Origin of the sequence: Streptomyces sp. NPDC050988, from assembly GCF_044456225.1 — a bacterium.
Classification (GTDB): Bacteria; Actinomycetota; Actinomycetes; order Streptomycetales; family Streptomycetaceae; genus Streptomyces.
In genome coordinates this window covers 1-55,862 of sequence record NZ_JBITFQ010000027.1, presented here as the reverse complement: position 1 = coordinate 55,862, position 55,862 = coordinate 1, and the positions used below count along the sequence as shown (strand labels likewise).

60 protein-coding genes, 1 tRNA gene and 1 pseudogene (1 of these 62 running past the window's edge) are annotated in these 55,862 nt (G+C 66.5%); 3 read left to right on the top strand and 59 right to left on the bottom strand.

The genetic code is table 11. The annotated features are described in order from the left end of the window. The 41 genes and pseudogenes from ACIBEI_RS37795 to ACIBEI_RS37595 form a co-directional block, all read right to left on the bottom strand. Window positions 1-926: the beginning of a glycosyltransferase family 39 protein gene (locus tag ACIBEI_RS37795; protein ID WP_398895026.1), read on the bottom strand. The gene continues 952 nt to the left of window position 1, outside the view; 926 of the gene's 1,878 nt are visible here — the first part of the coding sequence; its start codon is at window positions 924-926; its stop codon lies off the left edge, out of view. Further along, on the bottom strand, window positions 923-2,986 hold the full coding sequence (locus ACIBEI_RS37790; RefSeq protein ID WP_398895025.1) for a hypothetical protein: 2,064 nt from the start codon (window positions 2,984-2,986) through the stop codon (window positions 923-925). The genes ACIBEI_RS37795 and ACIBEI_RS37790 overlap by 4 nt, the downstream gene beginning before the upstream one ends. Further along, a complete protein-coding gene (locus ACIBEI_RS37785; protein WP_398895023.1) occupies window positions 2,983-4,032 on the bottom strand; it encodes a glycoside hydrolase family 26 protein in 1,050 nt (349 codons plus the stop codon). The genes ACIBEI_RS37790 and ACIBEI_RS37785 overlap by 4 nt, the downstream gene beginning before the upstream one ends. Continuing rightward, complete coding sequence (locus tag ACIBEI_RS37780) at window positions 4,029-5,624, bottom strand: glycosyltransferase family 2 protein (protein ID WP_189845065.1); 1,596 nt, start codon at window positions 5,622-5,624, stop codon at window positions 4,029-4,031. Before ACIBEI_RS37780 ends, ACIBEI_RS37785 begins: the two co-directional genes overlap by 4 nt. A 200-nt stretch (window positions 5,625-5,824) precedes the next feature. Beyond that, on the bottom strand, window positions 5,825-6,682 hold the full coding sequence (gene truA, locus ACIBEI_RS37775) for a tRNA pseudouridine(38-40) synthase TruA (protein WP_398895022.1): 858 nt from the start codon (window positions 6,680-6,682) through the stop codon (window positions 5,825-5,827). A gap of 145 nt (window positions 6,683-6,827) precedes the next feature. Continuing rightward, window positions 6,828-7,355 (bottom strand): 50S ribosomal protein L17, encoded by a 528-nt coding sequence (gene rplQ / locus ACIBEI_RS37770; RefSeq protein ID WP_398895020.1) that lies wholly within the window; start codon window positions 7,353-7,355, stop codon window positions 6,828-6,830. Between the two features lie 181 nt (window positions 7,356-7,536). Beyond that, complete coding sequence (locus tag ACIBEI_RS37765; protein WP_019055532.1) at window positions 7,537-8,559, bottom strand: DNA-directed RNA polymerase subunit alpha; 1,023 nt, start codon at window positions 8,557-8,559, stop codon at window positions 7,537-7,539. Window positions 8,560-8,707: 148 nt separating this feature from the next. Next, entirely contained in the window at window positions 8,708-9,112 is a 405-nt protein-coding gene (gene rpsK, locus ACIBEI_RS37760) for a 30S ribosomal protein S11 (RefSeq protein WP_003956432.1), read from the bottom strand. A 69-nt stretch (window positions 9,113-9,181) separates the two neighbouring features. Next, complete coding sequence (gene rpsM / locus ACIBEI_RS37755) at window positions 9,182-9,562, bottom strand: 30S ribosomal protein S13 (protein WP_107022207.1); 381 nt, start codon at window positions 9,560-9,562, stop codon at window positions 9,182-9,184. 195 nt (window positions 9,563-9,757) lie between these two features. Further along, the gene (gene rpmJ, locus ACIBEI_RS37750; RefSeq protein WP_003998809.1) at window positions 9,758-9,871 is read right to left on the bottom strand and encodes a 50S ribosomal protein L36; all 114 of its coding nucleotides are present in this window, start codon (window positions 9,869-9,871) and stop codon (window positions 9,758-9,760) included. Between the two features lie 59 nt (window positions 9,872-9,930). Further along, window positions 9,931-10,152 carry a translation initiation factor IF-1 gene (gene infA / locus ACIBEI_RS37745; protein WP_003948620.1) on the bottom strand — a complete coding sequence of 74 codons (222 nt, stop codon included), beginning with the start codon at window positions 10,150-10,152 and terminating at the stop codon, window positions 9,931-9,933. A gap of 243 nt (window positions 10,153-10,395) precedes the next feature. Beyond that, on the bottom strand, window positions 10,396-11,232 hold the full coding sequence (map, locus tag ACIBEI_RS37740; protein WP_398895017.1) for a type I methionyl aminopeptidase: 837 nt from the start codon (window positions 11,230-11,232) through the stop codon (window positions 10,396-10,398). A 101-nt stretch (window positions 11,233-11,333) separates the two neighbouring features. Beyond that, window positions 11,334-12,044, bottom strand: a complete 711-nt coding sequence (locus ACIBEI_RS37735; protein ID WP_398895015.1) for an adenylate kinase — start codon at window positions 12,042-12,044, stop codon at window positions 11,334-11,336. Next, window positions 12,044-13,357, bottom strand: coding sequence for a preprotein translocase subunit SecY (secY, locus tag ACIBEI_RS37730; RefSeq protein WP_143642845.1), 1,314 nt, complete (start codon window positions 13,355-13,357; stop codon window positions 12,044-12,046). Before secY ends, ACIBEI_RS37735 begins: the two co-directional genes overlap by 1 nt. Before the next feature lie 248 nt (window positions 13,358-13,605). After that, window positions 13,606-14,061, bottom strand: coding sequence for a 50S ribosomal protein L15 (rplO, locus tag ACIBEI_RS37725; protein WP_043676833.1), 456 nt, complete (start codon window positions 14,059-14,061; stop codon window positions 13,606-13,608). Window positions 14,062-14,063: 2 nt separating this feature from the next. Next, a complete protein-coding gene (gene rpmD / locus ACIBEI_RS37720; RefSeq protein ID WP_006376032.1) occupies window positions 14,064-14,246 on the bottom strand; it encodes a 50S ribosomal protein L30 in 183 nt (60 codons plus the stop codon). After that, window positions 14,246-14,848, bottom strand: a complete 603-nt coding sequence (gene rpsE, locus ACIBEI_RS37715; RefSeq protein ID WP_055513610.1) for a 30S ribosomal protein S5 — start codon at window positions 14,846-14,848, stop codon at window positions 14,246-14,248. The genes rpmD and rpsE overlap by 1 nt, the downstream gene beginning before the upstream one ends. 43 nt (window positions 14,849-14,891) lie before the next feature. Next, complete coding sequence (gene rplR, locus ACIBEI_RS37710) at window positions 14,892-15,272, bottom strand: 50S ribosomal protein L18 (protein WP_143642846.1); 381 nt, start codon at window positions 15,270-15,272, stop codon at window positions 14,892-14,894. Between the two features lie 3 nt (window positions 15,273-15,275). Continuing rightward, entirely contained in the window at window positions 15,276-15,815 is a 540-nt protein-coding gene (gene rplF, locus ACIBEI_RS37705) for a 50S ribosomal protein L6 (protein ID WP_143642847.1), read from the bottom strand. 21 nt (window positions 15,816-15,836) lie between these two features. Then, window positions 15,837-16,235: a 30S ribosomal protein S8 gene (gene rpsH, locus ACIBEI_RS37700; protein ID WP_055614920.1), complete on the bottom strand. Its 399-nt coding sequence runs from the start codon at window positions 16,233-16,235 to the stop codon at window positions 15,837-15,839. Between the two features lie 209 nt (window positions 16,236-16,444). Beyond that, the gene (locus ACIBEI_RS37695) at window positions 16,445-16,630 is read right to left on the bottom strand and encodes a type Z 30S ribosomal protein S14 (protein ID WP_003948630.1); all 186 of its coding nucleotides are present in this window, start codon (window positions 16,628-16,630) and stop codon (window positions 16,445-16,447) included. A gap of 5 nt (window positions 16,631-16,635) precedes the next feature. Next, window positions 16,636-17,193: a 50S ribosomal protein L5 gene (gene rplE / locus ACIBEI_RS37690; RefSeq protein ID WP_010986351.1), complete on the bottom strand. Its 558-nt coding sequence runs from the start codon at window positions 17,191-17,193 to the stop codon at window positions 16,636-16,638. Next, complete coding sequence (gene rplX, locus ACIBEI_RS37685) at window positions 17,193-17,516, bottom strand: 50S ribosomal protein L24 (protein ID WP_055614922.1); 324 nt, start codon at window positions 17,514-17,516, stop codon at window positions 17,193-17,195. Before rplX ends, rplE begins: the two co-directional genes overlap by 1 nt. A gap of 2 nt (window positions 17,517-17,518) precedes the next feature. Further along, a complete protein-coding gene (rplN, locus tag ACIBEI_RS37680) occupies window positions 17,519-17,887 on the bottom strand; it encodes a 50S ribosomal protein L14 (protein ID WP_003992364.1) in 369 nt (122 codons plus the stop codon). A gap of 111 nt (window positions 17,888-17,998) precedes the next feature. Next, window positions 17,999-18,286, bottom strand: a complete 288-nt coding sequence (rpsQ, locus tag ACIBEI_RS37675) for a 30S ribosomal protein S17 (protein ID WP_307539704.1) — start codon at window positions 18,284-18,286, stop codon at window positions 17,999-18,001. Next, window positions 18,286-18,510 carry a 50S ribosomal protein L29 gene (gene rpmC, locus ACIBEI_RS37670; RefSeq protein ID WP_003998824.1) on the bottom strand — a complete coding sequence of 75 codons (225 nt, stop codon included), beginning with the start codon at window positions 18,508-18,510 and terminating at the stop codon, window positions 18,286-18,288. Before rpmC ends, rpsQ begins: the two co-directional genes overlap by 1 nt. Further along, a complete protein-coding gene (gene rplP, locus ACIBEI_RS37665; protein WP_055614924.1) occupies window positions 18,510-18,929 on the bottom strand; it encodes a 50S ribosomal protein L16 in 420 nt (139 codons plus the stop codon). The genes rpmC and rplP overlap by 1 nt, the downstream gene beginning before the upstream one ends. Before the next feature lie 5 nt (window positions 18,930-18,934). After that, complete coding sequence (gene rpsC / locus ACIBEI_RS37660) at window positions 18,935-19,786, bottom strand: 30S ribosomal protein S3 (RefSeq protein ID WP_266501026.1); 852 nt, start codon at window positions 19,784-19,786, stop codon at window positions 18,935-18,937. Continuing rightward, window positions 19,786-20,133 carry a 50S ribosomal protein L22 gene (gene rplV, locus ACIBEI_RS37655; RefSeq protein ID WP_006604878.1) on the bottom strand — a complete coding sequence of 116 codons (348 nt, stop codon included), beginning with the start codon at window positions 20,131-20,133 and terminating at the stop codon, window positions 19,786-19,788. Before rplV ends, rpsC begins: the two co-directional genes overlap by 1 nt. Before the next feature lie 42 nt (window positions 20,134-20,175). After that, on the bottom strand, window positions 20,176-20,457 hold the full coding sequence (gene rpsS / locus ACIBEI_RS37650) for a 30S ribosomal protein S19 (RefSeq protein ID WP_010986346.1): 282 nt from the start codon (window positions 20,455-20,457) through the stop codon (window positions 20,176-20,178). A gap of 12 nt (window positions 20,458-20,469) precedes the next feature. Then, on the bottom strand, window positions 20,470-21,306 hold the full coding sequence (gene rplB, locus ACIBEI_RS37645; RefSeq protein WP_055614926.1) for a 50S ribosomal protein L2: 837 nt from the start codon (window positions 21,304-21,306) through the stop codon (window positions 20,470-20,472). A 39-nt stretch (window positions 21,307-21,345) separates the two neighbouring features. Beyond that, window positions 21,346-21,762, bottom strand: a complete 417-nt coding sequence (rplW, locus tag ACIBEI_RS37640) for a 50S ribosomal protein L23 (protein WP_143642849.1) — start codon at window positions 21,760-21,762, stop codon at window positions 21,346-21,348. Beyond that, on the bottom strand, window positions 21,762-22,427 hold the full coding sequence (gene rplD, locus ACIBEI_RS37635; protein WP_266501021.1) for a 50S ribosomal protein L4: 666 nt from the start codon (window positions 22,425-22,427) through the stop codon (window positions 21,762-21,764). The genes rplW and rplD overlap by 1 nt, the downstream gene beginning before the upstream one ends. 7 nt (window positions 22,428-22,434) lie before the next feature. Continuing rightward, complete coding sequence (gene rplC / locus ACIBEI_RS37630; RefSeq protein ID WP_055614929.1) at window positions 22,435-23,079, bottom strand: 50S ribosomal protein L3; 645 nt, start codon at window positions 23,077-23,079, stop codon at window positions 22,435-22,437. A gap of 17 nt (window positions 23,080-23,096) precedes the next feature. Beyond that, window positions 23,097-23,405, bottom strand: coding sequence for a 30S ribosomal protein S10 (gene rpsJ / locus ACIBEI_RS37625; protein ID WP_003948644.1), 309 nt, complete (start codon window positions 23,403-23,405; stop codon window positions 23,097-23,099). A gap of 644 nt (window positions 23,406-24,049) precedes the next feature. Then, window positions 24,050-24,769 carry a hypothetical protein gene (locus ACIBEI_RS37620; protein ID WP_398895012.1) on the bottom strand — a complete coding sequence of 240 codons (720 nt, stop codon included), beginning with the start codon at window positions 24,767-24,769 and terminating at the stop codon, window positions 24,050-24,052. Between the two features lie 557 nt (window positions 24,770-25,326). Then, window positions 25,327-26,376 (bottom strand): annotated as a pseudogene (locus ACIBEI_RS37615) (putative T7SS-secreted protein); the annotation flags it as partial. Between the two features lie 131 nt (window positions 26,377-26,507). Further along, window positions 26,508-26,756: a hypothetical protein gene (locus ACIBEI_RS37610; RefSeq protein WP_398895010.1), complete on the bottom strand. Its 249-nt coding sequence runs from the start codon at window positions 26,754-26,756 to the stop codon at window positions 26,508-26,510. Window positions 26,757-27,123: 367 nt separating this feature from the next. Further along, window positions 27,124-27,513, bottom strand: a complete 390-nt coding sequence (locus ACIBEI_RS37605; protein WP_398895009.1) for a hypothetical protein — start codon at window positions 27,511-27,513, stop codon at window positions 27,124-27,126. 419 nt (window positions 27,514-27,932) lie between these two features. Continuing rightward, the gene (locus ACIBEI_RS37600) at window positions 27,933-28,376 is read right to left on the bottom strand and encodes an SUKH-3 domain-containing protein (protein WP_398895007.1); all 444 of its coding nucleotides are present in this window, start codon (window positions 28,374-28,376) and stop codon (window positions 27,933-27,935) included. Between the two features lie 2 nt (window positions 28,377-28,378). Beyond that, window positions 28,379-28,690 carry a YwqJ-related putative deaminase gene (locus ACIBEI_RS37595; protein ID WP_398895118.1) on the bottom strand — a complete coding sequence of 104 codons (312 nt, stop codon included), beginning with the start codon at window positions 28,688-28,690 and terminating at the stop codon, window positions 28,379-28,381. On the opposite strand from ACIBEI_RS37595, the gene ACIBEI_RS37590 reads away from it, so the two are divergent. Both ACIBEI_RS37590 and ACIBEI_RS37585 read left to right on the top strand, forming a co-directional pair. Beyond that, complete coding sequence (locus tag ACIBEI_RS37590) at window positions 28,586-29,185, top strand: hypothetical protein (protein ID WP_398895124.1); 600 nt, start codon at window positions 28,586-28,588, stop codon at window positions 29,183-29,185. The two genes, ACIBEI_RS37595 and ACIBEI_RS37590, sit on opposite strands and share 105 nt — an antisense overlap. 52 nt (window positions 29,186-29,237) lie before the next feature. Beyond that, window positions 29,238-29,873: a Uma2 family endonuclease gene (locus ACIBEI_RS37585; protein WP_398895006.1), complete on the top strand. Its 636-nt coding sequence runs from the start codon at window positions 29,238-29,240 to the stop codon at window positions 29,871-29,873. An 18-nt stretch (window positions 29,874-29,891) separates the two neighbouring features. Here the strand turns inward: ACIBEI_RS37585 and ACIBEI_RS37580 are convergent, their stop codons facing one another. The 18 genes from ACIBEI_RS37580 to ACIBEI_RS37495 all read right to left on the bottom strand — a co-directional run bounded on the left by ACIBEI_RS37580 (window position 29,892) and on the right by ACIBEI_RS37495 (window position 54,269). Continuing rightward, window positions 29,892-30,983: an endo-1,4-beta-xylanase gene (locus ACIBEI_RS37580; protein ID WP_398895005.1), complete on the bottom strand. Its 1,092-nt coding sequence runs from the start codon at window positions 30,981-30,983 to the stop codon at window positions 29,892-29,894. A 26-nt stretch (window positions 30,984-31,009) separates the two neighbouring features. Beyond that, window positions 31,010-34,183, bottom strand: coding sequence for a glycosyl hydrolase 115 family protein (locus ACIBEI_RS37575; protein WP_398895004.1), 3,174 nt, complete (start codon window positions 34,181-34,183; stop codon window positions 31,010-31,012). Between the two features lie 206 nt (window positions 34,184-34,389). After that, the gene (tuf, locus tag ACIBEI_RS37570; RefSeq protein WP_055610510.1) at window positions 34,390-35,583 is read right to left on the bottom strand and encodes an elongation factor Tu; all 1,194 of its coding nucleotides are present in this window, start codon (window positions 35,581-35,583) and stop codon (window positions 34,390-34,392) included. A 167-nt stretch (window positions 35,584-35,750) separates the two neighbouring features. Continuing rightward, complete coding sequence (gene fusA / locus ACIBEI_RS37565; protein ID WP_398895002.1) at window positions 35,751-37,877, bottom strand: elongation factor G; 2,127 nt, start codon at window positions 37,875-37,877, stop codon at window positions 35,751-35,753. A 39-nt stretch (window positions 37,878-37,916) separates the two neighbouring features. Continuing rightward, window positions 37,917-38,387 carry a 30S ribosomal protein S7 gene (gene rpsG / locus ACIBEI_RS37560; protein WP_030345396.1) on the bottom strand — a complete coding sequence of 157 codons (471 nt, stop codon included), beginning with the start codon at window positions 38,385-38,387 and terminating at the stop codon, window positions 37,917-37,919. A gap of 2 nt (window positions 38,388-38,389) precedes the next feature. Beyond that, window positions 38,390-38,761: a 30S ribosomal protein S12 gene (rpsL, locus tag ACIBEI_RS37555; RefSeq protein ID WP_003948652.1), complete on the bottom strand. Its 372-nt coding sequence runs from the start codon at window positions 38,759-38,761 to the stop codon at window positions 38,390-38,392. Between the two features lie 288 nt (window positions 38,762-39,049). Next, window positions 39,050-39,676, bottom strand: coding sequence for a DUF1707 and DUF4190 domain-containing protein (locus tag ACIBEI_RS37550; protein WP_398895001.1), 627 nt, complete (start codon window positions 39,674-39,676; stop codon window positions 39,050-39,052). Window positions 39,677-39,810: 134 nt separating this feature from the next. Further along, the gene (locus ACIBEI_RS37545; RefSeq protein ID WP_398894999.1) at window positions 39,811-43,710 is read right to left on the bottom strand and encodes a DNA-directed RNA polymerase subunit beta'; all 3,900 of its coding nucleotides are present in this window, start codon (window positions 43,708-43,710) and stop codon (window positions 39,811-39,813) included. A 97-nt stretch (window positions 43,711-43,807) separates the two neighbouring features. Continuing rightward, window positions 43,808-47,290 (bottom strand): DNA-directed RNA polymerase subunit beta, encoded by a 3,483-nt coding sequence (gene rpoB, locus ACIBEI_RS37540; RefSeq protein ID WP_388478821.1) that lies wholly within the window; start codon window positions 47,288-47,290, stop codon window positions 43,808-43,810. Window positions 47,291-47,954: 664 nt separating this feature from the next. Next, window positions 47,955-48,338, bottom strand: coding sequence for a 50S ribosomal protein L7/L12 (gene rplL / locus ACIBEI_RS37535; RefSeq protein WP_143642864.1), 384 nt, complete (start codon window positions 48,336-48,338; stop codon window positions 47,955-47,957). Window positions 48,339-48,447: 109 nt separating this feature from the next. Beyond that, entirely contained in the window at window positions 48,448-48,978 is a 531-nt protein-coding gene (gene rplJ, locus ACIBEI_RS37530; protein WP_055610505.1) for a 50S ribosomal protein L10, read from the bottom strand. A gap of 310 nt (window positions 48,979-49,288) precedes the next feature. Next, window positions 49,289-50,149, bottom strand: a complete 861-nt coding sequence (locus ACIBEI_RS37525) for a DUF1396 domain-containing protein (protein ID WP_398894998.1) — start codon at window positions 50,147-50,149, stop codon at window positions 49,289-49,291. Between the two features lie 158 nt (window positions 50,150-50,307). Continuing rightward, a complete protein-coding gene (locus tag ACIBEI_RS37520; RefSeq protein ID WP_398894996.1) occupies window positions 50,308-51,231 on the bottom strand; it encodes a hypothetical protein in 924 nt (307 codons plus the stop codon). A 163-nt stretch (window positions 51,232-51,394) separates the two neighbouring features. Next, window positions 51,395-52,120 (bottom strand): 50S ribosomal protein L1, encoded by a 726-nt coding sequence (gene rplA, locus ACIBEI_RS37515; RefSeq protein WP_143642867.1) that lies wholly within the window; start codon window positions 52,118-52,120, stop codon window positions 51,395-51,397. Window positions 52,121-52,197: 77 nt separating this feature from the next. Next, window positions 52,198-52,632 carry a 50S ribosomal protein L11 gene (gene rplK, locus ACIBEI_RS37510; RefSeq protein ID WP_030359033.1) on the bottom strand — a complete coding sequence of 145 codons (435 nt, stop codon included), beginning with the start codon at window positions 52,630-52,632 and terminating at the stop codon, window positions 52,198-52,200. Window positions 52,633-52,812: 180 nt separating this feature from the next. Beyond that, window positions 52,813-53,721, bottom strand: a complete 909-nt coding sequence (gene nusG / locus ACIBEI_RS37505) for a transcription termination/antitermination protein NusG (RefSeq protein WP_398894995.1) — start codon at window positions 53,719-53,721, stop codon at window positions 52,813-52,815. A 77-nt stretch (window positions 53,722-53,798) separates the two neighbouring features. Then, window positions 53,799-54,086 (bottom strand): preprotein translocase subunit SecE, encoded by a 288-nt coding sequence (gene secE, locus ACIBEI_RS37500; RefSeq protein WP_055610500.1) that lies wholly within the window; start codon window positions 54,084-54,086, stop codon window positions 53,799-53,801. Window positions 54,087-54,196: 110 nt separating this feature from the next. Then, window positions 54,197-54,269, bottom strand: a tRNA-Trp gene (locus tag ACIBEI_RS37495). A 203-nt stretch (window positions 54,270-54,472) separates the two neighbouring features. Between ACIBEI_RS37495 and ACIBEI_RS37490 the strand changes: the two genes are divergently transcribed. Next, on the top strand, window positions 54,473-55,699 hold the full coding sequence (locus ACIBEI_RS37490) for a pyridoxal phosphate-dependent aminotransferase (RefSeq protein ID WP_398894993.1): 1,227 nt from the start codon (window positions 54,473-54,475) through the stop codon (window positions 55,697-55,699). The last annotated feature ends 163 nt before the right edge of the window (window positions 55,700-55,862 follow it).

Here is a 55,862-nt window from a genome sequence, read left to right as displayed (position 1 = left end):
CGGCGTGCGATCACGATCATCACGAGATGTGCACCGAGCACCGCCATCGAGGCCAGGTGGCTCCAGCCGATCAGCGGCACCGAAAGCGTGTAGGCGACCCACACCTTGAACGACGGCTTGTCCAGCGCCCGCGCGAGCAGCAGCGTCGACAGCAGCACGGCCGCCACGGCGAAGGCGTACGGCCGGATCTCCTGCCCGAAGCGGGTCGTGACCGGCACGACGGCGAAGGCCAGGCCCGCGAGGATGCCCGCCTGCGTGGTGAACAGCCGCCGCCCGAGCAGGGCGAGCAGACCGGCCGAGGCCGCCATGGCCACCGCGCCGGGTATGCGCATCGCGATCGGGGAGTCCCCGGCCACCGCGAGCCACATGTGCATGAGCACGTAGTACGGCGTGAACACCACGTCGATCGAGCGGATCAGCAGGCTCAGGTCGTGGAACGACAGCGAGGCCGCCCACCAGGTGGCGTGCTCGTCCCGCCACAGCTGCCGGTCGCCGATCCCGCGCCAGATCATGGCGAATGCGAGCACCGTGGGCAGCAGAAACGTCACGGCAGTGACGAGCCGGCCGCCCTTCGCATCCTCGGGCTCGTCCTCCCCGGGCTCGTCCGCGGACGGCTCCGGCTCGACCGGCGCCGGTGCGACGGGCTCGGCGGCCTGCGCCTGCTGCTGCCCGGGCGCGGTGTGGGCGCCCTGGTCGGTGTACGCGCCCTGATCGGCGTACCGACCGGGGTCCGCGTACTGGCCGGGAGCCGCGTACGCGCCCTGCGCCGGGTCGGCATAGGTGCCCTGACCAGGACCGGCGTAGCCGCCCTGGCCGTCGGCGTACGTGCCCTGCCCGGCGTAGGCGCCCTGACCCGCGTACGGATCATGGCCACCCTGGGCATCGGGATATCCGCCGCCGTACGGCGGAGAGGCATTGACACTCATCGCTTCACCCAAATCCGGAACGCGCCGTCGCCCTTACTCGTGGTGAAGCGCGACACGGCTGCCAGGCGGTAGTGGGAATTGCCGCGCAGCGCGTCGGTCACGGCCGTATCGACCTCGGGCGTGACCGTCCCGCGCAACACGATGACGTCGAACTTCGCGTCCTTGACCGCGGCACGGTAGGCGTCGGGGCCGGAGTACTGCTTGCCCTTCTTGTCCTTGTAGTCCATGCCGAACGTGCTCTGCCACTGGTCGTAGTCGGTCTTGTCCCGCAGGTAGTACGCGGGAACCTCGTGCTCCTCGGCGAGGTAGCTGCCCTTGCGGTCGACCATGTTGCGCAGGATCGCCGTCATCTCCTTGGAGTCCGGGAAGCTGTACGCCTGCTGGGACTGCACCATGCCGAACACCAGCGTCAGGACGTAGAGCATGATCCCGAGCTGCGGGTGCCGGAAGTGCGGGCCGACGAGCCGGGACATGCCGAGGCCCGCCATCGGTCCGGCGAACAGCAGACCGAAGCCCACGTGCTTGAAGAGCGAGATCTCTGTCTGCAGGTGGATCTGGTAGGCCGGGGCGAGCAGCGCGGTGCCGGTCAGCACCAGACCGAGCGAGATCCGGCGGAACCTTCCGGGCCCCTTCTTGTCGACCCACGGCATCTCGCCCATGCTCGGGCGGATCACATAGGCGATGGAGCCCCCGAGCGCCGCGAGGAACATCAGCCCGCCCCACTCGGAGCTGTGCTGCAGGATCGTCACCGCCGTGTCGGCGCCCTTGGCGCGGTCGGTGGTGGTCTGGCTGATACCGCCGAGCGACCCGGTGTAGAGGTAGGCGGCGACCAGCATGGCGAGCATCGCCCCGCCGAACACCACACCGCGGGCGAACGCGAGCAGTCCGCGGTACCGGTAGGTGGTCAGTACCGCCAGGACCACCAGGGTCGGCAGGTACAGACCCGCCGCGTACTTGGTGCCGAAGGCCAGGAACGCCGGGGGCGCCGCGAGCACGACCATCAGGATGTGCGACCGGCCGGTCCGTACGACGATCCAGAACGACAGCGCGAGCAGGAAGATCGCCGCCGCGTCGAAGGTGGCGAAGTTGCCGAGGAACACCGTCGACTGGATGACCGAGAAGAGGGCCGCCGCTCCGAGCGCCGCCCGGACGTTGAACATCCGGCGGGTCGTCGCGTACAGCAGCGCGGTCGCGCCGAGCATGAAGAAGAGGCTGACGATACGCACTCCGGCGAGCCCGGCCACGCTGTCGGCCATGGCCGCGAGCACCGGGTACAGCTTCGGGTAGCCCGAGAAGTAGCCCTCGAAGTCACCCGGCACGGGCGTGCCGTGCAGGATGTTCCCGACCTCGTAGTGGCCGGCCGCGATGTAGAGCGCCTCGTCCTGGAACGCGGTGCCGCGCAGCCTCAGCGAGAGCCCGGTCTGGATCAGCAGGACGCAGAGCATGACCCAGCGGCCCAGCAGCTTGCTGCGCCCGCCGTCCACCGCCCACGCCGACTCCTGCACCGGCGGCAGCGTGTACCCCGGCTTCTCCGACTCCGCCTCGGGCTCGACGGACGCGGGAGCCGCCTCCGGCTCCACCGCCGTGTACGAGGCATACGGGTCGTACGGCGCGTACGTGTCGTACGCCTGCTGGTCCGTGTACGAGGACCGCAGGTCCTTGACGTCGAAGCGCCAGGTACCGGTCTCGCTGACATAGCCGCCCTGATAGGCCCCGGCCTGCTCCTGGTACGGAGGGTAGGTCGGCTGTACCCGGGGCCGGGTCTGGGCCTGCTGCGCGTACTGCCGCAGGCTCTCCTGCTGCGCGTACCGCCGCTGGTCCTCGTCGGTCGGGGCGTACTGCTGCTGGTTCCCGTGGCCGTACTGCTGGTGCTGCTGGTGCTGTCCGTTCTGCTGGTACTGCCCGTTCTGCTGCGGGTACCCGTTGTCGGCGTACTGCTGCCGGCCCTGCTGTTGCTGCCCCTGCTGATGCCCCTGCGTCTGGCCCTGCTGCTGCCCGTACCCGTGCTCGTCGTGCAACTCGGAGTCGTCCGCCCAGGTGGGCGTGCGTCGATCGCTCATGGCTTCGTCACATCGAATCCGAAGCTCGAGTTCGCCGCCTGCTCCTTGAAGGTCTTCTCCGACAGCGGACCGCTGTTGATGCGCCAGTCCGTCTCCTTGTCGAAGTTGAACCAGACGAACCCGATGACGTCGTCGCGCCGCACGGTCCCCTGGAAGAGGGACTTGATGTCGGAGGGCTTGCGCTCACCGGCCTGCGCGGCGGTCTCCGCGATGATGAACGGCTTGTTCGTGAAGCCGCGGATCTGCGTCATCGTCGGCCCGTACAGCGTCTGGTACGTGTTGGGGCCGGTGGCCGCGTAGTAGCCGATGACACCGACCCAGTCGACGTAGTCGTCGCCCGGCCAGTACGGCCTGAGCTTCACCTTCGGCATCGGGTGCGTGACGTTCGGGCTCCACACCCAGATGACCTGGGTGGCGCCCTCGTCGTCGAAGATGTCGTGGATGTGCTTGTACGCGGCGGTGAAGTCGGCGGCACTGGTCTTCTTGGTGCCCCACGGGTACCAGAAGCCGTTCATCTCGTGCGCGAAGCTGATCGCGACGGGGAGGTTCAGCTCCTTGACGGACTTCGCGTACTCACGGATGTACTCGTCCTCCTTGCCGGAGGCGACGTCCTTCATGCTGGTCTCGAAGGGCTCCCACGCGATGAACGCGACGGAGCCGTAGTCCCAGGAGTTCTTCACGAGCTCCTGCTCGTACTGGTCGCCCCAGGCGGAGTAGAACTCGATCAGGTTGGGCTTCTTGCCAGCGCGCTTCGCGAAGTCCTCGACGGCCTTCATCTTGGCGGGAGCGCCGTCGGCGGCCACGCCCAGGTACTTCTTCTTCGGCTCCAGCAGCGGCCGCACGTCGTACGGCGGCTCCGGCTTCGCGGACTCACTGGCCTCACCGGTGCCCTCGGAACCCGGCTGCTCGCCCTGTCCGCGCTCGTACTGGTCGCGGCCCTCCTCGGAGAACGTGCTGCACCCGGCCAGCAGCGCACCGGCGATGAGCGTGGCGGCGAGCGCCCGCACGGGACGTGATGCCCGCACTCGGCGTACGGAAAAACTCATGCGGTCGCTTCCTGCACTTCCTGGGCACGCGGCTGTACGAGGACACGGCCGACGACCATCGCGTAGAAGAGGCCGGCGGACAGCATCAGCGCGAAGTCCGGCGGATAGAGGGTGAGCATGCGCCAGGCGGCGACGATGATCCACAGGACGGCGGTACCGCCGGTCCAGAAGATCATGCAGTTCCAGTAGCGGCGCATGCCGTTCTTCTTGGCGCCCGCCGAGCCCGTGGGCTTCCAGCCCATCGGACGGCCCCGCAGCACGTCCCAGACCGCGAAGACGTGCGACCACCCGTACATGATCCGGACGGCCCAGGCCTCAAGACGGTAGGGCGCCCGGTGCCACAGCGGCAGGACCAGCGTCACGTACGCGACGCTCGGCAGCACCCACAGGGCGGCCTCGGCGCGCAGCAGGTCGGGCCGCAGGATCATCAGGGCGAGCGGGATGACCGGCGCGATGAACGTGGCGAGCGCGGTCTGAAGGTAGTAGAGGAAGCCCGACACATAGCAGAGCCGGGTCTTGAACTTGAGGTCCATCTCCCAGAACCGCTTGCTGGTGAGGAGCTCCAGGGAGCCCATGCACCAGCGGTACTGCTGGTTGTGGAAGGCACCGGCCGTGTCCGGGCACACACCGGCGGACAGCGCGACGGGCACGTAGCGCAGCTTCCAGCCGAGGGCCCTGAGGTCGAAGCCGGTGTACATGTCCTCGGAGTGCTCGATCAGCGTGATGCCGTTGGTCTGCTCCAGGGCCGCGCGCCGGTAGACGGCGCACGAGCCGACACAGATGGAGCCGTCCAGGTCCTCACGGGAGGTCTGTACGGACCGGTAGAACTGCTCCTGCACGGCACCCGCGCCACGCTCGATCCAGTTCTGCGCGTCGACGATGCGGAAGAACTGCGGCGACTGCACGATGGCGCACTTCTCGTCGTCGTCCATGTGCGGCAGCAGCTCGTCGAGCAGGTCGGCGCGCGGCGCGAAGTCGGCGTCCAGGATCAGGATGTGGTCGCCGTCGGTCCTCTCGAAGGAGTAGTTGAGGTTGCCGGCCTTCTTGAACCAGCCGCGGTTGGGCCGCACCACGTAGTTGAACCCGAAGTCGCGGGCCATCGCCCCGACCTCTTCCTCGGCCGCGTCGTCCAGGACGTACGTCTTCACGACACCCTGGTAGCTGTCCGCGAGCCGGTTCACATGGACCCAGGTGTTGTGGAGCACCTCCAGGGGCTCACCGCACACCGGCAGGAAGATGTCCACGCTCGGATACACCGCGGGCTGCCACTTGCGCACGAGGCGCTTGTGGCCCTTGATGTCGAAGTCCTTGCTGAGCCCGTCGAGGTACAACGAGATCAGGTAGTCCGCGATGATGAACGCCAGCAGCGGCAGCGTCAGCCAGAACCACGGACTCGACGCCGTGAACAGGAACTGGCTCATCGCCAGACACGCGAAGCTGATCAGCGAACCGACCGTCAGCACCCACAGGTACCGACGGGAGTACGAGTACTTCTCGACGTCGTCAGGCGGCGTCGGCAGGAGCCCATGACTCTGCGGCGTCCTTTTTCGTTTCCTGTTCTGCGGAACACGAGCAGTCCCCACTGCACTCATGCAAAACCCCCGGGGCCGTTGCGGCCCGTTACCCCCACCCGAACTCGGCCAACCCCTAATCGAACCTTCAGCCGAGCAGCGGAATCATAACCGAGTTTCACAGGTTACGTCCGAACGTACGTGTTACGCAGGGGTTTCATCACACGCCACAGCGGGCATACGAAGCCACTTGCCCCTTTGTTCCAGGGACGCGGCTCCCGTCAGCAGCACCCCGCTCCCGGCAAGGTCCGCCGGTTACGAGCCTCCTTGTTCCGCGCCGCCAACAGCTCGTCGGCCGGATACCCGACCTCTTCGAGCGTCAGCCCGTGCGGCCGTACCACATGCACGGCGGAGTCCCGCACCCCCGCGGCGAGCACCTTGCCGGGCCAGTCGGCCCCCCGGTGCCCGTCCCCCACGAACAGCAGCGCCCCGATCAGCGACCGCACCATGTTGTGGCAGAAGGCATCGGCCCGCACGGTGGCGGTGATGACCCCGTCACTCCCCCGCTCCAGACTCAGCTCCTGAAGCGTACGAATGGTCGTGGCGCCCTCGCGCTTCTTGCAGTAGGCGGCGAAGTCGTGCTCCCCGAGGAGATGCCGCGCGGCCTCGTTCATGGCGTCGACGTCGAGCGGCCAGTCGTGCCAGAGGACATGGCTGCGCAGCAGCGGATCCACGCCACCGGGGTTGTCGGTGACGCGATAGGCGTACCGCCGCCAGACCGCCGAGAACCGCGCGTTGAAGCCGTCAGGGGCCTCCGCCAAGGACCACACCCGCACATCCTTGGGCAACCGCCCGGCCAGCCGCTTGAGCAGCTTCTCCCGGTGCTCGTCCCACAGCTCCACCGGCAGATCGACATGAGCCACCTGCCCGCGCGCATGCACGCCGGCGTCGGTCCGCCCGGCAACGGTCAGCTCGTACGTCGTGTCCTGCGACCGTGTGACGGTCCGCAGCGCGTCCTCGATCTCCCCTTGGACGGTCCGGCGCCCCCCGGCCTGCTTGGCCCAGCCGGAGAACTCGCTCCCGTCGTAGGAAAGGTCGAGACGGACGCGGACGTACCCGGGCTCTGCTTCGTCACTCACCTGGAGATCCTCTCAAGAACACAGAAGCGGACCCGCCCCTCGAAAGGAACGGGCCCGCTCAAGCACGCCCCAAAGGGGCGCGGGGAACTGCGCGACAAGCCACGACGGAGCCGCAGCCGCCGACGCACAGCCCCCGGCAGAACGCTTACGCGTCCTTGGACTCCTCAGCGGCGGCCTCGTCGGCCTTGGTCACATCGACCTTGGCGTCCTCGACCTGGGTCTCCTCGGCCTTGGCCTCAACAGCGGCGGCCTCGGCATCCTTCGCGGAACGCTTCGTCGCCGCCTCGGCCTCACCGGTGGCCTGCTGGGCCACGGTCAGGGCCTCCACCAGCTCGATGACAGCCATGGGCGCGTTGTCGCCACGGCGGTTACCGATCTTGGTGATACGGGTGTAGCCACCCGGACGGTTCTCGTAGCGCGGGCCGATCTCGGTGAAGAGCGTGTGCACGACGCTCTTGTCCGTGATCACCGAGAGCACCTGACGGCGGTTGTGAAGGTCGCCCTTCTTCGCCTTGGTGACCAGACGCTCGGCGTACGGCCGGAGCCGACGGGCCTTCGCCTCAGTGGTCGTGATCTTGCCGTGCTCGAAGAGCGACTTCGCGAGGTTCGCGAGAAGCAGCTTCTCGTGCGCGGCACTGCCGCCCATACGGGCACCCTTGGTGGGCTTCGGCATGGTGTTTCTCCTAGGTGTCTGCCCCGGCCGTATCAGGTACCGAGGTCAGTGTCCGAGCAGGCGATCGCCTGTCGGAGATCCGGGAGCTGCCCCGAAGGGGCGCTCCCGGAAGGGGCGCGGGGAACTGCGCGACAAGCCACAGCGCACCCGCACCCGAGTATGGACCATCGAGCCCGAGCTGTTAGTACTGCTCGGTCTCCACGAACCCGGCATCCACGTCGTCGTCCGCGCCAAAGGCGTCGGCCGCGGCGGTCGGGTCGAATCCGGGCGGGCTGTCCTTCAGGGCCAGGCCCATCCCGGCAAGCTTCGCCTTGACCTCGTCGATCGACTTCGCACCGAAGTTACGGATGTCGAGCAGATCCGCCTCGGACCGAGCCACGAGCTCACCCACGGAGTGGATGCCCTCGCGCTTGAGGCAGTTGTACGACCGAACGGTGAGCTCAAGCTCCTCGATCGGCAGAGCCAGGTCGGCGGCGAGCGCGGCATCCGTCGGGGACGGACCCATGTCGATGCCCTCGGCATCGATGTTGAGCTCGCGGGCCAGACCGAACAGCTCGACCAGGGTCTTGCCGGCCGACGCCATGGCGTCACGCGGACGCATGGCCTGCTTGGTCTCGACGTCGACGATCAGCTTGTCGAAGTCGGTGCGCTGCTCGACACGCGTCGCCTCGACCTTGTACGTGACCTTCAGAACGGGCGAGTAGATCGAGTCGACCGGAATACGACCGATCTCCTGACCGACCTGCTTGTTCTGCACGGCGGAGACGTAGCCACGGCCACGCTCGACCGTCAGCTCCATCTCCAGCTTGCCCTTGCCGTTGAGCGTGGCGAGGACCAGGTCGGGGTTGTGGACCTCGACACCGGCCGGGGGCGCGATGTCGGCGGCGGTGACCAGACCCGGACCCTGCTTGCGCAGGTACATCACGACCGGCTCGTCGTGCTCACTGCTCACGACGAGCTGCTTGATGTTGAGGATCAGGTCGGTGACGTCTTCCTTGACGCCCGGCACGGTGGTGAACTCGTGCAGGACACCGTCGATGCGGATGCTGGTGACAGCCGCACCGGGGATCGAGGAGAGAAGAGTCCGGCGGAGCGAGTTGCCGAGGGTGTAGCCGAAGCCCGGCTCCAGCGGCTCGATCACGAACCGGGAGCGGAACTCGTCGACGACCTCTTCGGTCAACGAGGGACGCTGAGCGATCAGCATGAAGTGAATCCTTCAGTCAGGGGCACCCACTATTTGATGCCCTTGCCACCGGGCGGTAGCCCGTTGTGTTACAGCTACAAGGGTACGGGCGGCACGGCCCCGAAAGGCCATACCGCCCGGACCCCAGAAAAATCAAGACAACCGTGCGTCAGACGCGACGGCGCTTGGGCGGACGGCAGCCGTTGTGCGGCGTGGGCGTCACGTCCTGGATGGAGCCGACCTCAAGACCGGTCGCCTGCAGCGAACGGATGGCCGTCTCGCGACCCGAACCCGGGCCCTTGACGAAGACGTCGACCTTGCGCATGCCGTGCTCCTGCGCGCGGCGGGCGGCCGACTCGGCGGCCATCTGCGCGGCGAAGGGGGTGGACTTGCGCGAGCCCTTGAAGCCGACGTGGCCGGCGGAGGCCCAGGAGATCACGTTGCCCGAGGGGTCCGTGATCGAGACGATCGTGTTGTTGAACGTGCTCTTGATGTGCGCGTGACCGTGAGCGACGTTCTTCTTTTCCTTGCGGCGCACCTTCTTGGCAGCGCCCTGACGACCCTTGGGGGGCATCTATAACTCCTACGGGGAGGTGGTCGGTCCTACAGCGAAGACCGCTGATGAAGCGTTGTCCGCTGCGGACTACTTCTTGCCCGGCTTCTTCTTGCCGGCGATGGCGCGACGCGGGCCCTTGCGGGTACGAGCGTTCGTGCTGGTGCGCTGACCGTGGACGGGCAGGCCACGACGGTGGCGCAGACCCTGGTAGCAGCCGATCTCGACCTTGCGGCGAATGTCGGCCTGAACCTCACGGCGGAGGTCACCCTCGGTCTTGAAGTTGTTGTCCACGTACTCGCGGATCCTGACCAGCTCCTCCTCGGAGAGGTCACGAACGCGGGTGTTGGGGTTGACGCCGGTGTCGGCCAGCGTCTTCTGCGAGAGGGTCCGGCCGATGCCGAACACGTAGGTGAGGGCAACCTCCACGCGCTTTTCGCGCGGGATGTCAACACCGGAAACGCGTGCCATTCAATGGCTCCAGTTGTCGTTCGGAGGTCTTCCGCAAAACCGGCTCCCAGCCGCCGTATGAGGTACGAACTGGGTCCCCGGCCTCCGACCGGGGGTATCGGAATCCCTGCGAACAGCGGATCCGGGCTCTGCGTATGAACATGTAACTACTTGCGTCGCGCGAAGCTCTGCGGGTGCAGAAGGTTCGGTCGTGCGTCAGCCCTGGCGCTGCTTGTGCCGCGGGTTTTCGCAGATGACCATGACCCGGCCGTGACGGCGGATCACCCTGCACTTGTCGCAGATCTTCTTGACGCTCGGCTTGACCTTCATTGGGTGAGGTTCTCCGGGTCAGTGCCACCGCCCCGCGGAATACGGGACACAGGCAAGATCTACTTGTACCGGTAGACGATCCGGCCACGGGTCAGGTCGTACGGAGACAACTCCACCACGACCCGGTCGTCAGGGAGGATGCGGATGTAGTGCATGCGCATCTTGCCGCTGATGTGTGCCAGGACCTGGTGGCCGTTCTGGAGCTCGACCTTGAACATGGCGTTCGGAAGAGACTCGACGACAGTGCCCTCGATCTCGATGGCACCTTGCTTCTTGGCCACGCTTCGCCCTTCGAATCGACTACCTTGATCGACCCCGCACTTACTGCACGCAGACATGCAGATGCACGAGAGCCGACGAGTCAGTCTACGCCAGGGCCCTCGGAAAGACGAATCGAGATAGCCTGCCCCGCTTGGAAGATCCCTAAGCAGCAGGGGGCGCTCAGGGGCGCGGGGAACTGCGCGACCAGCCCCCACGGGCCCGCAGCCGCGACACACACACCAGCTCACCCCTAGAGAGCGAACTCACCCCAAGGGATCAGGCGCAGCCGTGATCCCATACTCGGCCAGCTTCGCCTTACCCCCGTCGGGAGCGGTAAGCACAAGCGGACCACCCTCGGTCAGAGCGACAGAGTGCTCCCAGTGGGACGACCACGTACCGTCCGTAGTGATGACCGTCCAGTCGTCGGACAGCACCTCGGTCTTCGGCGTACCCAGCGAAACCATGGGCTCAATGGCAAGGCAGAACCCGGGAACGAGCTTCGGCCCCTTGCCCCGCCGCCGCTCCACGTAGTTCAGCAGATGCGGATCCATGTGCATCTCGGTGCCGATGCCGTGGCCGCCGTAGTCCTCGACGATCCCGTACTTGCCGCCGCCGGGCTTCGGCTGCCGCCGGATGTACGTCTCGATGGCGCGGGAGACGTCGACGAGCCGGTTCCCCAGCTTCATGGCCGCGATCCCGGCCCACATCGACTCCTCGGTCACCCGGGACAGCTCGATGAGCTCCGGAGCGTGACCGGAACCGACGAAGGCGGTGAAGGCGGCGTCCCCGTGCCAGCCGTCGACGATGGCGCCGGCGTCGATGGAGATGATGTCGCCGTCCTTGAGCACGACGTCGTCGCTCGGGATGCCATGCACGACGACCTCGTTCGCCGAGGTGCAGATCGTCGCGGGGAACCCGCCGTACCCCAGGAAGTTCGACTTGGCGCCGTGCTCGGCCAGCACCTTGCGGGCGACCTCGTCCAGGTCCTTCGTCGTGGCCCCGGGCACCGCCGCGTCCCGTGTCGCCCTGTGGACGGCGGCGACGACCAGGCCCGCCTCACGCATCTTGGCGATCTGCTCGGGGGTCTTGATCTGCACCATGAGGGCCCGCGCTCTCCGTCTTCTCTGCCTGCTCGGTTACGTACACAACAGTACGGCCGCGGCGCCCCACAAGGGCACCGCGGCCGAACCAGCCAGGACGACTACTTGTCGTCGCCGCCCTCGCTGTCGCTCTTGTCCTCGTCGCTCTGGTCCTTGTCCTCGACCTGGCGGTCGAGGGCGTCCATCGCGCGCTTGGTGACGTCGTCCACCTTGCCGAGCGCCGAGATCGTCACGACCAGGCCCTGGGCCCGGTAGTAGTCGATGATCGGCTCGGTCTGCGTGTGGTAGACCTCCAGGCGCTTGCGGACGGTCTCCTCGGTGTCGTCGTCGCGCTGGTACAGCTCGCCGCCGCAGGCGTCACAGACGTCCGCCTTCTTCGGAGGGCTGTACGTCACGTGGAAGACGTGACTCGAATCCCTGCGGCAGATGCGGCGGCCGGCGATGCGCTTGACCACCTCGTCCTCGGGGACCTCCAGGTCGAGCACCGCGTCCAGCTCCACAGCGTCGGCCTTGAGCGCCTGGTCGAGCGCCTCGGCCTGCGAGACGTTCCGCGGGAAGCCGTCGAGCAGGAAGCCGTTCGCGGCGTCCGGCTGCTCCATGCGGTCCCTGGCCATGGCGATCGTGACCTCGTCCGGCACAAGGTTTCCCTCGTCCATGTACGACTTCGCCAGTTTGCCGAGTTCCGTCTGCTGGCTGATGTTCGCACGGAAGAGGTCGCCCGTGGAGATGTGCGGGATCGACAGGTTCTGGGCGAGGAACGCGGCCTGCGTTCCCTTGCCCGCACCGGGCGGCCCGACGAGGACGATACGCATCAGCGGAGGAACCCTTCGTAATTGCGCTGCTGGAGCTGGCTCTCGATCTGCTTCACCGTCTCCAGACCCACACCCACGATGATGAGGATGCTGGTACCGCCGAACGGGAAGTTCTGGTTTGCCCCGAAACCAACCAACGCCATCGTCGGTACGAGAGCGATCAGACCCAGGTACAGCGAACCCGGCCAGGTGATCCGGTTGAGTACGTATCCCAGGTACTCAGCGGTCGGACGGCCGGCCCGGATGCCCGGGATGAAGCCACCATACTTCTTCATGTTGTCCGCGACTTCCTCGGGGTTGAACGAGATAGCCACGTAGAAGAAGGCGAAGAACACGATCAGCAAGAAGTACGTGCTGATGTAGATCGGGTGGTCACCCTTGGTGAGGTTCTGTTCGATCCAGGTCTTCCAGCCGGACGTCCCACCTGCGAACTGAGCGATCAGCGCCGGGATGTAGAGCAGCGACGAGGCAAAGATCACAGGGATGATGCCGGCCTGGTTGACCTTCAGCGGGATGTACGTGGACGTGCCGCCGTAGGACCGGCGACCGATCATTCGCTTCGCGTACTGGACGGGAATGCGGCGCTGAGCCTGCTCCACGAAGACGACCAGACCGACCATGACGAGACCGACCGCGATCACGGTGCCGAACTCGATCCAGCCGCCCGCGAGGTTGCCCTGCACCTTGATGGCCCACAGCGCGGACGGGAAGGTCGCGGCGATCGAGATGAACATCAGGATCGACATGCCGTTGCCGATGCCGCGGTCGGTGATGAGCTCACCGAGCCACATGACGACGGCCGTACCGGCGGTCATCGTGATGACCATCGTGATCGTGACGAAGATCGACTGGTCGGGCACGATCTGGTTCGCGACCGGGCAGCTGGTGAACAGTGCACCACTGCGGGCGGTGGCCACCAGGCCGGTGCCCTGCAGGATGGCCAGGGCCACCGTCAGATAACGGGTGTACTGCGTGATCTTCGCCGTACCGGCCTGACCCTCCTTCTTGAGGGCCTCCAGACGCGGGATCACCACGGTCAACAGCTGCAGAATGATGCTCGCCGTGATGTACGGCATGATGCCCAGCGCGAAGATCGTGATCTGCAGCAGGGCGCCACCGCTGAACATGTTGACCAGACCGAACAGGCCCGTGTTCTGGCTCGCGTCGTCGATACAGATCTGGACGTTCTTGTAGTCGACACCGGGGATCGGGATGTGCGTACCAACCCGATAGACCACGATGATGCCGAGCGTGAAGAGCAGCTTCTTGCGCAGGTCGGGCGTCTTGAACGCCCGGGCGAACGCGGTGAGCACGGTGCCTCCTGCGACCCCCGCGCAAGTGCGTCAGAGGTGACGGTCTTGAGGTTCGACGAATAAGTAACGGACAGCTGACTAACAGTTAAGAACCGCTCTGAGTTCCCAGAGGTCACACCGGGCGGAAATTAGCAGTGCAGGCCACCTTACCGGCGACACCGCTCCCCTAGGAACGACCAACCGGGGATGCCCCTTTTGTGGGGCACCCCCGGTCGGGATCGCTCAAGTCATCGAGACGCCTGGTGATTTCAGACGAGCTCGGTGACGGTACCGCCGGCGGCGGTGATCTTCTCCTTGGCGGAGCCGGAGACGGCGTCGACCGTCACCTGCAGCGCCACGGAGATCTCGCCCTGGCCGAGGACCTTGACGAGGCTGTTCTTGCGAACCGCCCCGTTGGCGACGAGCCCCTCGACGGTGACCTCGCCACCCTCCGGGTACAGCGACGCCAGCTTGTCGAGGTTCACGACCTGGTACTCGGTCTTGAACGGGTTCCGGAAGCCCTTGAGCTTCGGGAGACGCATGTGGAGGGGCATCTGGCCACCCTCGAAGCGCTCCGGAACCTGGTAACGGGCCTTCGTGCCCTTGGTACCACGTCCAGCCGTCTTACCCTTCGACGCCTCACCACGACCCACACGGGTCTTGGCGGTCTTGGCGCCCGGGGCGGGACGGAGGTTGTGGATCTTGAGCGGGTTGTTCTCCGCCATGATCAGTCGACCTCCTCAACCGTCACGAGGTGGCGGACGGTGTGCACCATTCCGCGGAACTCGGGGCGGTCCTCCTTGACGACCACGGTGTTGATCCCCTTGAGACCAAGGGACCGCAGAGTGTCACGGTGGTTCTGCTTGCTGCCGATGTACGACTTCGTCTGCGTGACCTTGAGGCGAGCCATTACGCACCCGCTCCCGCACGCGCACGAAGCAGAGCCGCGGGGGCGACGTCCTCGAGGGGCAGACCGCGGCGGGCCGCGATCTCCTCGGGACGCTGCAGGCCCTTGAGGGCCGCCACGGTCGCGTGCACGATGTTGATCGCGTTGGACGAGCCGAGCGACTTCGACAGGATGTCGTGGACGCCGGCGCACTCGAGGACAGCACGCACCGGGCCACCGGCGATAACGCCGGTACCGGGGGAAGCAGGCTTGAGCAGGACGACGCCCGCGGCCTTCTCGCCCGTGATCGGGTGCGGGATGGTGCCCTGGATACGGGGGACCTTGAAGAAGTGCTTCTTGGCCTCCTCAACACCCTTGGCGATGGCGGCCGGCACCTCCTTGGCCTTGCCGTAACCGACACCCACGGTGCCGTCACCGTCGCCCACTACGACGAGCGCAGTGAAGCTGAAGCGACGACCACCCTTCACAACCTTGGCGACGCGGTTGATCGCGACAACGCGCTCAACGTACGCGGTCTTCTCGGCAGCAGCGCCGCCGTCACGGCCCTTCCGGTCCCGCCGCTCGCCGCCACCGGCACCGCTTCCGCGGCGCTGGGGTCCAGCCATTGGAATTACCTCTCTCTGTTTCCGCTAGCTACGGAACCGAGACTCAGAACTTGAGTCCGGCCTCGCGGGCGGCGTCCGCCAGGGCAGCGATGCGCCCGGCGTACTGGTTGCCACCACGGTCGAATACGACAGCCTCGACACCGGCGGCCTTGGCACGCTCGGCGACAAGAGCGCCGACCTTGCCGGCCTGCGCCGACTTCTCGCCCTCGCCACGGATCGACGTGTCCAGGGTCGACGCCGACGCCAGGGTGTGACCCTTGATGTCGTCGATGACCTGGGCCACGATGTGGCGGTTCGAGCGCGTCACGACCAGGCGAGGACGCTCAGCCGTTCCGTTGACCTTCTTACGGATCCGGATGTGGCGCCGCTTGATGGCAGCACGCTTGTAAGCGTCGCCCTTAGCGATCTTCGTACCGTATGCCATGGCTTACTTACCCGCCTTTCCGACCTTGCGGCGGATGACTTCGCCCTCGTACTTGACGCCCTTGGCCTTGTACGGGTCGGGCTTGCGCAGCTTGCGGATGTTGGCCGCAACCTCTCCGACCTTCTGCTTGTCGATGCCCTCGACCGAGAACCGCGTGGGGTTCTCGACCTTGAAGGTGATGCCCTCGGGGGCCTCGACAGTGATCGAGTGGCTGTAGCCGAGCGAGAACTCCAGGTTGGAACCCTTCGCCAGGACTCGGTAACCGACACCGCTGATTTCGAGCTTCTTCACGTAACCCGTGGTCACGCCGGTGATCATGTTCGCCACCAGCGTGCGGGACAGGCCGTGCAGGGCCTTGTTCTGACGCTCGTCGTTCGGGCGGGTGACATTGAGAATGCCGTCCTCACCCTTAGCGATCTCGATCGGCGCCGCGACGGTGTGGGAGAGGGAGCCCTTGGGGCCCTTCACCGAAACCGTACGGCCGTCGATGGTGACGTCCACGCCGGCGGGAACCGTGATGGGGAGCTTGCCAATACGCGACATAGCTTCTTCCGTTCCCTTCCGCTACCAGACGTAGGCGAGGACTTCTCCGCCTACGCCCTTCTTGCCGGCCTGCTTGTCGGTGAGGAGACCGTGCGACGTGGAGATGATCGCCACGCCGAGGCCACCGAGCACCTTGGGCAGGGAGGTGGACTTCGCGTACACACGCAGACCCGGCTTCGAGATCCGCTTGATGCCCGCGATGGAGCGCTCACGGTTCGGGCCGAACTTCAGCTCGAGGACGAGCTTCTTGCCGACCTCGGCGTCCTCGACCTTCCAGCCGGTGATGAAGCCCTCCTGCTGGAGGATCTCCGCGATGTGAGACTTGATCTTGCTGTGCGGCATCGCGACATCGTCGTGGTACGCCGAGTTCGCGTTACGCAGACGAGTAAGCATGTCTGCGATGGGATCAGTCATGGTCATGAATTGGCCTTCGGCCTCTCTCGCCGGGGTTTCCAGTGCGCCATCCCTCTCCCCACTCAGTGGCGGGACGGGTGCGGTGCGGGGACCTACGGCGTAGTAAGTCGTACGGGCGTCCAGGCGCCCAACCCTCCTAGCCTAAGCCATGGAGGGGTGGGCGCCCGACATCGCCCTTTACTTACCGAGAGCTTCCGGAATCCCGAAGTACGGGACTACCAGGAGCTCTTGGTCACGCCCGGCAGCTCGCCACGGTGAGCCATCTCACGAAGGCACACACGGCAGAGGCCGAACTTGCGGTACACGGAGTGCGGACGGCCGCAGCGCTGGCAGCGCGTGTAGCCACGTACGCCGAACTTGGGCTTACGAGCAGCCTTGGCAATCAGAGCCTTCTTCGCCATCTCGCTTACGCCTCCTTGAAGGGGAAGCCGAGGTGACGGAGAAGGGCACGGCCTTCGGCGTCGTTGGTCGCCGTGGTGACCACGGTGATGTCCATACCCCGGACGCGGTCGATCTTGTCCTGGTCGATCTCGTGGAACATGACCTGCTCCGTGAGACCGAAGGTGTAGTTGCCACGGCCGTCGAACTGCTTGGGGGACAGACCACGGAAGTCGCGGATGCGCGGCAGCGCGAGCGACAGGGTGCGGTCCAGGAACTCCCACATGCGGTCGCCACGGAGCGTGACGTGGGCACCGATCGGCTGGCCCTCACGCAGCTTGAACTGCGCGATGGACTTACGGGCCTTGGTGACGGCCGGCTTCTGACCGGTGATCGTGGTGAGGTCGCGAATCGCGCCGTCGATCAGCTTGGAGTCGCGGGCGGCGTCGCCCACACCCATGTTGACCACGATCTTGACGAGACCCGGGGTCTGCATGACGTTCTCGTAGGAGAACTCTTCCTGCAGCTTGCCCGCGATCTCCTCGCGGTACTTCGTCTTGAGACGCGGAGTCGTGGTGGTAGCCATCAGATGTCCTCACCCGTCCGCTTGGCAACGCGAACCTTGTTGCCCTCGTCGTCGAAGCGGTAACCGACACGCGTGACGACCTTGTTGCCGTCCTTCTCAACGACCAGCTGGACGTTGGAGACGTGGACGGGCGCCTCGGTCGTGACGATGCCACCGGCCTGCGAACCGCGAGCGGTCGGGCCGGCCTTGGTGTGCTTCTTGACCCGGTTGACACCCTCGACCAGGACGCGGTCCTCGCGGGGGTAGGCCGCGATGACCTTGCCCTGCTTGCCCTTGTCCTTACCGGTGATGACCTGTACCAGGTCGCCCTTCTTGATCTTCATGCTTACAGCACCTCCGGCGCGAGCGAGATGATCTTCATGAACTTCTTCTCGCGCAGCTCCCGGCCCACCGGGCCGAAGATGCGGGTGCCGCGAGGGTCGCCGTCGTTCTTCAGAATGACGGCGGCGTTCTCGTCGAAGCGGATGTACGAGCCGTCCGGACGGCGGCGCTCCTTGACGGTGCGAACGATGACCGCCTTGATGACGTCACCCTTCTTCACGTTGCCGCCGGGGATCGCGTCCTTGACGGTGGCGACGATCACGTCACCGATGCCCGCGTAGCGGCGACCGGAGCCACCGAGCACACGGATGCAAAGGATCTCCTTCGCACCAGTGTTGTCGGCGACACGCAGTCGCGACTCCTGCTGGATCACGTCTATCTCCTGATTGTCTGCCGGTTCCCGGCAGGGGCCTTGTCCTGTACGGGATTCGGACCCCTGCCGAGCCTGGCGGAACTGTCCTGCGGGGGGTGCCCCGCAGGAGACTTACTTGGCCTTCTCGAGGATCTCGACGATGCGCCAGCGCTTCGTCGCGGACAGCGGCCGGGTCTCCATGATGACAACCCGGTCGCCGACGCCCGCGGCGTTCTGCTCGTCGTGGGCCTTGAGCTTGTTCGTACGGCGGATGACCTTGCCGTACAGCGCGTGCTTGACGCGGTCCTCGACGGCGACGACGACGGTCTTGTCCATCTTGTCGCTGACGACCAGACCCTCACGGGTCTTGCGGAAACCGCGGCTCGTCTTGGTCTCTTCAGTCACGTTGCTCTCGCTCATCAGGCGCTCTCCACCGTCTCGATGCCCAGCTCGCGCTCACGCATCAGGGTGTAGATCCGCGCGATGTCCTTGCGGACGGCCTTCAGCCGACCGTGGTTCTCGAGCTGACCGGTCGCCGCCTGGAAGCGGAGGTTGAACAGCTCTTCCTTGGCTTCGCGGAGCTTCGCGAGAAGCTCCTCGTCACCCAGTTCGCGCAGCTCGGACGCCTTGGTACCGGCCGACATCACGCTTCACCTGCCTCGCGCTTGACGATCCGGCACTTCATCGGCAGCTTGTGGGCTGCGCGAGTGAGGGCCTCACGGGCGATCTTCTCGTTGGGGTAGGACAGCTCGAACATGACCCGGCCCGGGTGCACGTTCGCGACCCACCACTCGGGGGAACCCTTACCGGAACCCATGCGGGTCTCGGCGGGCTTCTTGGTCAGCGGGCGGTCCGGGTAGATGTTGATCCAGACCTTGCCGCCACGCTTGATGTGACGGGTCATCGCGATACGAGCCGCCTCGATCTGGCGGTTCGTCACGTACGCCGGCGTGAGGGCCTGAATGCCGTACTCGCCGAACGAAACCTCCGTACCACCCTTGGCCTGACCACGGCGCTTGGGGTGGTGCTGCTTGCGGTGCTTGACCCTACGGGGGATCAGCATTTCGGTCAGGCCTCCGTTCCGGTGCTCTCAGCCGGAGCGGCAGCGGCGGCGGGAGCCTCGGCCTTGGGGGCCTCGGCAGCCGGCGCGGACTGCTGCTGCGGCTTGCGGCCGCGGCCGCCACGCTCGCCACCGCGGCCACCGCCACGGGCCGGACGGTCGCCGCCCGGGCCGCCACCACGGGCCGGGCGGTTACCCGCACGGGCAGCGGCGTTCTCGGCGCGGACCTCGGCGATGTTCTTGACGTCGCCCTTGTAGATCCAGACCTTCACGCCGATACGGCCGAAGGTCGTCTTGGCCTCGAAGAAGCCGTAGTCGACGTTCGCGCGGAGCGTGTGCAGGGGCACACGGCCCTCGCGGTAGAACTCCGAGCGGGACATCTCGGCGCCGCCGAGACGGCCACCACACTGGATCTTGATGCCCTTGGCGCCGGCCTTCATCGTGCCCTGCATGCTCTTGCGCATGGCACGACGGAAGGAGACGCGGGAGGACAGCTGCTCGGCGACGGCCTGGGCCACCAGCTGAGCGTCCGTCTCCGGGCTCTTGACCTCAAGGATGTTCAGCTGGACCTGCTTGCCGGTCAGCTTCTCGAGGTCGCCGCGGATGCGGTCGGCCTCGGCGCCACGACGGCCGATGACGATGCCCGGGCGCGCGGTGTGGATGTCCACACGGACGCGGTCACGGGTGCGCTCGATCTCAACCTTCGAGATGCCGGCGCGCTCCATGCCGGACGTCATCATCCGACGGATGGCGACGTCTTCCTTGACGTAGTCCTTGTACAGCTTGTCGGCGTACCAACGGGACTTGAAGTCCGTGGTGATGCCGAGCCGGAACCCATGCGGGTTAACCTTCTGGCCCATTACCGGGTTCCTTCCTTGCTGCTGACGACCACGGTGATGTGGCTGGTCCGCTTGCGGATCCGGTAGGCACGGCCCTGGGCACGCGGACGGAACCGCTTCAGGGTCGGGCCCTCGTCGACGTAGGCCTCGGAGATGACAAGGCTGCCGGCGTCGGTGTGGTCGTAGTTGTGTGCGGCGTTGGCAATGGCGCTGTCAAGCACCTTGCCGACCGGCACGCTCGCGGCCTGCGGGGCGAAACGCAGGACCGCCTGAGCCTCCGTGGCATCCATGCCACGGATAAGGTCCACCACGCGGCGGGCCTTCATGGGCGTAACGCGGATGTACCGCGCCTGGGCCCTGGCTTCCATGGTTGTCCTTCCAGTGTCTGTCATGGTCGATTCCACCCCGCGTTAGCGGCGCTTCGACTTCCGGTCGTCCTTGACGTGACCCCGGAAGGTGCGCGTCGGCGAGAACTCGCCGAGCTTGTGGCCGACCATCGACTCGGTGACAAACACCGGAATGTGGGTCTTGCCGTTGTGCACCGCGATCGTGTGGCCGAGCATGGCCGGGATGATCATCGAGCGACGGGACCAGGTCTTGATGACGTTCTTGGAACCGGCTTCGTTCTGTGCGTCCACCTTCTTGATCAGGTGGTCGTCGACGAAGGGCCCCTTCTTGAGACTGCGCGGCATCTAAACCCGCTCCTAGCGCTTCTTGTTCGTCTTGCGGCGGCGGACGATGTACTTGTTCGAAGCCTTCTTCGGCGAACGAGTACGACCCTCCTTCTGACCCCACGGCGAGACCGGGTGGCGACCACCGGAGGTCTTGCCCTCACCACCACCGTGCGGGTGGTCAACCGGGTTCATCGCCACACCGCGAACGGTCGGGCGGACGCCCAGCCAGCGCTTGCGGCCGGCCTTGCCCCAGTTGATGTTCGACTGCTCGGCGTTGCCGACCTCGCCGACGGTGGCGCGGCAGCGCACGTCGACCAGGCGGATCTCTCCGGACGGCATGCGCAGGTGGGCCATCTGGCCCTCCTTCGCGAGCAGCTGCACGGAGGCACCGGCGGAGCGGGCGAACTTGGCACCGCCACCGGGACGGAGCTCGATCGCGTGGATCGTGGTACCGACCGGGATGTTGCGGAGGGCCAGGTTGTTGCCCGGCTTGATGTCGGCCCCGGGACCGTTCTCGACGCGGTCGCCCTGCGACAGGTTGCGGGGGGCGAGGATGTAGCGCTTCTCGCCGTCCGCGTAGTGAAGCAGCGCGATGCGCGCGGTGCGGTTGGGGTCGTACTCGATGTGCGCGACCTTCGCCGGCACGCCGTCCTTGTCATGGCGACGGAAGTCGATGACACGGTAGGCGCGCTTGTGTCCACCACCCTGGTGGCGAACGGTCACACGACCGGAATTGTTACGGCCGCCCTTGCTGTGCAGCGGGCGAACCAGCGACTTCTCCGGCGTGGACCGCGTGACCTCGACGAAGTCGGCGACGCTGGAGCCACGACGGCCCGGCGTAGTCGGCTTGTACTTGCGGATTCCCATTTCTCAGTCCTCGTCCGATATTCGGACCAGGGCGCTCCGTTAGGAGGCCTGGCCGAAGATGTCGATACGGTCGCCCTCAGCGAGGGTCACGATCGCGCGCTTGCTGTCCGCACGCTTGCCGAAGCCGGTGCGGGTGCGCTTGCGCTTGCCCTGACGGTTGATCGTGTTGACCCCGGTGACCTTGACCGAGAAGACCGCCTGGACGGCCTCCTTGATCTGCGTCTTGTTGGAGCCGGGCGCGACGATGAAGGTGTACTTGCCCTCGTCGAGCAGCGCGTAGCTCTTCTCCGAGACGACCGGCTTGAGGAGCACGTCACGGGGATCCGTGAAGGACTTGCTCAGCGGGGTCTCGACGGTGTTCTTGCCCTCGGTGGCGTGGCGCTTCGCCTTGGCGACGCGCGCGACCTTCTTGGCCTTGGCGGCCTTCGAGGCGATGCTCGGGTGACGCGTAGCCATCAGGCTTCGCTCCCTTCGGTGTCAGCGTTCCGCTCTGCGGAGGGCGCGCCGGACACGAAGGACTCGAAGGCGGCCTGGGTGAAGACCACGTCGTCCGAGACGAGAACGTCGTACGTGTTCAGCTGGCCCGGGTCCAGGATGTGCACCTGGGGCAGGTTGCGTGCGGAGAGCAGGCCCTGCTCGTCCTCGCGGGAGATGACCAGGAGCACGTTCTTGCGCTCGCTGATCTTGCCCAGCAGGGACTTCGCGGCCTTCGTGGAGATCTCGCCGTCGACCACGCCGGTGACGACGTGGATGCGAGCGTTGCGGGCCCGGTCGGTGAGGGCGTGGCGCAGGGCCGCGGCCTTCATCTTCTTCGGGGTCCGCTGCGAGTAGTCACGCGGCACGGGACCGTGCACGACGCCACCACCGGCGAACTGGGGCGCGCGGGTCGAGCCCTGACGGGCGCGGCCGGTGCCCTTCTGGCGGTACGGCTTCTTGCCGCCACCGCGAACCTCGCCACGGGTCTTGGTCTTGTGCGTGCCCTGGCGGGCAGCGGCCAGCTGAGCGACGACGACCTGGTGGATCAGCGGAATGCTGATCTTCTCGACGTCGAAGATCTCCGCGGGGAGCTCGACCGTCCCGGTCTTGTCGCCTGCCGGCGAAAGGATGTCAACAGTGCTCATCGTTACCTCAGGCCCCCTTGGCCGCGGTGCGGACCAGGACGAGGCCGCCGTTCGGACCGGGAACCGCGCCCTTGATGAGCAGCAGACCCTTCTCCGCGTCAACGGCGTGGACGGTCAGGTTCTGGGTGGTGACCCGCTCGTTGCCCATACGACCCGCCATGCGGAGGCCCTTGAACACACGGCCCGGGGTGGCACAGCCACCGATGGAGCCGGGAGAGCGGTGCTTGCGCTGGGTGCCGTGACCGGCGCCGAGGCCCTTGAAGTTGTGACGCTTCATGACACCGGCGAAGCCCTTGCCCTTGCTCTTGCCGGTCACGTCCACCTTCACGCCGGCCTCGAAGACCTCCGCGGAGATCTCCTGACCCAGCGTGTACTCGGAGGCGTCCGCGGTGCGGATCTCGACGAGGTGGCGGCGGGGGGTGACGTCGGCCTTGGCGAAGTGACCCTTGAGGGGCTTGTTCACCTTGCGCGGGTCGATCTCGCCGAAGGCGATCTGGACCGCTTCGTAGCCGTCGGAGTCGTTCGTACGGACCTGGGTGACGACGTTGGGGGAGGCCTTGACGACCGTCACGGGAACAACACGGTTGTTCTCGTCCCACACCTGCGTCATGCCGAGCTTCTCGCCCAGGATGCCCTTGATCTGCTTAGCCATTCTCAGATCACCGGCCCCTAGAGCTTGATCTCGATGTCGACACCGGCCGGGAGGTCGAGTCGCATCAGGGAGTCAACGGTCTTGGGCGTCGGGTCGAGGATGTCGATCAGGCGCTTGTGCGTGCGCATCTCGAAGTGCTCGCGCGAGTCCTTGTACTTGTGCGGCGACTTGATGACGCAGTACACGTTCTTCTCAGTGGGCAGCGGCACCGGGCCCGCGACCGACGCACCAGTTCGCGTCACCGTCTCGACGATCTTCTTCGCCGAGCTGTCGATGACCTCGTGGTCGTAGGCCTTGAGCCGGATGCGGATCTTCTGTCCCGCCATGGCTACTCAGTAGTCCTTAGTCTCGTTTAACGCTCTGGAACCCGGGGGTTCGCGTCCCTTGCCTCCGACCCACGCGGTCGGGCGTGTCGCGCTCCTGCTGACAGAGATATCCACGAGTGGATTTTCCCTACCGAGGGACGCGGCCGAGCCCAAAGGACAACCGCTGGACCGGGGGCTGAACACCCACCGGGCGCCTGGCCGGCACCCCGCTGACACTTCCCGGAAGATTCCCGTACGTCCGCTCCAGCGCTGCCTTACGGCAGTTGGGGCGACGAGTACTGTGGGACTCGCTTCCGGTCCTCCCGGCGGGAGGCGCGCAGCATCGGCACTCAACCGAGCAACCCCGACAGTCTGCCATACGGGGCATACGGCTGGCCAATCGAGCCGGAGAGAATACCCCCAGGGTGACGCAGGTCAAACACAGGCTCGCAGGGGGAGCGGGGCGGGCGCCCTCCACGGGGCCGCCGGCCGCGAGCCGCCACACGGCCGACCGCCACCGCCGGCCGCTTGGACGATCTCCCGCCGCCAGGTCTCGCTGCCGTCCCGCACTCGCGACACGCTCGCGGTCGCTCGCGGCCGATCGCGGTCGGCGGGCCTGCCCCCCCCGGCCCGCGTCGTCCAGCTTCTCAGCCCCCCCCAGCTTCTCAGCCCCGGGGCTCGTCGCGTTCGAGTGCGTCGAAGTCGATCGGCTGATAGCCCGGGGCGTAGCCACGCAGGAACTCGGCCGCCTCCGCCGGCAGGGGCGGGGTCGCGATCACCGCGTACTCCAGTACGCGCTTCGGGGCGAAGTACTTCCAGAACTCGTACTCCGGCTCCCCCGCCGCGAGGCCCGGATACCGGTCCGTGACGCCGAGGCTGTCCAGGAGTTCGACAAGCGTGGCATCGGCGAGATTCGCCATCGGCTCACGCGGGAGCACGATCCGCTCCACACCGGGGTCGAGACGAGGCTGCTTCCCTTGCGCGATGCCCTCCAACTGGGGCCGGTCCAGCACGTACCAGGGCCCGGCGAACTCCTGCACGAGCCAGCTGTCCCGGGTGTCACTGCGATGGATGGCGCATTCGTCACCCCGGAAGAGCTGCTCGACGTAGCCGAGACCGGGCTGGATCAGGGTCTGGGTCTCGCCGGCGGCCTGATACGTGATCTCCCTGCCGTGTCCTGTCGCGATCTGCGCGAACTCGGCGGCGAACTCCGACCGGGCGGGCGAGGCGCGCAGACAGGAGAAGTGGAGCGACCCGACCACGAACGCGTGGTCCTCCTGCCAGGTCGCCCGCATTAGGCGGTACGAAGGAACACTGCTGGCCCACCCGGGGATGTGCAGGACGAATTCCCCGCAGAAGACACACGAAGCGTGTTCACTACTCATTACATCTTTCCCTTTCCGCGGCGCGGTTCATGCCAAGGTGTACACATCGGTCATCCCATTCGCACGGGAACGATGAACCCCAATGGATTCACCGGACCACCCTCAGGATATGTTCCCTGCGGCAGCTCACGGATTCCCGCACCGTCGAAAAATCTCAGATTTCCGTCCCTGCTGACGACCACTTCCATATGATCCGACGCTTTGTATTCCAGGTCCCGCGACATACTGTTGGGAATTCCCCGCGCCTCTTCTATCCGGTTGGGCGGTCCGGGAATTCGGTCCTCCGGGTGTGTATGGGCGATAAAATCGTAGTCCTGTCCCCTGAGATCCCGTGGAATGGAACTCGTCCGCTCCGTCCCCCGGAAGAGACGCAGGTCTCCCGCCGGATTCTGGATGATGGCGTGCTCGACCCCGTGGAAGCTCTGGAGTTCGGAGAGATGGGAGACATTCACCTCGCCGGGCCGGATGGGTATGTGCCCGTTCTCCAGCGCTCTGGTGAGCTGCCTGGCCTTCGGGGACAGCGCCCGGTAAGGGATCTGGCCACCCGGCATGCGGGCTCCGCCCTTGAAGACGCCGCTCATGCCGCGAACGCCCTCGGACATGCCCTTGAGCCCGGCCTTGAGCCCGTTCATGGTCCGGAGGCCCTTGAGCCCCTTGGCGAGTCCGCCGAGGGTGGTGAGGCCCTTCATGCCCGGGATGCAGTCCAACGCGGCGAAGGCCACATCCCACAGGGACGCCTGCCCCTTCATGTATTTGTTGAGGGTGTCGGCCAGGACGACGAGAGCGGCGATGAGCACGATCGCGCCGAGAATGGGCCCACCGATAATCAGGGCGATGATCCCGAGGACGGCGACGACGACCTTGCACACGGCGACGATGGTGTCCCAGTTGTCGACGAACCAGTCCCCGACCTCCTCATACCACTTACGGTTCTGAATACCGGCGTCGGAGGCTTCGTCGAGTTTCCGCTTGGCATCGCCGGCGGCGTCCTCGCGCATCTTGCGCGCGTCCGCGGCCATCTTCTTCGCGGCATCGAGGGCGTTCTGCGCGGTGGTGACGTCGGACTGGGCGGAGGTGTGGGCGTCCTTGGCACTCTGCGCGTCACGGGTGGCGGCACGGACCTTGGCCTCGTCCGGCTTGGGCACGTCCTTGCCCGCTGATGTCGGGTCGTCCTTGTACTTGTCCGCTTCCTTGTTGGCCCGGGTCACCCACGAATCGGCCGAGGAGAGACGGGACTTGGCCGAGGAGAGATCGGCCTGGGCTTCACGCCCCTGGGCGAGGGCCTTGTCGGCAAGAGCCTGGGCGCGTTCGAGTTCGGGCCAGTACGCGGCCAGCGCGTCCCCGGCCAGGTCGTACGACCTCTTCAGCTTCTTCAGGTTCTTCGGCACGCCGGAGAACTCGTCCCGGAACACCTCGGCGGTCTTGCCCACCATCGTCAGGACGGCGTCTTCCTCCGCCATCCCTTTGACGAGACGCAGAGCGTCCTGCACATCGTCCGCGAAGTCGTGCAGGCTCTTGGCCAGCGACTTCACCCGGACCGGATCCCCCGGCGTCGGATCCTTCTCCAGATCGAGGACATGCCAGTCCGTCGGCCGATAACCCGCCACGCCTCAACCCCCGTCACAACTGCCCCGTACGTACGAAACCGTACGCAGCAGCGAATTTACTAGGCGTCGGGGTGCCTCGCGTGCAAGGACAGTTCGGCTACCGAGGTCAGGCCTGCCAGTCGAGTTGCTGTTCAGGGACTCCGAGGGAGCGTCCGTGACTCTGGGATCGCGACGGCCTTCGGCCTGACCCCGTGGGTGGCGGAGACCTTGTCCGCGAAGACCACGAAGGTGTCTGTCGCGGTGTGGAAGTCGGTGTACCAGCCGCCCGTCGGGGCGAGGCAGGTGGCCAACTCGGCTGCCGGCCACGGGGCTTCGGACGCCGCGGCGGTGAAGTACAGCAGTGTCCGGTGCCGCGGCTGGTCAACTCCGGTACTGGTCACATCGACCGTGTCAGTTCGGTGATCAGCGGCCTGTTTGCCAAGTGTGGCTACCTGCGCCTCGCCCCGGTCCGGTCCGGTAGAGGAGAGGCCCATCCATGAGCACTCCGATCCACCGCACCTCGACACGGCGGTCTGCAGCCGTTCTGGCGCCGGCCCAGCAGCGTCCGGAAGGGAGCCGGACCGGGAGTACGTCCGCACGCTCGACGGAGCACGCCCTCCATCAGGACGCTCTCGGCCGCGCCATCACCTGTCGACACGTGCCCCGCCTCTCTACGGCGTCAGCCAGTCCCGGGGCTCGCGCACCGGCCTGCGTTTCCACAGATGACGCGCTGTACCGAGAGGCGATTCGCCGCGCTCGGGACAGGCGTCAGGTTTCATCAGAAAAGGGGTCGGAATATCCTCCCCAGTGGAACCGATATGTACCAGTCCCGCTGTCGAAAGCGGCACGGAAACCACGATCGGGGAGATCGAACTCCGTGCGCACCCAGCCGTCCATCGCCAAGGCTGACACCTCGGACCGGAAATGAACGAGAGGGAAGGCGAGCGCGGCCACCTCGACGAGCAGGCCGCCAGGGTGTGCGGAGGACAGGTCGGAGGAGTGCGCTGAGAGTCCGAAGGAAAGCCATGCGGCGTCACGCCAGTTGATGCCGGCGGGATGCGCCAGCCATACGTTGCGATGGATCTGCATGCTGAACCCGTCATCCGCATCCGCATCCGCATCAGGGGTGCGATGTCCCACCGTCAGATCTGCGGCCAAGCCGCCGAGGGGACTCCGAAGACGGTATTGAAAGTGTTACTCATCCGCCTCCTCCCGAATTCCAAAGCACCATCTCGGCTACTTTCGCCCCTCAATGAGTTTCTCGAGTGCCTTTTCTCCGCGGTCGGCCGAGGCGGAGCTCAAGTCCTCCGAACTCGGCGAGGAACCGCCGCGAACCGGTCACGGAAACACGGGAGCCGTCCGCCCCTTCAATGCGTCAGACTCCATCGGCTGACGCCTCTCGCTCAGGGTCAAAGTGTCCTTGATGGCGTACTCGGCAATGCTCTTGATCCCCTCCGCTCGTAGCGCGGAGTACAGCTCGGGGTCAGCCGACCGTTGGTCCGCGCCGCGGTACGAAAACTCACCAGCGGATGCCGGTCCGCCGTCATAGGTGATCAGCCTTGACCCTTCAGCCACGCCTACCGGACTCCCTCGATGAGCTTCTCGAGTGCTTTGTCTGCGTTGTCCGCGAGCAGAGTGACGTTCTCCCTGCCGGCGTAGACGGCCCCGTTCGGAGCGATACCCAGGTAGCTGTTCCCTCGGTCGGCCTCGCCGATGGGATAGAGGTAGGCCCCCGCTTCCTCACTCAGCACGTCGTAGATCTCGTCGTCCCACTCAGCTGCGAGCGGGTCGAGCCGGAACCCCATCCGGGCCATCGTCTTGCCCGGCCCTCGCTCCTCGCTCGCCAGTCCCCCGAATTCGGTGAGGAACCGTCGTGCGGCATCGTGGATCGTGAAGCCTCCGTGCTCGTGCAAGATGCTTTCCCACTCCGTGGTGGAAACAGTGCGGCCGGGATACCACCCGATCGCACGCAGTACACGATCAGTCTCCGCGGACCACCGCTGCGAATTTTCGTCAATCATCCCTAGACCACCGCCGTAACGCCGAATTCTTCAAGAACTTGTTCACATGAACCACAGGGAGGCTTCGGTAGACCGTGCTTCGGGTTCCCCTCCGCCCGTACCTCCACGGCGGCCATCACTCCACCTCGCGGATTGACGCCCGCTTTCATGGCGTCCGACAGCGCTTCCGCCTCACCGCAACGCCCATTCTGGTTCCCAGTAGGCCTCAGATGCTCCGGCACCCTGTCGTAGGCAGCCTGCACATCCGGATGCAGGTCATGGTCTCCACCGCCCTTGATGCTCGCACCGTTGAACGGCGGCTCGTGCCCGGGCACCGAGAGTCCGGCCGCGCTCGTCGGTCTAGTGTGTTTGTTCGCGCCCGGCCGGGCCTGTTCAAGGTCCGCACGATCGCGCGCAGCCTGCCGGGCAGCGGTCTCGCAGGCAGGAGAAAGGCCGAGCGGGTCCACTTGGGCGAACGGGTTCGGCACATACGCACGCGGGTTGGGACCAGGGGCGAGCTGCTCTCGGAGCGCGACGTACGCCGCCTCGCCCCCGCCGTCACCGCCTGGCTGGACCGCGGTGCCGCCCCCGAAGCCGTACGCCGCACCCTGACGGCGGGCCTTCCCGAGGTCCCCCTCCTCCACCCGGCCGGCTTCCTGGCCCACCGCCTCGCCGAACTGCTCCCACCCCCACTCCCCACAGCCCCGGCAACCCGGGCAGCCGTACGCCCACTCCCCCTCCAGAACTGCGACGGCTGCGACCGCGCCTTCGGCGCCCCGGCCCCCGGCCGCTGCCGCGACTGCCGATCCGATCTCTCGGAGGCCGCCTAGCATGAAGGGGACGATCCTTACCCCTGGGCACAGACCACGAGGAGCGAGCGCCATGACCATCGCCTCTGACGACACGCGGCCCGACGCTCACCACCGTTACCAGGCAATGCGTGAATTCCTTGAGTCGATGGACGACACGCTTCCCGGGAAATTCGAGATCACCAAGGAAGGGATCGTCCACGACATGAGGGCGCCCATCGGCCCACATGAGCTGACCACACTGCATCTCCGGAAACGCCTTGAGAAGCTCATGCCGGAAGAACTGGTCGCTCACACGGGAACACCCGACGTGGAGGCCGAGCCCGAGGGCATCATGCGCCACCCCGACGTCATGGTGATCGCCATGACGGACATGGACGTCCCAGGCTCATTCGACCCTCGTACGCTCATCGCCGCCATCGAAGTCGTCTCCCGCTCCAACCCGGACAACGACTGGGTCGGCAAGATGCGCGACTACGCCCTGCTCGGCATCCCCATCTACGTGATCTTCGATCCGCGCACGGGCGAGGGCGCCGTCCTCTCCGACATCCACGCAACCCCGAGCGGCCCGCGTTACGCGACCCGCAAGGACTTCGTCTACGGCGAGGACGTCACCATCGGCGACTGGACGATCTCGACGGAAAACCTGCCACGCTACAAGGACAACGGCAAGGGCAAGGGCAAGGTCAAGCCCGAGAGCACCGGCTGACCCAGCCCCTGGTCAAAGTCAGCGCCCCGCCGCCAGCCCCTCCCCCACAGCCCCATAAGCCGGCTTCCGCCCGAAGTCCTCCCCCAGCAACGTCGCCGCCCCCTGCCCCGCGAAGACCCCCGGCACCCACGAGTACTTGTCCGTGAACCCCCACACGGTGAAGGACCTGCAACTCCGCGCCCCCAGGCAGGCGTCCAGCAGCCCCCGGAAGTACGCCGCCTGCGTGGCGAGCTTCTCCGCATCCGCAGGCAGGATCATCCGGACGTCCACCTCGGTGAAGGCGGTCTGCATCCCCAGCCGCTCGAACCGCGCGAGGTTCCCCGCCACATCCCCCGGGAAGCCGTACTGGATCGCCAGGTGCCCCTGGATCCCGAAGCCCTGCACCGGAACGCCCTCCGCCCGAAGCCGCTTCGCCAGTTCGTAGTAGGCGGTCGACTTCTCGTTGACGCCCTCCACGTTGTAGTCGTTCAGGAAGAGCTTCGCCTTCGGGTCGGCCGCGTGGGCCCAGCGGAAGGCGTCGGCGATGTACGACGGTCCGAGCTTCTGCAGCCAGATCGAGTTCCGCAGCGAACCGTCCTCCTCGAAGACCTCGTTCACCACGTCCCACTGCTGGATCCTGCCCTTGTACCGCTTGACCTCCGTGGTGACGTGCTTCCGCAGGATCCCCCGAAGCTCCCCCGCCCCGATCGACCCGTCCGCCACCCCCGTCGTCAGCCACCCCGGCAACTGGCTGTGCCACACCAGCGTGTGGCCGCGCACCACCTGCCCCCGCTCGCGCGCGAAGCGCACCAACTCATCCGCCCCCGACCAGTCGTACGTCCCCCGCGCCGGCTCGACGACCTCCCACTTCATGACGTTCTCGGCGGTGACGGAGTTGAACTCCCTCCCGGTCGTCCGCCGGTACGTCGTGTCCTCGTCCAGCGCCGCCATGTCCACGGCCGTACCGATCCGCAGATCGGCACGCTCGGCGAGCGCCCGCAGCGTGGCCGCCTGCGAACCTCGGGAACCCTGCGGAGCCTCGTCCGCCTCGTCCGCCTCGACCATCTGTACGCCCGTGACCAGCAGCGTCGCGCTCAGCAGCCCGACAATGGGCATGCGGAAGTACTTCATGTGCGGTCCCCTCCAGTAAGTAAGGCTCAGCGAACGCGATAGCTCTCCAGCGGCCCCAGATACGTCGGCGTCAACCCACCCGTATCGATCACCAGCCGCTGCACCACCACCGTCGGATCGACCATCCAGAACTTCAGCCGGTGCACCCCGGCAGCCCCGATCGTGTGGCGCGTAGACGTGCGATTGACGTTGTCCGATGTGTTGCGGGCCCACTCGATGTCCATCAGCCCGTCATCGGCACCCGTGGCCGCGTGGATGTCGACGATCTGCGGGGCGTCCCCGTCGAACGAGATCCCGTACTTGAGCCCGCCCGTCGGCAAGGTCGGGTTCCGCGGAGACAGGTACGCCCACACCGTGACCTCACCCGCGGACAGCAGGCTCACCTCGTACTCCAGCCGCGGAGACGAGCCCCCCGGCGTCCGCCGCGGAGCCGTCACCGGCCACGGCGTCACCCCCGCCCCCGTACGCCCGATCCCGTCGATACGCCGCCACGTCCCCACCGAACGCTCGAAGTGCTCGGCATCGACAGCCACGTACCCACCCGCCTCGACGAACCCCCGCAGCCCACGGACCCCACGCGCCCCACTCACCTCACGCACCGACGGCTGCTCGGCCACCACCCCCACCGTCACCACCGCGCCCGCCCCCTCCACGGTCACCGACGCCTCCGTACGCCCCCGCGGAGCCCGGGCCCAGTCCACCGTCAGCACCGCCCGCACCTGCTTCTCGACCCGACCGACCCGACCCCGCGGCCGGTCGACCCTGATCCACGGCACCGACGGCGTGATCCGGTAGTCGAAGGCCGTACGCCCCCGGTTGAAGACCTCGACGTACTGGTCGGGCCGGGTCTGATACGGGCTGAACACAGGCAGCACAGCCGCACCCGGCGACTCCCCGTCCCCCCCGACCTCCCCGACCTCCCCCGGCCACCACTCCCCCGACTCCACCCCATCCACCGCCACCCCCATCTCGGCGGACACCGGCACCTCAATCCGCTTCACCGCCGGAAAGATCTCGTCCGGCAACGCCACGTTGTCCCGCTCCGGCTGCTGCCACGGCGCGTTCGGCCCGTACCGCTCCACATCCCCGTATCCGATGTGCGGCTGCGTCTGAAAGCCTCGCCATTTGCCGCCCGCCACCCGGGAGTTGAAGCGTTCGGCGAGGGCGAAATCCCGTGCCAGCCCGGCCTCCGCCTCGGCCGCCAGGTCATTCGTCGCGGCCCGCCCCTGCCGCGCGTACAGCAGGTTGGTGAACTCCGCCTGCCGCAACCCGTACAGGTTGGCCGTCGCCGCCACCTCGTACCCGACGAGCTCGAACCACGCGTCCTGGTCCGCGGCCGGCAGCCGGCGGCCGATCCGCTCCGCGTCCTTCCCCAGCCGCCGCCACTCCTCCGTCACCCGCTCCAGCTCACGGTGACCGAAGTAGAAGGGCGTCTGCTGGTCGTCGTACACGACCTTCCCGTCCACCAGCGTGATCCGGCGGTTCAGCAACTCCGGCTTACGGCGCGACTGGAGCTGCGCGTACCTCGCCAGCACCGACGAGATCGATGAGATCTCAGCAGCCGCCGCCCCGCCGAAGTTCTGCCGCGCATACCTCCGCTCCCACTCCCCCAGCCTGTCCAGCGGCCAACGCCCCGGATCCCAGGCGTAGTTGAGGAAGAACTCGGTCGGCAGCTCATTGCCCTTCAGGTCACCGACGTTCGTGACCCACAACTCCCGGTTCCCGTACGCGACCGCCTGGTGGAGCTGGTCCCACATGTTCGGCAGCGAAGTGGTGTCCACCCACTTGTAGTTGCGGCCGACGCCGACGTAGTCGAAGTGGTAGTACAGCCCGTACCCGCCGCCCCGAACCGCCCCAGCCTCCGCCTCCGCCGGATCCGGATGCTTGCGGATGTTGCCCCAGTTGTCGTCCGTCAGTACGACGGTCACGTCGTCCGGGGCCCGGAGCCCGCGGTCCCAGTACCGCTGAACCTCCTTGTAGAGCGTCCACACCTGGGGGGTCTCGGCGGCCGGGCGGCCGGTGACGTCCTCGATGATCGACCGCTGCGTCGCGATGATCTCCCGCATCAGCTCGATGCCGTCGCCGTCGGGCAGACTCGTGTCCCCGTTCCCGCGCATCCCGAGCGTGACGACACCCTCGAAGTCCTGGTCGGCCATGCGCCGCACACCCTCGCGCCAATACGCCTTGATCGCCTCGGAGTTGCGCCGGAACGACCACTCCCCGGTGCCGCCGTAGGGATCACGCCCGGGCGTAACAACATTCCCCGCGCTGTCGCGCACGGCCGGCACCGCATGCCGGTTCCACTCCTCGATGCCCCGCATCATCGGCGCCTCATGAGACGTGCCCATGACAATCCCGTACGCCTTCGCCCTCGCGTGATTCTCAGGGTCGTCCTCGGCGAAGGCCCGCCCCCACACCGCCGGCCACAGATAGTTCGCCTTCAGCCGCAGCAGCACCTCGAAGACCCTGGCGTAGAAGTCCGCGTTGAAGCCGCCGGGATGGCCGGGCGCCTCCCCCGGCCCGAAGAACGCGGGCGCCCACGTCCCCAGCGCCGGATTCTCGTCGTTGATGAAGATCCCGCGGTACTTCACCGCCGGCGTGCCCTGGCTGTAGCGACCCGGCAGCACATACACCTCGCTCCGCCGCACCGGCCGCACGTCGTCCCACCAGTACCAGGGCGAGACCCCGATCCCGTACGAGACGTCGTACGCTCCGAAGATCGTGCCGCGCGGATCGCTGCCCGCGACGACGAAGGCCCGCTCCACCCCCGGCATCGGCCGCTCGACCACGGTCTGCAGCGAGGTCTCCCACTTGCCCCGGATCCCGCGGACGTCGAGCTTCCCGGCCTCGATCAGCCCGTCGATCAGCGGACTGCGCCCGATCGTCCCGACGAGCACGACCTCGCGCGCCATCGCCGAACCTGGCCGCACCCCCGTGACCCGCTCGATGTCGTCCCGCAGATCCCCTGCCACCCGTACGACTCCGGGATGGTCGCCATCACCGACCACGACCGGCGCCCCCACGAGGGGAAAGGCCCCGGCCTCCGGCGAGAAGGAGACGTACGCCCCCGGATCCGTCGGCGCCGATCCCCCTTCCACTGCCCACGCGGCACCCGACAGCGCGACCGACCCGGCCCCCGCCCCGATCCCCGCTGCCACCCCCGCCCCCAGAACAGCTCTACGGCTGACGCGCCCAGACATACCTCACCCCTCGAACATGTCATCCCGAATTTGCTCAGCGGCATGACAAATGGTGGATGGAGGGGCCCGTGAGGGGAATGGGTCGTCGGCGCCGAATACTTTCGTTACAGCGAAGGGGCCCGCACGACCGAAGTCGTACGGGCCCCTCCAAGGAGCTCAGCAGTGCTGGAGCTACCAGGCTTTCAAGCCCAACAGGTAAGCGAGACTTACTTGTTGATCTTGGTGACCTGGCCGGCGCCCACGGTCCGGCCACCCTCACGGATGGCGAACTTCAGGCCCTCCTCCATGGCGACGGGCTGGATGAGCTCAACGGTCATCTCAGTGTTGTCGCCCGGCATGACCATCTCGGTGCCCTCGGGGAGGGTCACCACACCAGTCACGTCCGTCGTGCGGAAGTAGAACTGGGGACGGTAGTTGTTGAAGAACGGCGTGTGACGGCCGCCCTCGTCCTTGGACAGGATGTACGCCTGCGCCTCGAACTCGGTGTGCGGGGTGACAGAGCCCGGCTTGATGATGACCTGGCCGCGCTCGACGTCCTCGCGCTTGATGCCACGAAGCAGCAGACCGACGTTCTCACCGGCCTGGCCCTCGTCGAGCAGCTTGCGGAACATCTCAATGCCCGTGACCGTGGTGGTGGTCTTCTCGGTCTTGATGCCGACGATGTCGACGGTCTCGTTGACCTTGAGGACACCACGCTCGATACGACCGGTGACGACGGTGCCACGACCGGTGATCGTGAAGACGTCCTCGATCGGCATGAGGAACGGCTTGTCGACGTCACGCTCGGGCTGCGGGATCGACTCGTCGACGGCCTTCATCAGGTCGAGGACGGACTGGCCCCACTCCTTGTCGCCCTCAAGGGCCTTGAGCGCCGAGACCTTGACGACCGGAAGGTCGTCGCCCGGGAACTCGTACTCGGAGAGCAGCTCACGGACCTCGAGCTCGACGAGCTCCAGGATCTCCTCGTCGTCCACCATGTCGGCCTTGTTCAGCGCGACAACGATGTACGGAACGCCGACCTGGCGGGCCAGGAGCACGTGCTCCTTGGTCTGCGGCATCGGGCCGTCCGTGGCGGCGACAACGAGGATGGCGCCGTCCATCTGCGCCGCACCCGTGATCATGTTCTTGATGTAGTCCGCGTGACCGGGGCAGTCGACGTGGGCGTAGTGACGCGTCTCCGTCTGGTATTCGACGTGCGCGATGGAGATCGTGATACCGCGCTGGCGCTCCTCAGGAGCCTTGTCGATCTGGTCGAAGGCCGAGGCCTCGTTCAGGTCCGGGTACGCGTCATGCAGCACCTTGGTAATGGCGGCCGTGAGGGTCGTCTTACCGTGGTCGATGTGACCGATGGTGCCGATGTTGACGTGCGGCTTAGTCCGCTCGAACTTCGCCTTCGCCACTGGGGTCCTCCTGTGGAGTGGTTCTGTACGCCTTACTCATCGGCGCCAGGTGATCTTTGCTGGAAAGCCGGGGCCCGGGGCAGTTCCGCCGCGGTTGCGGTGGAATGCCCCAGCAGGCTCCGGAGTCAAGCCTAAGGTGTGAACTCGGTTGAGTCCGACTCGCTGAGTTACTCGCCCTTGGCCTTCGCGATGATCTCCTCGGCGACGTTCCGGGGAACCTCGGCGTAGGAGTCGAACTGCATCGAGTAGCTCGCGCGACCCGATGTCTTGCTGCGGAGGTCGCCGACGTAGCCGAACATCTCCGACAGCGGAACCAGGCCCTTCACGACGCGGGCACCGGCACGCTCCTCCATGGCCTGGATCTGACCACGGCGGGAGTTGATGTCACCGATGACCTCGCCCATGTAGTCCTCGGGCGTGGTGACCTCTACGGCCATCATCGGCTCGAGCAGCACGGGGCTGGCCTTGCGGGCGGCCTCCTTGAAGGCCTGCGAACCGGCGATCTTGAACGCCAGCTCGGAGGAGTCGACCTCGTGGTAGGCACCGTCGAGAAGCGTGACGCGGACGCCCGTCATCTCGTAACCGGCGAGGATGCCGAACTGCATGGCCTCCTGCGCACCGGCGTCCACCGAGGGGATGTACTCCCGCGGGATACGGCCACCGGTGACCTTGTTCACGAACTCGTACGACGCGTCGCCGTCCACGATGGGCTCGATCGCGATCTGCACCTTGGCGAACTGACCGGTACCACCGGTCTGCTTCTTGTGGGTGTAGTCCACGCGCTCGACGGCCTTGCGGATCGTCTCACGGTACGCGACCTGCGGCTTACCGACGTTGGCCTCGACCTTGAACTCACGGCGCATACGGTCGACCAGCACCTCGAGGTGCAGCTCGCCCATACCGCCGATGATGGTCTGGCCGGTCTCCTCGTCCGAGTGAACCTGGAAGGAGGGGTCCTCCTCCGCGAGACGCTGGATGGCGACACCCAGCTTCTCCTGGTCACCCTTGGACTTGGGCTCGATGGCGACCTGGATGACCGGCGCCGGGAAGTCCATGGACTCCAGGATGACCGGGTTCTTGTCGTCGCTGAGCGTCTCACCGGTGGTGGTCTGCTTCAGGCCCATCACGGCGACGATGTCGCCGGCGCCCACCGCCTCGATCTCCTCACGCTTGTTCGCGTGCATGCGGTAGATCTTGCCGATGCGCTCCTTCTTGCCCTTGACGGAGTTCAGCACGGCGGTGCCGGACTCCAGGCGGCCCGAGTAGACCCGGACGAAGGTGAGCTTGCCCAGGTGCGGGTCGCTCATGATCTTGAAGGCGAGGGCGGACAGCGGCTCGTCCACGGACGGCTTGCGCTTGACCACGACCTCGGGGTCCTTCACGTCGTGGCCTTCGATGGCCTCGACGTCGAGCGGGGTCGGCAGGTAGCGCACGACCGCGTCGAGCAGGGGCTGGACGCCCTTGTTCTTGAACGCGGTGCCACAGAACACCGGGGTGACCGTGGTGTCGCTGGACTTGCCGGACGCGATGGTGATGCGACGGATCGCGGCGTACAGCTGCTCCTCGGTGGGCTCGACGCCCTCCAGGTACAGCTCCATGATCTCTTCGTCGTTCTCGGCGACGGCCTCGACGAGCTTGCCGCGGTACTCCTCGGCAGCCTCGACGTGCGTGGCCGGGATGTCGACGACGTCGTACATCTCGCCCTTGGCGGCCTCGGCGGACCAGACGAACGCCTTCATGGTGACGAGGTCGACGACACCCTTGAAGTCGGCCTCGGCGCCGATCGGAAGCTGCATGACCAGCGGCTGCGCACCGAGGCGGTCCGAGATCATATCGACGCAGCGGTGGAACTCCGCGCCGGTCCGGTCGAGCTTGTTCACGAAGCAGATGCGCGGCACGCCGTAACGGTCGGCCTGACGCCACACCGTCTCGGACTGCGGCTCGACACCCGCGACACCGTCGAACACGGTGACGGCACCGTCGAGGACGCGGAGCGAACGCTCCACCTCGACCGTGAAGTCGACGTGACCCGGGGTGTCGATGATGTTGATCGTGTAGTCGTTGTCCTCAAGCGGCCAATGACAGGTGGTAGCAGCAGAGGTGATCGTGATGCCACGCTCCTGCTCCTGCTCCATCCAGTCCATGGTGGCAGCGCCGTCGTGGACTTCACCGATCTTGTAGCTGACGCCGGTGTAGAAGAGGATCCGCTCGGTGGTGGTCGTCTTGCCCGCGTCGATGTGGGCCATGATCCCGATGTTGCGGACCCTGGCCAGGTCAAGTGAAGTGGTAGCCATAAGGCTTCGGTCTTCTCTCGGTCTCGATGGGGGTAGCGACTACCAGCGGTAGTGCGCGAAGGCCTTGTTGGACTCGGCCATCTTGTGGGTGTCCTCGCGCTTCTTCACAGCGGCACCGAGGCCGTTGGAGGCGTCGAGAAGCTCGTTGAGCAGACGCTCGGTCATGGTCTTCTCGCGACGGGCGCGGGAGTAGCCGACCAGCCAGCGCAGCGCCAGGGTGCTCGCGCGGCCGGGCTTGACCTCGACCGGCACCTGGTAGGTGGCGCCACCGACACGGCGGGACTTGACCTCGAGGGTCGGCTTGATGTTCTCAAGAGCGCGCTTGAGCGTGATGACCGGGTCGTTGCCGGTCTTCTCGCGCAGGCCCTCCATGGCGCCGTAGACGATGCGCTCGGCGGTGGAGCGCTTGCCGTTCAGCAGCACCTTGTTGATCAGGGAGGTCACCAGAGGGGAACCGTAGACCGGGTCGATGATGACCGGGCGCTTCGGGGCGGGGCCCTTACGAGGCATTTCTACTTCTCCTTCTTGGCGCCGTAGCGGCTGCGGGCCTGCTTGCGGTTCTTGACACCCTGCGTGTCAAGCGAACCTCGGATGATCTTGTAGCGAACACCCGGCAGGTCCTTCACACGGCCACCACGCACGAGCACGATGGAGTGCTCCTGCAGGTTGTGTCCCTCACCCGGAATGTAAGCGGTGACTTCGATCCCGCTGGTCAGACGCACACGCGCGACCTTACGCAGGGCCGAGTTCGGCTTCTTCGGGGTGGTCGTGAACACACGCGTGCAGACGCCGCGACGCTGGGGCGAACCCTCGAGTGCGGGCGTCTTGTTCTTCTCGACCTTGTCCTGCCGGCCCTTCCGGACCAGCTGCTGGATCGTAGGCACTACTTCTCCGGTTTCTGTGTGCCGAATGGTGAAGCTAACCTGGAACATCGCCGACCCACGCGGTCGGGTGTGTCGAATCCTGCAGACTCTCACCGTGAGGCGAGAAGGGCGCAGATTTACGGTGGCCGCTTACGACTCCCCTTGCGGTTTGAAGGCACGCACGGGAGCCAGGGCACACCCCAGGCACAAGGTCTGAGCGTACCTACCTCATACGCTGCGGTCAAAACAAATGGGCCGCACTACCATCCGTGAGCGGACCATGCCAACCCGCCACGCCGTCCGTGATCTTCATCCGGTCGTCAGCGCGGCGATGAGCAGCAGCGTCACCACAAGGGTCCAGCTTGCCGTGGCCAGCCATCCGATGACGAGCCCGGTGAGCGCCAGACCGTCACCGCCCTCGCCCCTGCGCCGGATCTCCGAGCGCGCGGAATGGCCGAGAATCACCGCGGGAAGACCGGTGAGCCCGAACGTCACCAGACACAGCCCGCCGCAGATCGCCGACCCGATCGCCTTCTCGTTCGTCTTCGGCACGGGAAGGGGCAGGAACGTCCGTGGCACGGCTCCTACGGCCGCCGGCAGCGGTACGGGCCCCTGGGGCAGGTCGGCCACCAGAAGGGCCAGCTCGCCCACCGTACGGGCCGCGTAGGCCCGCGCCACCCGCTTCTCGAACTCGGCCTGCTCCATACGCCCCTCGCCGAAGCCGGCTCTGAGCACATCGACGGCCCGCTCCCGGTCCGCGTGCGAGGCGAGCATCGAATGACCGCCGTCCGCGTACCCGGGCTGCGGCGGACCGCCCTGCCCGTCCCAGACCGGCGCCTGACCACCCTGCCCACGCCAGGACGGCACACCACCCGACCCCTGCCGGGCCTGCGCATCCTTCGACCCCTCCCCGGGCTGCCACGACGGGTACGACACGGGAGCACCTCCCCCCGAAAGACTGGGCTTCCATCATGCTCCAACGCGGCATTTCCGGCATAGGTTCCCGTCGGGGGAAAAGCCGAAGGGCGGTCACCCCCGAGGGTGACCGCCCTTCAACTCAAGCAACCCGCTTACTGGTTGTACGGACCGTAGTCGTAGTCCTCCAGCGGAACGGCCTGGCCGGAGCCCGTGCCGAACGGCGAGTAGTCGATGTCGTCGTAGCCGACGGCCGAGTACATCGCGGCCTTGGCCTCCTCGGTCGGCTCGACCCGGATGTTGCGGTAGCGGGACAGGCCCGTACCGGCCGGGATGAGCTTACCGATGATGACGTTCTCCTTGAGGCCGATCAGGGAGTCGGACTTGGCGTTGATCGCCGCGTCCGTCAGAACCCTGGTCGTCTCCTGGAAGGACGCCGCCGACAGCCACGACTCGGTGGCCAGCGACGCCTTGGTGATACCCATCAGCTGCGGACGGCCGGAGGCCGGGTGGCCGCCTTCCTGGACCACACGACGGTTCTCGGTCTCGAACTTCGACCGCTCGACGAGCTCGCCGGGCAGCAGCTCCGCGTCGCCCGACTCGATGATCGTCACACGGCGGAGCATCTGCCGGATGATGATCTCGATGTGCTTGTCGTGGATCGACACGCCCTGCGAGTTGTAGACCCGCTGGACTTCGCCGACCAGGTGGACCTGGACGGCACGCTGACCCAGGATGCGCAGCACGTCGTGCGGGTTGGTGGCACCCACGGTGAGCTTCTGGCCCACCTCGACGTGGTCGCCCTCGCCCACCAGCAGACGGGCACGCTTCGAGATCGGGAACGCCGTCTCGTCGCTGCCGTCGTCCGGAGTGACGACGAGCTTCTTGGTCTTCTCGGTCTCCTCGATCCGCACGCGGCCGGAGGCCTCGGAGATCGGGGCGACACCCTTCGGCGTACGAGCCTCGAAGAGCTCGACGACACGGGGCAGACCCTGGGTGATGTCGTCACCGGCCACACCACCGGTGTGGAAGGTACGCATCGTCAGCTGCGTGCCGGGCTCACCGATGGACTGGGCGGCGATGATGCCGACCGCCTCACCGATGTCGACCAGCTTGCCGGTGGCCAGCGAGCGGCCGTAGCACATGGCGCAGGTACCGACGGCGGACTCGCAGGTCAGGACCGAACGGGTCTTGACCTCCTCGATGCCGTACCTGACGAGCTCGTCGATGAGGACGTCGCCCAGGTCGGTGTTGGCCGGGGCCAGCACCTTGCCGTCGACGGTGATGTCCTCGGCCAGCGCACGTGCGTACACGCTGGTCTCGACGTTCTCCGTCTTGCGCAGGACACCGTCGGAGCCCCGCTCGGCGATCGCCAGACGCAGGCCGCGGTCGGTGCCGCAGTCCTCCTCGCGAATGATGACGTCCTGCGAGACGTCCACCAGACGACGGGTCAGGTAACCCGAGTCGGCGGTACGCAGGGCGGTGTCCGCCAGACCCTTACGGGCACCGTGCGTGGAGATGAAGTACTCCAGCACGGACAGGCCTTCACGGAAGGACGCCTTGATGGGACGCGGGATGGTCTCGTTCTTGGCGTTCGACACCAGACCACGCATACCGGCGATCTGACGCATCTGCATCATGTTTCCGCGGGCGCCCGAGTTGACCATCATCGAGACCGGGTTGGTCTTCGGGAAGTTCGCGTTCATCGCCTCGGCGACCTCGTTGGTCGCCTTGGTCCAGATCGCGATGAGCTCCTGCGTGCGCTCGTCCTTGGTGATCAGACCACGCTCGTACTGCTTCTGGACCTTCTCGTCCTGGTCCTCGTAGCCCTTGACGATCGCGCGCTTCGCGTCGGGAACGACGATGTCGGAGATGGCCACGGTGACGCCGGAACGGGTCGCCCAGTAGAAGCCGGCCGCCTTCAGGTTGTCGAGCGTCGCCGCCACGATGACCTTGGGGTAGCGCTCGGCGAGGTCGTTGACGATCTCGGAGAGCTGCTTCTTGCCGACCTCGTAGTCGACGAACGGGTAGTCCTCGGGCAGCAGCTCGTTGAAGAGCGCACGGCCCAGCGTGGTGTTCAGGCGGAAGGTGTCACCCTGCTGCCACTCCGGGTCGCCCTCTTCCTGAGCCGGCGGGGTCCAGCCGCGCGGCGGGATGGTGCCCACCGGGAAGCGGATGTCCACGCGCGACTGCAGCGAGAGGTCGCCGGCGTCGAACGCCATGATCGCCTCGGCCGCGGAGCCGAAGGACCGGCCCTCGCCCTTGACGTCCCGCAGCTCGCCGTCGGTGGTGAGGAAGAACAGACCGAGGACCATGTCCTGGGTCGGCATCGTCACCGGACGGCCGTCGGCGGGCTTGAGGATGTTGTTCGAGGACAGCATCAGGATGCGGGCCTCGGCCTGCGCCTCCGCGGAGAGCGGCAGGTGCACGGCCATCTGGTCACCGTCGAAGTCCGCGTTGAACGCGGTGCAGACGAGCGGGTGGATCTGGATGGCCTTGCCCTCGACCAGCTGCGGCTCGAAGGCCTGGATGCCGAGGCGGTGCAGCGTCGGCGCACGGTTCAGCAGAACCGGGTGCTCGGCGATGACCTCTTCCAGGACGTCGTACACGACCGTGCGGCCGCGCTCGACCATCCGCTTGGCGCTCTTGATGTTCTGCGCGTGGTTCAGGTCGACCAGGCGCTTCATCACGAACGGCTTGAAGAGCTCCAGCGCCATGGCCTTCGGCAGACCGCACTGGTGGAGCTTCAGCTGCGGACCGACGACGATCACGGAACGCGCGGAGTAGTCCACACGCTTGCCGAGCAGGTTCTGACGGAAACGACCCTGCTTGCCCTTGAGCATGTCGCTCAGGGACTTCAGCGGGCGGTTACCGGGACCGGTGACCGGACGACCACGACGACCGTTGTCGAAGAGGGCGTCGACGGCCTCCTGGAGCATGCGCTTCTCGTTGTTCACGATGATCTCGGGCGCGCCGAGGTCGAGAAGCCGCTTCAGACGGTTGTTCCGGTTGATCACACGGCGGTACAGGTCGTTCAGGTCGGAGGTCGCGAAGCGGCCACCGTCCAGCTGCACCATCGGGCGAAGGTCCGGCGGGATGACCGGGACGCAGTCGAGAACCATGCCCTTGGGGCTGTTGGAGGTCTGCAGGAACGCAGACACGACCTTCAGCCGCTTCAGCGCACGGGTCTTCTTCTGGCCCTTGCCGGTACGGATGATCTCGCGGAGGCGCTCGGCCTCCTCGTCCAGGTCGAAGGACTCCAGGCGCTTCTGCAGAGCGGCCGCACCCATGGAGCCGTCGAAGTAGGTCCCGAAGCGGTCACGCAGCTCGCGGTAGAGGAGCTCGTCACCCTCCAGGTCCTGGACCTTGAGGTTCTTGAAACGGGTCCACACCTCGTCGAGACGGTCGATCTCGCGCTGCGAACGGTCCCGCAGCTGCTTCATCTCACGCTCGGCACCTTCGCGCACCTTGCGGCGTACGTCGGCCTTGGCGCCCTCGGCCTCAAGCTCGGCCAGGTCGGTCTCGAGCTTCTTGGCGCGGGTCTCGAGGTCGGCGTCGCGACGGTTCTCGATCTGCTGACGCTCGACGGAGACGTGAGCCTCCAGCGACGGCAGGTCGCGGGTACGACGCTCGTCGTCCACGTACGTGATCATGTACGCGGCGAAGTAGATGACCTTCTCGAGGTCCTTCGGGGCGAGGTCGAGCAGGTAGCCCAGCCGCGACGGAACGCCCTTGAAGTACCAGATGTGGGTGACGGGAGCGGCCAGCTCAATGTGGCCCATCCGCTCACGACGCACCTTGGCGCGAGTGACCTCGACGCCGCAGCGCTCGCAGATGATGCCCTTGAAGCGGACACGCTTGTACTTGCCGCAGTAGCACTCCCAGTCCCGGGTCGGACCGAAGATCTTCTCGCAGAAGAGTCCGTCCTTTTCGGGCTTGAGGGTGCGGTAGTTGATGGTCTCCGGCTTCTTGACCTCACCGTGTGACCACTGACGAATGTCGTCAGCGGTAGCAAGGCCGATCCGCAGCTCGTCGAAGAAGTTGACGTCGAGCACTTGTCGTCAATCCCTCTTTCGGGGTCGATTCTTCACTGGTCTGACTGGGGTCCGGGGTTAGCCGGGGCTCTTGTTCAAGGAGCCCCGGCCAGACCCGTCAGACCTCTTCGACGCTGCTCGGCTCGCGCCGGGACAGGTCGATACCGAGCTCCTCCGCGGCGCGGAAGACGTCCTCGTCCGTGTCGCGCATCTCGATGGACATGCCGTCCGAGGACAGCACCTCCACGTTGAGGCAGAGCGACTGCATTTCCTTGATGAGCACCTTGAAGGACTCGGGAATGCCGGGCTCGGGGATGTTCTCGCCCTTGACGATGGCCTCGTAGACCTTCACGCGGCCGGTCACGTCGTCGGACTTGATGGTCAGCAGCTCCTGGAGGGCGTAAGCGGCGCCATAAGCCTCAAGCGCCCACACCTCCATCTCACCGAAGCGCTGGCCACCGAACTGGGCCTTACCACCCAGCGGCTGCTGGGTGATCATCGAGTACGGACCGGTCGAACGGGCGTGGAGCTTGTCGTCGACCAGGTGGTGGAGCTTGAGGATGTACATGTAGCCGACCGAGATCGGCTCCGGGAACGGCTCGCCGGAGCGGCCGTCGAACAGAGGCGCCTTACCGGTGGGGAGCACCATGCGCTCGCCGTCGCGGTTCGGAATCGTGTGCTGCAGCAGACCGGCCAGCTCGTCCTCACGCGCACCGTCGAATACGGGGGTGGCGACGTTCGTGCCCGGGTCGACCTTGTCGGCCTCGATGGCCTGGAGGCGCTGCGCCCAGTCGTCCGCCAGACCGGAGACGTCCCAGCCGCGGCTGGCGAGCCAGCCGAGGTGAATCTCCAGGACCTGTCCCGGGTTCATTCGGGACGGGACACCCAGCGGGTTGAGGATGATGTCGACCGGGGTGCCGTCCTCCAGGAACGGCATGTCCTCGATCGGCAGGATCTTGGAGATGACGCCCTTGTTGCCGTGACGGCCGGCGAGCTTGTCACCGTCGGTGATCTTGCGCTTCTGCGCCACGTACACGCGCACCAGCTGGTTCACACCGGGGGGAAGCTCGTCGCCCTCCTCACGGTCGAAGACGCGGACGCCGATGACCTTGCCGATCTCGCCGTGCGGCACCTTCAGCGAGGTGTCGCGCACCTCGCGCGCCTTCTCACCGAAGATCGCGCGGAGCAGGCGCTCCTCCGGGGTCAGCTCGGTCTCACCCTTGGGCGTGACCTTGCCGACCAGGATGTCGCCGGCGACGACCTCGGCACCGATGCGGATGATGCCGCGCTCGTCGAGGTCGGCGAGGACCTCCTCGGAGACGTTCGGGATGTCCCGGGTGATCTCCTCGGGGCCGAGCTTGGTGTCACGGGCGTCGACCTCGTGCTCCTCGATGTGGATCGAGGAGAGGACGTCGTCCTGGACGAGGCGCTGCGACAGGATGATCGCGTCCTCGTAGTTGTGACCCTCCCAGGGCATGAAGGCGACGAGCAGGTTCTTGCCCAGCGCCATCTCGCCTTCCTGGGTGGCCGGACCGTCGGCGAGAACCTGGTTCTCGACGACCCGGTCGCCCTCGTCCACGATCACCTTCTGGTTGACCGAGGTGCCCTGGTTGGAGCGCGAGAACTTCGCGACGCGGTACGTGGTGTACGTGCCGTCGTCGTTGGCGACGGTGATGTAGTCCGCGGAGACCTCCTGGACGACACCCGCCTTCTCGGCCTTGATGACGTCACCGGCGTCGACGGCGCAGCGGTACTCCATGCCCGTACCGACGAGGGGGGCCTCGGCGGTGATCAGCGGCACGGCCTGGCGCATCATGTTCGCGCCCATGAGGGCACGGTTGGCGTCGTCGTGCTCCAGGAAGGGGATCATCGCGGTCGCGACGGACACCATCTGGCGCGGGGAGACGTCCATGTAGTCGACGTCGTCACCGGGGACGTAGTCGACCTCGCCGCCACGACGGCGGACCAGGACACGAGCCTCGTCGAAGCGCATGTCGTCATTGAGCGAGGCGTTGGCCTGCGCGATGACGAACCGGTCCTCCTCGTCGGCCGTGAGGTAGTCGACGTCGTCGGTGACCTGGCCCTCGACGACCTTGCGGTACGGCGTCTCGACGAAACCGAACGCGTTGATCCGGCCGTAGGAGGCGAGCGAGCCGATCAGGCCGATGTTCGGGCCTTCGGGGGTCTCGATCGGACACATGCGGCCGTAGTGCGAGGGGTGCACGTCACGGACTTCGAAGCCGGCCCGCTCACGGGACAGACCACCCGGGCCGAGCGCGTTGAGACGACGCTTGTGCGTCAGGCCGGACAACGGGTTGTTCTGGTCCATGAACTGCGACAGCTGGCTGGTGCCGAAGAACTCCTTGATGGAGGCGACGACCGGCCGGATGTTGATCAGGGTCTGCGGCGTGATCGCCTCGACGTCCTGGGTCGTCATCCGCTCACGGACGACACGCTCCATACGCGCCAGACCCGTACGAACCTGGTTCTGGATGAGCTCGCCGACGTTGCGCAGACGACGGTTGCCGAAGTGGTCGATGTCGTCGGTCTCGACGACGATCGAGGCGCCGTTGGGACCCACGGTCTCGGTCTCACCGGCGTGCAGCTTCACCAGGTACTTGATCGTCTCGATGATGTCTTCGACGGTCAGGATCCCGGCGTCCAGCGGGGCCTCGCTGCCCAGCTTCTTGTTGACCTTGTAACGGCCGACGTTGGCGAGGTCGTAGCGCTTCGGGTTGAAGTAGAGGTTCTCCAGAAGCGTCTGCGCGGCCTCACGGGTCGGGGGCTCGCCCGGACGCAGCTTGCGGTAGATGTCGAGCAGTGCGTCGTCCTGGCCCTGGGTGTGGTCCTTCTCCAGGGTGGCGCGCATGGACTCGTACTCGCCGAACTCCTCGAGGATCTGCTCGGTCGTCCAGCCGAGAGCCTTCAGGAGAACGGTGACGGACTGCTTGCGCTTGCGGTCGATGCGGACACCGACCATGTCGCGCTTGTCGATCTCCATCTCCAGCCAGGCACCCCGGGAGGGGATGACCTTGACCGAGAAGATGTCCTTGTCGGACGTCTTGTCGATGGAGGAGTCGAAGTAGACGCCCGGCGAACGGACCAGCTGCGTCACGACGACACGCTCGGTGCCGTTGATGACGAAGGTGCCCTTGTTGGTCATGAGCGGGAAATCACCCATGAAGACCGTCTGGGACTTGATCTCGCCGGTCTCGTTGTTGGTGAACTCGGCCGTGACGAAGAGCGGGGCGGCGTACGTGAAGTCGCGCTCCTTGCACTCGTCGATCGAGTTCTTGGGAGGCTCGAAGCGGTGGTCGCGGAAAGTCAGGGACATCGACCCGGAGAAGTCCTCGATCGGGGAGATCTCCTCGAAGATCTCCTCCAGACCGGACTTGGTGGGGACGTCCTGTCCGCTGTCCAGAGCCGCCTCGACACGAGCCTTCCACGCGTCGTTTCCGAGCAGCCAGTCGAAGCTCTCGGTTTGCAGCGCAAGAAGGTTCGGAACCTCGAGGGGCTCCTTGATCTTTGCAAAAGAGATGCGCAGCGGGGCGGTGCTGGCGCCGTTGTTCGTATTCGCGGAGGCAGTGCGCGAGGCGGCCAAGAGGGGGTCCTTCCGAGGGCTCGGACTCACTACGCGCGTACCGGTCCCAAGCCGGACACCAGGACAGCCGTTTCCTGAATCAGCCAAAAGGCCAGGTCAGGATCGGTTCAATCCACAGTGCTGAAGCGAGGGCATGCCCCTGGTGACGGGCAGGAGGCAGCTAACAGGCAGCGCAAAGGGTCAGTGTAGCCACTAGGCCCACTGATGTCCAGTGCGGGTTTTTGAAGACCCTCGTTGTTCTCAACCCCTGCTGCAAGCCACGCCCTCGATGCACATCGATACTGCCCTCTTCGCCACCGATCCATGCCTCGGATCCGGATCGTTGTGACGACGCGTCCTGAGAATTGCGCGCTGCGTGCGGTTCGTCAAGGCCCCCCATGCCCGAACCGGGTGCTGCCATCGTCACTTGCAACCCGTCTTGCAACCTGTCTCGCTGCCCGTCACAGGGCGGCCGGAGGCACGAACGAAGATCACCATACTCGTCGCGACCGACAGCGCAAGGCAGTCGCCGCACGGCCCCCTCGAACGCCGAAGAGCGACCACCCAGATGGATGATCGCTCTTCGGTGCGTCAGCGTTACAGCCCCTGCGGGAGCGGCTGTGTCGGCCCGCTGGAGCCGACGCCGCGGGGCGCCCTCAGGCGCCGCGGCGGACGGCTCGTGGTGTTACTTGACCTCGACGGAGGCGCCGGCGCCCTTGAGGGACTCGGCGGCCTTCTCGGCGGCGTCCTTGGCGACCTTCTCGAGGACCGGCTTCGGAGCGCCGTCCACGAGGTCCTTGGCCTCCTTGAGACCCAGGGAGGTCAGCTCACGCACGACCTTGATGACCTGGATCTTCTTGTCGCCGGCACCCGTGAGGATGACGTCGAACTCGTCCTGCTCGGCCTCGGCCTCGGCGGGGGCGGCGGCACCGGCGGGGCCGGCAACGGCGACCGCGGCGGCGGCGGTGACGTCGAACTTCTCCTCGAAGGCCTTCACGAACTCGGAGAGCTCGATGAGGGTGAGGGACTCGAACTGCGCGAGCAGCTCTTCCTGGGACAGCTTCGCCATGATGGCGTCCTTCCACTAATTCGGCAGGTGCCGGATGTACTGGTGAGGCGGGCGTACGTTCGGCCCGCTACGACCGTCGCCTCAGGCGGCGGTCAATGCGCGAGCCGAATTACTCGGCACCGCCCTGCTCTTCGAGCTTGACGCGAAGCGCCTCCGCGGTGCGGACGAACTTCGACGGAAGCGCCTGGAAGAGCTGCGCAGCCTGAGTCTGCTTGCCCTTCATGGCACCCGCCAGCTTGGCGAGCAGAACCTCGCGGGACTCGAGGTCCGCAAGCTTCTTGATCTCGTCGGCGGACAGCGCCTTGCCGTCAAGGACACCGCCCTTGATGACGAGGTTCGGGTTGTCCTTGGCGAAGTCACGAAGACCCTTCGCCGACGTCACCGGGTCACCGGAGATGAAGGCAACCGCCGTCGGACCGTTGAACAGGTCGTCGAGCGTGGAGATCCCGGCCTCGTTGGCCGCGATCTTGGTCAGCGTGTTCTTCACCACGGCGTACTGGGCGTCTTCACCGAGCGAACGACGCAGCGTCTTGAGCTGCGCCACGGTGAGACCCCGGTACTCGGTCAGCACGGCGGCGTTCGAGCTGCGGAACTGGTCCGCGAGCTCGGCTACCGCGGCAGCCTTGTCGGGCCTTGCCATAAGCGTGGCCTCCTTCCGGGTGATGAGGACCGCTCAGAAGGAGACTGGGAAAACGAAACGCCCCGGCGCAGGCGCACGGGGCGTGACTCGACCGAACGGATCCGTACGAAGTACGGGACTGCCCGGGAGTTCATCCACAGTCACCTACGCGGGTCGTCCGCAGTTTCAGCGGATCCTTCGGTCGCCGCGCCCTCTAACAAGCACACGGCAACGACCAGCGGTCTTTGGCTTCTGTGGAAGGTTACGTGAACGGGTCGCTGTCAAGCAAATCCGTACGTGGGCCGACGTCGTACGCCGGCCGACGCCGAGGTCAGCTCTCGATGTCGCCCATCATCTCGGCCAGGTCCATGACGTCCTTGGCGGGCGGCGCCTCGACCGTCACGGGCTTGTTGTAGTCGACGAAGGTGATGGTCATGTCGAGCTTGCCCTTGTCGGCGTCGCCCTTCATACGGAACTGCTTGGTGCGGTCGTCGCCGTCGATCCACATGTCCATCGTGAGCGCGTCCACGCCCATCTTCTCGTACTGCTCAAGGCTCTTCTCCCGCTGCTCACGGGTGGTCTTGCTCTCGCTCTTGAGCGACTTGCGGAACTCGTCGAGGGTGACCGTGCCCTTGTAGTGGGTGGTCTCGACGCCGTCGATCTTCTCGGTGCCGACCTTCTTCACGTCCTTGGAGCCGGTGAGGAAGGTGGACTCCTGGGCCGGGTTCTTGTCGGCCGTCCCGGCGCCCGGAGCCGCGCCCCCCAGCGCGTCGTCCCCCAGCGTGGACAGGTCGAACTTGATCCAGCTCTTGCCGTCCATCCCCTTGGCGGCCGCGGCGCCTCCGCCTATGTACATCGCCTTGTCGACGAGGCGGATCTCGGCGGTGCCGTCCGCGCCCTGGTCGAGGGCGGTCATCTTCATGCTCATGGCGACGTCCGGCTTCATGCGCATCTGGGCATCGGCCTTGACGCGCCCCTCCTCAGGGGTCCTGCCGGTCATCCGGTAGCTGATGGAGGTGATGTCCTCCGTGTTCTTCGCCGCCTTGGCCACGGCCGCGGCGGGCGTCATCTTCGGCGACTCCTCGCTCGCGCCGTCCTTCGAACAGCCGACGGCACCCCCGGCGAGGACCAGCGCGGCGAGTGCCGCACCGGTCGTCCTACGACGCACGGATCCGCGCACAGAAATCTTCATGGTTCCCCCCAAGGAACAGATGAGCGACTCACAGACAGGGCGTGAGCGTATCCCAGAGAGACTCGGGCAGTCCTCCGAGTTCCTTGAGGCCTGTGCGACGCCCGGGACGCCTGGGACGCCTGGGTGGCGCCCCCGATCTCTGTCCCGTACGAGGGCTCTCAGGCCGCCGGCTGAGTCTGCATCAGGTCCTTGAAGTCGGCCGTGTCGCCCGCCGGGGGCTCCTCGGTGGAGACCTTCACGCCGTAGTCGCTGTAGAACGCCGTCGAGGACATCGAGCCGGTGGCCAGCTCGCCCTTCTCGACCTTCTTGACCAGCAGATCCTCGTCGTTGACCCATATGTCGATGGTCTCGGTGGTGACTCCGGCCTGCTCCAACTGACGCTTCATGTCGGCCAGTTGGTCCGCGGTGAGGTTCGAGCTCTCGCCCGCGAGATCCGCGACGTCGACCGTGCCCGAGTAGTGCGTGGTGTTCTCGCCGCGCACCTTCTCCTCGCCGACCTTCTTGACGTCCCCGGAGGCCAGCAGGAGCTTCACCGACTGGTTCGGCGTGGTGTTCTGCATCTGGTCCTTCATGTACGCGCCCGATCCGCCGGCGAGGTCCGCCAGGTCGTCGTACGCGTACTTGATCCAGTGCTTGCCGCCGGACTGCTCGGCGAACTTGTCGCCCATCTTCGCGTAGTAGGCGTCCGGCAGATAGCGGGCCTCCATGGAGGTGGTGCCCAGCTGCCGCATCTGGTCGGCCATCGTGCCGCCGGTGTACGTGATCGTCAGGGTGCCGGTGAGGCCGTCGGACCAGCCGAGGGCGCCGTCCGCCTCCATGGACATGATCGTGCCCATGGTCGTGGTGGACTCGACCTTGGCGGAGTCGGCCTTGTCGGTGGACTTCTCGACGGTGCGCAGGGCCGCGATCGGGTTCGCCTGCGTCTTGGCCTTGCCGGCCGCCTTGTCGCCCCCTCCGGAGCTTCCGCCCGCGCTCCCGCCCGAACCCCCGTCGGAGTCCGAGCCGCTACAGGCCGCGACCCCCGTCAGCGCGGCGGCCATCGCGATCGAGACAGTCGCGCGTCGCACGGCAGTGCTCTTCATTCGTCCCCCTATGCGATTCCTGTGCCCTGCACGCTAGCGCAGGGCACTGACACCCGGTCCGGAAACGGGCATCTGACAAAGAGGGACGGGCCCCGCACCTCGAAAGGTTGCGGGGCCCGTCCTGGAATCGCGTGTGCGACGCGGCTGCCGGTGAGCGTCAGGCTCAGACGGCGGCCGGGTCCTCCTCGACGAGGAGGTTGCGGGTGCGGTTCGGGTCGAGCGGGATGCCGGGGCCGATCGTCGTGCTGATCGCGGCCTTCCGGATGTAGCGACCCTTGGCGGCGGACGGCTTCAGACGGAGGATCTCCTCCAGCGCGGCGCCGTAGTTCTCCACCAGCTGGGTCTCGTCGAACGAGGTCTTGCCGATGATGAAGTGCAGGTTCGAGTGCTTGTCGACGCGGAACTCGATCTTGCCGCCCTTGATCTCGGTCACGGCCTTGGCCACGTCCGGGGTCACGGTGCCGGTCTTCGGGTTCGGCATCAGACCACGCGGGCCGAGGACACGGCCCAGGCGGCCGACCTTGCCCATGAGGTCCGGGGTGGCGACGACGGCGTCGAAGTCCAGACGGCCCTTCGCCACCTCGTCGATGAGCTCGTCGGAGCCGACGATGTCGGCGCCCGCGGCGGTCGCGGCCTCGGCACGGTCACCGGTCGCGAAGACCAGGACCCGGGCGGTCTTACCGGTGCCGTGCGGGAGGTTCACGGTGCCACGGACCATCTGGTCGGCCTTGCGCGGGTCGACACCCAGGCGGAAGGCGACCTCGACGGTGCCGTCGAACTTGCTCGTGGAGGTCTCCTTGGCGAGACGGACGGCCTCGAGCGGGGCGTACTGCTTGTCCCGGTCGATCTTCGCGTCCGCAGCGCGGAGAGACTTGCTGCGCTTGCTCACTACTGCTCCTGTGTGTTCTGAGGAGTCGTGGTGTGGGCCGAGCAGGCCCTGCCACGGTCTTTCCTACGGGGTGGAGGTCAGCCCTCGACCGTGATGCCCATGGAACGGGCGGTGCCGGCGATGATCTTCGACGCGGCGTCCAGGTCGTTGGCGTTCAGGTCGGGCATCTTCGTGGTGGCGATCTCGCGGACCTGCGCCTGGGTGATCTTGGCGACCTTGGTCTTGTGCGGCTCGCCGGAGCCCTTCTCCACGCCCGCGGCCTTGAGGATCATCTTCGCGGCCGGCGGGGTCTTGGTGATGAAGGTGAAGGAGCGGTCTTCGTAGACCGTGATCTCCACCGGGATCACCCAGCCACGCTGCGACTCGGTCGCGGCGTTGTAGGCCTTGCAGAACTCCATGATGTTGACGCCGTGCTGGCCCAGCGCGGGGCCGACCGGCGGCGCCGGGTTGGCCGCACCGGCCTGGATCTGGAGCTTGATGAGCCCCGTGACCTTCTTCTTCTTGGGAGGCATTGCTCTCTCCGGGTCCTAGTGAGAGTTTCCAGCCGCCGATCCGGATCATCCGGACGGAGGCATACCGCACAACGATAACGGGTATCTGTGCGCGGCCAAAAACCGAGCAGGTCAGACGGGCTGTGAGGCCCGTCTGACCTGGTCGGAGGCGTGTGTTCCGGAAGACCGTCCCGCGAGGGGTCAGTTCTTCTGGATCTGGTCGAAGCTCAGCTCGACCGGGGTCTCGCGGCCGAAGATCTCGACGAGGCCCTTGACCTTCTTCGAGTCGGCGTTGATCTCGTTGATGGTCGCCTGCAGCGTCGCGAACGGGCCGTCGGTGACGGTGACCGAGTCGCCCACCTCGAAGTCCAGCACCTGGACCTCGAGCTTGCGGGACGGAGCCGGCTTGCCCTCGGCCTCGGCCGCCTCGCGAGCGGCCTTCTCCTCGGCCTCCGGGGCGAGCATCTTGACGATCTCGTCCAGCGTCAGCGGGTACGGGTCGTACGCGTTGCCCACGAAGCCGGTGACGCCGGGGGTGTTGCGGACGACGCCCCAGGACTCGTTCGTCAGGTCCATGCGCACTAGCACGTAGCCGGGGAGCTTGTTCTGACGGACGGTCTTGCGCTCGCCGTTCTTGATCTGCGCGACCTCTTCCTGCGGCACCTCGGCCGCGAAGATGAAGTCCTCGACGTTCAGGGAGACGGCACGCTGTTCGAGGTTCGTCTTCACGCGGTTCTCGTAACCCGCGTACGTGTGGATGACGTACCACTCACCGGGCAGCCTGCGGAGCTCCTCGCGGAGGGCCACCACGGGGTCGACCGGCTCGGCCTCTTCTTCGGGCTCTTCGAGCTTCTCGTCGTCGGCCTCGTCGGAGACGGCCGCATCCTCGGCGTCCGCGTCGGCTTCGGTGTCCACGTCGGTCTCGACGTCCTCACCGGACTCGTCCTCGACGTGCAGGGCAGCCTCTTCGGCGGCCTCGCCGGCTTCGGCGTCGGCAGCCTCGACCTCGTCCTCGACGTCCGCGCCCTCGACGATGTCGAGCTCGTCGTCGACGGACTCGGCTTCCTGTCCGCGCGGCTCGACGGCGTCGTTCAGGTTCGGGTCAGACACGGTGGCTGCTTCTTCCTGGATCATGGGGGTGGAACACGCGAAAGCGGGCGCCGGGTACGGCGCCCTTCGCGCTTGGCTCAGCCGAAGACGTACTTGGCGGCCTTGTCGAGTCCGAAGTCAATCACAGTCACCAGACCGATCATGATGACAACGAACACAATCACCACTGTGGTGTACGTCGTCAGCTGATTCCGGGTCGGCCAGACAACCTTGCGGAGTTCCGCGACGATCTGGCGGTAGAAGAGGGCGAGGCGCTTCAGCGGGCCCTTCTTGGCACGCTTACCGCCCTTGCGGCCCTTCTTCTGGGACTCCGGCGCCTCATCCTGGGCATCAGGCATGTCGATGGAGCCCACGGCGTCCGTCACTCGTCCTCACCTGATTCCGGGTCGTGGCCGTGCCGCGCCCAGGTATGAGCCGCACGGCGGTGCAATGCAGTACGTACATGCGCACACATCCTGGCGAAAGGAGTGTGTAGCAGGGCCGGAGGGACTTGAACCCCCAACCGCTGGTTTTGGAGACCAGTGCTCTACCAATTGAGCTACGACCCTTTGTTTCCCCAACAACGTACCGCATCCGCCCGGGTGCTCGGTGTGCACCGGGTGGGCGCGGCCGATGAAGGCCAACGAGGTGAGAGTGTACGTGGTCGACGGCCGGTCGTCGAACAGAAAGTGTCCGTAAGGACTTTGTCGGCCACTGCTCAGTCTGTGAAACCGGTGTGCCGGGGAGGTTTCGTGTCTGGAACGATGGGCCCATGAGCGCTGCAACCCCTCCCACCGAGCGCCGGGTCTCCGCCCGGATCGGTGCGATCTCCGAGTCCGCCACCCTCGCCGTGGACGCCAAGGCCAAAGCCCTCAAGGCCGCAGGACGTCCGGTGATCGGCTTCGGCGCCGGTGAGCCCGACTTCCCGACCCCGGGCTACATCGTCGAGGCCGCCATCGAGGCCTGCAAGAACCCGAAGTACCACCGGTACACGCCGGCCGGCGGCCTTCCCGAGCTGAAGGCGGCGATCGTCGCCAAGACGCTGCGCGATTCCGCCTACGAGGTTGACGCCTCCCAGGTGCTGGTGACCAACGGCGGCAAGCAGGCCATCTACGAGGCGTTCGCCGCGATCCTCGACCCGGGCGACGAGGTCATCGTGCCGGCGCCCTACTGGACGACGTACCCGGAGTCGATCCGTCTCGCCGGCGGTGTCCCGGTCGAGGTCGTCGCGGACGAGACCACCGGCTACCGCGTCTCGGTCGAGCAGCTGGAGGCGGCCCGTACGGAGAAGACGAAGGTCGTCCTCTTCGTGTCGCCGTCCAACCCGACGGGCGCCGTCTACAGCGCCGAGGACACCGAGGCGATCGGCCGCTGGGCCGTCGAGCACGGCCTGTGGGTCCTGACGGACGAGATCTACGAACACCTGGTCTACGGGGACGCGAAGTTCACCTCGCTGCCGGCGATCCTGCCGGAGCTGCGTGACAAGTGCATCGTGGTCAACGGCGTCGCGAAGACGTATGCGATGACCGGCTGGCGTGTCGGGTGGATCATCGGCCCGAAGGACGTGGTGAAGGCCGCGACGAACCTCCAGTCGCACGCCACGTCGAACGTGTCGAACGTGGCTCAGGCCGCCGCCATCGCCGCCGTGTCCGGCGACCTGACGGCCGTCGCCGAGATGCGCGAGGCCTTCGACCGCCGCCGCAGGACCATCGTGCGGATGCTCAACGAGATCGACGGCGTGCTCTGCCCGGAGCCCGAGGGCGCCTTCTACGCGTACCCCTCGGTGAAGGCCCTCATCGGCAAGGAGATCCGCGGCAGGCGCCCGCAGGACTCCGTCGAGCTGGCCGCGCTGATCCTGGAGGAGGCCGAGGTCGCGGTCGTCCCGGGCGAGGCCTTCGGCACGCCTGGCTACCTGCGGCTCTCGTACGCGCTGGGTGACGAGGACCTCGTCGAGGGTGTCTCGCGGATCCAGAAGCTGCTGGCCGAGGCCAAGGACTGAACCTCCTCACCGTGAGTGGGTGCGAGCGGGGGGGGGGGCGGGGGGGGGGGGGGGCGCGGGGGGGGGGGGGGGGGGTTGTGTGGGGTGTGTGGGGGGGGGGGGGGGGGGGGGGGGGGATGGGGGGCGGCTGCAGCGGCCGGCCGACCGGGGGGGGGAGGGGGTG

Coding starts and splice junctions, on each gene's coding strand:
- ACIBEI_RS37790 (WP_398895025.1), bottom strand. CDS start 2,986: ATGAGCGATCGACGCACGCCCACCTGGGCGGACGACTCCGAGTTGCAC.
- ACIBEI_RS37785 (WP_398895023.1), bottom strand. CDS start 4,032: ATGAGTTTTTCCGTACGCCGAGTGCGGGCATCACGTCCCGTGCGGGCG.
- ACIBEI_RS37780 (WP_189845065.1), bottom strand. CDS start 5,624: ATGAGTGCAGTGGGGACTGCTCGTGTTCCGCAGAACAGGAAACGAAAA.
- rplQ (WP_398895020.1), bottom strand. CDS start 7,355: ATGCCGAAGCCCACCAAGGGTGCCCGTATGGGCGGCAGTGCCGCGCAC.
- ACIBEI_RS37765 (WP_019055532.1), bottom strand. CDS start 8,559: ATGCTGATCGCTCAGCGTCCCTCGTTGACCGAAGAGGTCGTCGACGAG.
- rpsK (WP_003956432.1), bottom strand. CDS start 9,112: ATGCCCCCCAAGGGTCGTCAGGGCGCTGCCAAGAAGGTGCGCCGCAAG.
- rpsM (WP_107022207.1), bottom strand. CDS start 9,562: ATGGCACGCGTTTCCGGTGTTGACATCCCGCGCGAAAAGCGCGTGGAG.
- rpmJ (WP_003998809.1), bottom strand. CDS start 9,871: ATGAAGGTCAAGCCGAGCGTCAAGAAGATCTGCGACAAGTGCAGGGTG.
- map (WP_398895017.1), bottom strand. CDS start 11,232: ATGGTGCAGATCAAGACCCCCGAGCAGATCGCCAAGATGCGTGAGGCG.
- ACIBEI_RS37735 (WP_398895015.1), bottom strand. CDS start 12,044: ATGCGTATCGTCCTCGTCGGGCCGCCCGGTGCGGGCAAGGGAACGCAG.
- rplO (WP_043676833.1), bottom strand. CDS start 14,061: ATGGCGGAGAACAACCCGCTCAAGATCCACAACCTCCGTCCCGCCCCG.
- rpmD (WP_006376032.1), bottom strand. CDS start 14,246: ATGGCTCGCCTCAAGGTCACGCAGACGAAGTCGTACATCGGCAGCAAG.
- rpsE (WP_055513610.1), bottom strand. CDS start 14,848: ATGGCTGGACCCCAGCGCCGCGGAAGCGGTGCCGGTGGCGGCGAGCGG.
- rplR (WP_143642846.1), bottom strand. CDS start 15,272: ATGGCATACGGTACGAAGATCGCTAAGGGCGACGCTTACAAGCGTGCT.
- rplF (WP_143642847.1), bottom strand. CDS start 15,815: ATGTCGCGTATTGGCAAGCTCCCCATCACGGTTCCCGCCGGCGTGGAC.
- rpsH (WP_055614920.1), bottom strand. CDS start 16,235: ATGACCATGACTGATCCCATCGCAGACATGCTTACTCGTCTGCGTAAC.
- ACIBEI_RS37695 (WP_003948630.1), bottom strand. CDS start 16,630: ATGGCGAAGAAGGCTCTGATTGCCAAGGCTGCTCGTAAGCCCAAGTTC.
- rplE (WP_010986351.1), bottom strand. CDS start 17,193: ATGGCTACCACCACGACTCCGCGTCTCAAGACGAAGTACCGCGAGGAG.
- rplX (WP_055614922.1), bottom strand. CDS start 17,516: ATGAAGATCAAGAAGGGCGACCTGGTACAGGTCATCACCGGTAAGGAC.
- rpsQ (WP_307539704.1), bottom strand. CDS start 18,286: ATGAGCGAGAGCAACGTGACTGAAGAGACCAAGACGAGCCGCGGTTTC.
- rpmC (WP_003998824.1), bottom strand. CDS start 18,510: ATGTCGGCCGGTACCAAGGCGTCCGAGCTGCGCGAACTGGGTGACGAG.
- rplP (WP_055614924.1), bottom strand. CDS start 18,929: ATGCTGATCCCCCGTAGGGTCAAGCACCGCAAGCAGCACCACCCCAAG.
- rpsC (WP_266501026.1), bottom strand. CDS start 19,786: ATGGGCCAGAAGGTTAACCCGCATGGGTTCCGGCTCGGCATCACCACG.
- rplV (WP_006604878.1), bottom strand. CDS start 20,133: ATGGAAGCCAGGGCCCAGGCGCGGTACATCCGCGTTACGCCCATGAAG.
- rpsS (WP_010986346.1), bottom strand. CDS start 20,457: ATGCCGCGCAGTCTCAAGAAGGGGCCCTTCGTCGACGACCACCTGATC.
- rplB (WP_055614926.1), bottom strand. CDS start 21,306: ATGGGAATCCGCAAGTACAAGCCGACTACGCCGGGCCGTCGTGGCTCC.
- rplW (WP_143642849.1), bottom strand. CDS start 21,762: ATGGCTACGCGTCACCCGAGCATCGCCTCGAAGGCCGCCAAGGCCAAG.
- rplD (WP_266501021.1), bottom strand. CDS start 22,427: ATGAGCACTGTTGACATCCTTTCGCCGGCAGGCGACAAGACCGGGACG.
- rplC (WP_055614929.1), bottom strand. CDS start 23,079: ATGGCTAAGCAGATCAAGGGCATCCTGGGCGAGAAGCTCGGCATGACG.
- rpsJ (WP_003948644.1), bottom strand. CDS start 23,405: ATGGCGGGACAGAAGATCCGCATCCGGCTCAAGGCCTACGACCACGAG.
- ACIBEI_RS37620 (WP_398895012.1), bottom strand. CDS start 24,769: ATGAGTAGTGAACACGCTTCGTGTGTCTTCTGCGGGGAATTCGTCCTG.
- ACIBEI_RS37600 (WP_398895007.1), bottom strand. CDS start 28,376: ATGATTGACGAAAATTCGCAGCGGTGGTCCGCGGAGACTGATCGTGTA.
- ACIBEI_RS37590 (WP_398895124.1), top strand. CDS start 28,586: ATGCTCCGGCACCCTGTCGTAGGCAGCCTGCACATCCGGATGCAGGTC.
- ACIBEI_RS37585 (WP_398895006.1), top strand. CDS start 29,238: ATGACCATCGCCTCTGACGACACGCGGCCCGACGCTCACCACCGTTAC.
- ACIBEI_RS37580 (WP_398895005.1), bottom strand. CDS start 30,983: ATGAAGTACTTCCGCATGCCCATTGTCGGGCTGCTGAGCGCGACGCTG.
- ACIBEI_RS37575 (WP_398895004.1), bottom strand. CDS start 34,183: ATGTCTGGGCGCGTCAGCCGTAGAGCTGTTCTGGGGGCGGGGGTGGCA.
- fusA (WP_398895002.1), bottom strand. CDS start 37,877: ATGGCTACCACTTCACTTGACCTGGCCAGGGTCCGCAACATCGGGATC.
- rpsG (WP_030345396.1), bottom strand. CDS start 38,387: ATGCCTCGTAAGGGCCCCGCCCCGAAGCGCCCGGTCATCATCGACCCG.
- rplL (WP_143642864.1), bottom strand. CDS start 48,338: ATGGCGAAGCTGTCCCAGGAAGAGCTGCTCGCGCAGTTCGAGTCCCTC.
- rplJ (WP_055610505.1), bottom strand. CDS start 48,978: ATGGCAAGGCCCGACAAGGCTGCCGCGGTAGCCGAGCTCGCGGACCAG.
- ACIBEI_RS37525 (WP_398894998.1), bottom strand. CDS start 50,149: ATGAAGATTTCTGTGCGCGGATCCGTGCGTCGTAGGACGACCGGTGCG.
- ACIBEI_RS37520 (WP_398894996.1), bottom strand. CDS start 51,231: ATGAAGAGCACTGCCGTGCGACGCGCGACTGTCTCGATCGCGATGGCC.
- rplK (WP_030359033.1), bottom strand. CDS start 52,632: ATGCCTCCCAAGAAGAAGAAGGTCACGGGGCTCATCAAGCTCCAGATC.
- ACIBEI_RS37490 (WP_398894993.1), top strand. CDS start 54,473: ATGAGCGCTGCAACCCCTCCCACCGAGCGCCGGGTCTCCGCCCGGATC.